This window comes from Pseudomonas bharatica (assembly GCF_048586865.1).
In the GTDB taxonomy this organism is placed as follows: Bacteria; Pseudomonadota; Gammaproteobacteria; order Pseudomonadales; family Pseudomonadaceae; genus Aquipseudomonas; species Aquipseudomonas bharatica.
Genome location: NZ_JBMAWR010000012.1, coordinates 1 through 57,671, shown reverse-complemented (window position 1 = coordinate 57,671; position 57,671 = coordinate 1). Strand labels below are relative to the sequence as shown.

The following is a 57,671-nucleotide window of genomic DNA, read 5'->3' as shown; positions in this document are numbered from 1 at the left end:
AAGTTCATCGAGGAAGACGAAAAGACCTGGATGGCCAGCTACGCCTACAACTTCGCTGCCGCCGGGGTCCCCGGCCTGACCTTCATGGCCCGCTACCTCAGCGGCGACAACGACCATTCCGGCAGCGCCAGCCGCCAGGAATGGGAGCGCGACATGGAGCTGGCCTACGTGGTGCAGTCGGGCACCTTCAAGGGCCTGGGCGTCAAGGCGCGCAACTATGTGTACCGCTCCGACTATTCCCGCGGTCGCGACAGCAACCGGATCTACCTCACCTACGACATCGCGATCTGGTAGCGGATCGTTCAAGGACGCACGGATATGTTCAGCTGGCTTGCCAACCTCCCTGTCGCCCGGAAGCTGATGATCGGCTTCGGTCTGTTATGCCTGATGAGCGTGCTGATCTTCGGCGCTGGCCGGCATGCGATCGACAGCCTTTCCTATCGCATGGACCGGATGAGCGCCGTGAATCGGCTGATGGACGATTTCTCGAAGTTGCGCCAGGAGCGCAGCGCGTTCGTCGAGAGCGAAGGCGGCGGGCAAGCGGCCAACGAGTTGAAGGAGAAAATCCGGCAGGTCGCCGGCAACCTGGAAGCATTGGGTGATTTCTTCACCCAGGAGCAGAACAGGCAGCGAATCGAGGAGATGGCCCGGCACCTTGCCGCTTACCAGGCAAACATCGGTGAGCTGGAAAAGGCCTACCGGCAGATAGAGGAAGCGCGGGCCACCCGGCGCCTCAGCGGCGACCAGGCCTTGAAAGGCCTGGACCAGCTGAATGCGTTCCTGGAGGGCGAAGGCTACTCCAGCGAACGCCGCCTCGAACTGTACAAGGCGATCAAGGACGTGCAAATGCAGTTCCTGTATGCACGTTTCGAGACCCGCGCCTATACCTACGGCGCCAATCCCAAGCAATACTCCGCGGCAACCGGCGCCATCGATGCGGCGCTCGCCAGCCTGGCACCGGTACGCGAAGTTCTGGGCAACAGGGACGCCACGCTTTTCAACGAACTTGAACGCGCCATGCGCACCTACCGGCAGTCGCTGGACAGTCATCAAGCGGCCCTGGCCCAGGCCAGCGCCATTACCCAGCAAGTACAGAATGACGGCGATGCGCTGGTGCGCATCAGCCAGGAACTCTACGAGCACCAGATGCAACTGCGCGAGGAAGACACCCGCGCGGCGGCCTGGACGCTGACCAGCGGCCTGGTCCTGGCGCTGGTCTTCGGCGTGCTGGGGGCATTGCTCATTACCCGGCAGATCGTGCCGCCCCTGCGCAGTGCGTTGCACAACGTGCAGCGCATCGCCAGTGGCGACCTGAGCCACCAGGCGCTGGTGCAGCGCACGGATGAAATCGGCCAGCTGCAAACGGCCCTGCAGCGCATGACCGATAGCCTGAGGGGGCTGATCGGGCACATCGGCGAGGGGGCATCGCGTATCGGCAGCGCCACCGGGGAACTGGCGGCGATTACCCGGCAGACCGCCGCCAGCGCCAACGAGCAGAAGCTGGAAACCGAACAGGTGGCCACGGCCATGCACGAAATGACCACCTCGATCCAGGACGTGGCGCGCAACGCCGTGGAAACGGCGCGCAGCGTAGACCAGGCGGCAGAGGAGGCCGCCAGCGGTGCACAGGTGGTCGCCGGTGCGGTGGTGCAGATCGAATCCCTGGCCAGGGAGGTGGAACTGACCGGTGAAGCGGTCGGCAGCCTGGCGCGGGAAAGCAGCCGCATTGGCGGCATGCTCGATGTGATCAAGGCGGTGGCCGAGCAAACCAACCTGCTGGCCCTGAACGCGGCGATCGAGGCGGCCCGGGCCGGCGAAGCAGGGCGCGGCTTCGCGGTGGTCGCCGATGAAGTCCGCGGCCTTGCCCAGCGCACCCAGCAATCGACCGAAGACATCGAAGTGCTGATCGCCGCCCTGCAGCAGGGCACCCACCAGGCGGTGCAGCGCATGGAGGCCAGCCGCGACCTGACCGGCGAAAGCGTCAGGCTGGCGCGCGACGCTGGCCAGGCGCTGGGCAGGATCACCACCCGCATGAGCGGCATCCAGGGCATGACCCAGCAGATCGCCACGGCGGCCGAACAGCAGGGCGCGGTCGCCGAGGAAATCAACCGCAGCGTGCTCAGCGTACGCAACATCGCCGACCAGGCCCATGCCGCAAGCGGGCAGGTCAGCGCGGCCAGTGTCGAAATGGCCGGGCTGGGCGAGGTCTTGAACGACCAGGTGCAACGCTTCCGGCTGTGAAGGCTTTCGCGCCTGCCTGTCGATTTGTCGCGCCGGATGGGGTATCAGTAGGGCAACCGCCGCCATGTGCGCATGGCGGCATGTCCCGGGTTGAAATGACCATGAGCCGCTGATGACCGATTCCAACGACGCCTTCTCCCTCGCCACGCAACTGACCCGCCTGGGCCGTGACCACGACATGCAGCACGGCTTCGTCAACATGCCGGTGTTCCGCGGCTCCACCGTGGTGTTCAAGACCCTGGCCGACCTCGAGGCGAACCGCGGCCGCTACACCTACGGGACCAAGGGCACGCCGACCATCGAGGCGCTGGAAAATGCCTGGAGCGCACTGTCCGGTGCGGCAGGCACGGTAATGTCGCCGTCCGGGCTTGGCGCCCTGGCCCTCGCGCTGTTCACCACGCTGAAAAGCGGCGACCACCTGCTGATGCCCGACTCCACCTACCAGCCGACCCGCATGCTCTGCGACAACCTGGTCAGGAAATTCGGCGTCGAGGTGACCTACTACGATCCGCTGGTCGGCGCCGGTATCGTTGCGTTGCTCAAACCCAACACTTCGACCATCTTCCTTGAGTCCCCCGGCTCGCAGACCTTCGAAGTCCAGGACGTACCGGCCATCACCGCCGTGGCCAGGGCGCGCGGGATCAAGACCATCATCGACAATACCTGGGCCACGCCGGTGTTCTTCCGTGCCCATGAGCACGGCTGCGACCTGGCGGTGGAGGCGGGGACCAAGTACCTGGGCGGGCACTCCGACCTGCTGATGGGGCTGGTCACGGCCAATGCCGAAACCTGGCCGGCACTGCGCAAGACCTACGACGCCATGGCCATGCTGCCCGGGGCCGAGGATTGCTTCCTGGCCTTGCGCGGCCTGCGCACCCTGCACCTGCGCCTTGAAGAAGCGCAGCGCCGCGGGCTGGAAATGGCCCACTGGATGGCCGTGCAGGCCGAGGTCGCCACGGTGCTCCACCCGGCCTTCCCGGAATGCCCGGGGCATGAGATCTGGAAGCGTGATTTCACTGGTTCCACCGGGTTGTTTTCGGTGATCCTCAAGCCCGGCTACAGCAAGCGCAACCTGGCCCATATGCTCGATCACCTGGAAATCTTCGGCATGGGTTATTCCTGGGGCGGGTTCGAGAGCCTGGTCATCCCGTTCGACTGCAGCGGCTACCGCACCGCCACCCATTGGGCCCCGGGCGGGCTGGCGCTGAGGTTGCAGATCGGCCTGGAAGGCATGGAAGACCTCAAGCGCGACCTGCGCGCGGGCCTGGATCGCCTGGCTGGCTGAGGCTCCACGGGGCCGCGTCGCTTCCATCAGAACGTTTACGCCGCCGTACCGTCAGAGTTAGCAACGACCCTGCTGCTGAGGAGGCGGTAATGACGGCTGCAAACCGCGACTATGTGGAATGGCTGGTGGCGCAATCCATGCTCAAGGCGGCCCGGGACCGGGCGCGCAGCTATGCCGGGCAGTCCCGCCTGTGGATGAACCCCTACGCCGAGGCGCGGCCGCGCCGGGCCATCGAGATCGCCTCGGTGTGGCTGACGGTCTACCCCGACTCGATCATCGCCCCCGAGGACGCCAGCGTGCTCGACGCCCTCGGCGCCGACAGCCTGTGGAAAGCCCTGTCCGAACTGGGCGTGCAGGGCATGCATACCGGCCCGATCAAGCGCTCGGGCGGTATCAGCGGCCGTGAGTTCACCCCCAGTGTCGACGGCAACTTCGACCGCATCAGTTTCGATATCGACCCGCTCTATGGCAGCGAGGAGCAACTGGTGCACCTGAGCCGCATGGCGGCGGCGCACAACGCCGTGACCATCGATGACCTGATCCCTTCCCACACCGGCAAGGGCGCCGATTTCCGCCTGGCGGAACTGGGCCATGAGGAATACCCGGGCATCTACCACATGGTCGAGATCCGCGAGGAAGACTGGGGCCTGCTGCCGGACGTGCCGCCGGGGCGCGATGCGGTCAACCTCAGCCCGGCCCAGTGCGATGAACTCAAGCAGCGGCACTACATCGTCGGCCAGTTGCAGCGGGTGATCTTCTTCGAGCCCGGGGTCAAGGAAACCGACTGGAGCGCCACCCCGGCGGTCACCGGCGCCGACGGCAAGACCCGGCGCTGGGTCTACCTGCATTACTTCAAGGAAGGCCAGCCGTCGCTGAACTGGCTTGACCCGACCTTCGCCGCCCAGCAACTGATCATCGGCGATGCCCTGCACGCCATCGACTGCCTCGGCGCCCGCGGCCTGCGCCTGGACGCCAACGGCTTCCTCGGCGTGGAAATGCGCCCCAACGACACCGCCTGGTCGGAAAGCCACCCGCTGTCGCTGACCGGTAACCAGATCCTCGGCGGCATGATCCGCAAGGCCGGTGCCTTCAGCTTCCAGGAGCTCAACCTGACCCTCGATGACATCGCCCAGATGTCCAAGGGCGGCGCCGACCTGTCCTACGACTTCGTTACCCGCCCGGCCTACCAGCACGCGCTGCTGACCGGCGACACCAGCTTCCTGCGCCTGATGCTCGGCGAAATGCACCGCTTCGGCATCGACCCCGCCTCGCTGATCCACGCCCTGCAGAACCACGACGAACTGACCATCGAACTGGTGCATTTCTGGACCCTGCACGCCAACGACATGTTCCTCTACAAGGGCCAGACCTTCCCCGGCAGCATCCTGCGCGAGCATATCCGCGAGGAAATGTACGAGCGGCTATCGGGCGAGCATGCCCCGTACAACCTGCGCTTCGTGACCAATGGCGTGTCGTGCACCACGGTGAGCATCATTACCGCAGCGCTGGGGATCCGTGACCTGGGGGTGATCACTGCCGAGCAACTGGCGCTGATCCAGAAGATCCACCTGCTGCTGGTGATCTACAACGCCATGCAGCCTGGGGTAGTGGCGTTGTCGGGCTGGGACCTGATCGGCGCCTTGCCGCTGGAAGCCGGGCAGGTCGCCGAGCGCATGGCCGATGGCGACACCCGCTGGATCCACCGCGGCGGCTACGACCTGGTGGACCTGGCGCCGCAGGCCGATGAATCGCTGCGCGGCATGCCCCGGGCGCGCTCGCTGTATGGCAGTTTGTCCAGCCAATTGCAGCAGCCCGACTCTTTTGCCAGCCGGGTAAAGAAAGTCCTGGCGGTGCGCCAGGCCTATGGCATTGCCAGCAGTCGCCAGGTGCTGGTCCCCGAGGTACAGCATCCGGGGTTGCTGGTCATGGTCCATGAATTGCCGGCCGGGAAGGGCACGCAACTGACGGCGCTGAACTTCGGTAGCGAGGTGATCTCCGAGGAGATCGTCCTGGAAGGCTTCGCCCCGGGGCCGGTGGTGGACATGCTGGGCGAAACGCTGGAAGGCGACCTGCACGAGGACGGGCGCCTGCTGATCAACCTGGATCCGTACGAGGCGTTGTCATTGCGGATCGTCAGTAGTAGCGGGCATTTGTGATGCTTGACACGGACCCTGTGGGAGCGGGTTCACCCGCGATTGCGGTAGCGAATTCACGATAGCAATCGCGGGTGAACCCGCTCCCACAGGGCACGCGGTGTCCTTACGCGCGTTGTTCGGCTTTATATCTGCGCCGCCAGGCATGCAACAACGGCTCGGTATAGCCGCTCGGCTGCTCCACGCCCTTGAACACCAGGTCGCAGGCCGCCCGGAATGCGTGGGAGGCGTCGAACCCGGGCGCCATCGGGCGGTACGCCGGGTCGCCGGCATTCTGCCCGTCAACCACCGCCGCCATGCGCTCCAGGGTGTTGCGCACTTGCGCGGTATCGACCACGCCGTGGTGCAGCCAGTTGGCGATGTGCTGTGCCGAGATGCGCAGGGTCGCGCGGTCTTCCATCAGGCCGACATCATGGATATCCGGCACCTTGGAGCAGCCCACGCCCTGTTCCACCCAGCGCACCACGTAGCCGAGGATGCCCTGGCAGTTGTTGTCCAGTTCCGCCTGGATATCCGCGGCGCTCCAGTCCCGCGACGGGCTGACCGGAACGCTCAGCAGACCCTGCAGCAACGCCGTGCGCTCGGCATCGGCATCGATGGCTTCGAGCCCGGCCTGGACCTGCTGCACATCCACCTGGTGGTAGTGCAGGGCATGCAGGGTGGCGGCGGTGGGCGAGGGCACCCAGGCGGTGTTGGCGCCGGCCTGCGGATGGGCGATCTTCTGTTCGAACATCGCCGCCATCAGGTCCGGCATGGCCCACATGCCCTTGCCGATCTGCGCCCGTCCGCGCAGGCCGCAGGCCAGGCCGACCAGCACGTTGCTGCGCTCGTAGGCCTGGATCCAGGCGCTGCCTTTCATATCGCCCTTGCGCAGCATGGCGCCGGCCTGCATGGCGCTGTGCATCTCGTCGCCGGTGCGGTCGAGGAAGCCGGTGTTGATGAACACCACCCGCTGCGCCGCCTCGGCGATGCAGGCCTTGAGGTTGACGCTGGTGCGCCGTTCCTCGTCCATGATGCCCATCTTCAGGGTGTGGCGCGGCAGGCCGAGCAGGTCCTCGACGCGACCGAACAGCTCGTTGGCAAAGGCCACTTCCTGTGGTCCGTGCATCTTCGGCTTGACGATATAGACGCTGCCGGTGCGCGAGTTGCCCTTGCGCTGGAGGTCGTGCAGGGCGGCGAGGCTGGTGACCACCGCATCGAGGATGCCCTCGGGGATTTCCACGCCGTCCTGGTCGAGAATCGCCGGATTGCTCATCAGGTGGCCGACATTGCGCACGAACAGCAGCGAGCGGCCGGGCAGGACCAGCTCCTTGCCGTCCCGCCCGTGGTAGCGGCGGTCCGGGTTGAGCGTGCGCGAGAAGGTCTTGCCGCCCTTGCTTACCGCTTCGCTCAGGTCGCCTTTCATCAGGCCCAGCCAGTTGCGATAGACCAGCACCTTGTCCTCGGCATCCACGGCAGCCACCGAGTCTTCGCAGTCCATGATGGTGGTGATCGCCGATTCCACCAGCAGGTCCTTGAGCCCGGCCGGGTCGGTCGCGCCGATGGGGCTGGTGCGGTCGATCTGCAATTCGATATGCAGGGCATGGTTTTGCAGCAGGACCGCATCCGGGGCCTCGGCGGCGCCTTGATGGCCGGCAAATTGCGCAGGGTTTTTCAGCGCCGTATCCCGGCCATCGGCAAGGGCAACCTGCAACGTCCCTGCAACCACGCGATAGGCCACCGCGTCGGCGTGGGACGCGTCTTCAAGGGTAAATACCTGGTCGAGAAAGGCCTTGGCCCAGGCCACTACCCTGGCGCCGCGGGTCGGGTTGTAGCCGCCGCTTTTCTGCGCGCCGTCCGCCTCGTCGATCATGTCGGCGCCATACAGCGCGTCATACAACGATCCCCAGCGCGCATTGGCCGCGTTCAGGGCATAACGGGCGTTCATCACCGGAACCACCAGTTGCGGCCCGGCCTGGGCGGTGATTTCGTGGTCGACCTGGGTGGTGGTGACCTTCACGCTGGCAGGTTGCGCCACCAGGTAGCCGATGTCTTCGAGAAACGCCTGGTAGCCCGGCAGGTCCGTGACCGGGCCCGGGTGTTCGCGGTGCCAGGTGTCCAGCAACGCCTGGAGGCGGTCCCGCTCGGCCAGCAGGGCGCGGTTCTTCGGTGCCAGGTCGTGGACCAACTGGTCGAAGCCGGCCCAGAAGCGTGCCGGCTCCACAGGGGTGCCCGGCAGGATTTCGTCATCGATGAATCGCTTGAGGTTTTCCGCCACCTGCAACCGGTGGCTGGCAATACGCTGGGTCACGGCCAGTACTCCTTGGTAAATGTTCGATTCAAAGCCCGGCGACGCCTGCCGCCGCCACCTGTGCATCCTGGTCCGCCTTCACCCCGGACACGCCTACGGCGCCGACCACCTGGCCCTGGACCAGCACCGGCACGCCGCCTTCGAGCGAGGTCAGCAGCGGTGCGCTGACGAAAGCGGTGCGGCCGTTGTTGACCATCTCCTCGTAGCCCTTGGTTTCCCGCCGGCCCAGTGCGGCCGAGCGGGCTTTTTCGGTGGCGATATAGGCGCTGATCGGCGCGCAGCCATCGAGGCGTTCCAGGGCCAGGAGATGGCCGCCGTCGTCGACGATGGCGATGGTGACGTTCCAGGCGTTGCGCCGGGCCTCGTCGCGGGCAGCGGCGAGGAGACGGGCGACGTCGGTGTTTTCCAGGACTGCTTTTTGCTGCATGAGAGTTCTCCTTTTAACGACGTTCGACAGCGATACGCGGACCCTGTGGGAGCGGGTTTACCCGCGATTACGATGGTGAATTCACCGATGTCATCGCGGGTAAATCGGACCGCCGAACCGCCGCTCCCACAGGGGCCGCATATCGCTTATGCCAGTGCTTCTTCCACCAGCTCGATCCAATGCCGCACCGGCGTGCGCCTGGCCCCGTCGAGGTGGGTCTGGCAACCGATGTTGGCGGTGACGATGACTTCCGGATTGCCGGCTTCCAGCGCGTTCAGGCGGTTATCGCGCAAGCGTCGCGACAGTTCCGGCTGGGTCAGCGAATAGGTGCCCGCCGAGCCGCAACACAGATGCCCGTCGCTCACGGCAGTGAGGCTGAAACCCAGGCGCTGGAGGATCGCTTCCACCGCACCACCCAGTTTCAACGCATGTTGCAGGGTGCAGGGGCAGTGAACGGCCAGGCGCCGTTCGGCATGAATCCCCAGGCGCTCCAGTGGCTCGGCACCCAGTACCTGGGTCAGGTCGCGGCTCAGCGCGCTGACCCGTGCCGCCTTGGCGGCATAAGCCGGATCCTGTTCCAGCAGGTGCCCATAGTCGCGGACGAAGGCGCCGCAACCGCTGGCGGTCTGGACGATGGCCTCGGCCCCGGCCTCGATCGCTGGCCACCAGGCGTCGATGTTCCGCCGTGCCCGCTGCAAGCCTTGTTCCTGGGCATTGAGGTGGTAGTCGATGGCACCGCAGCAGCCAGCCTCCCGTGCCGCGACCACGCTGATGCCGAGGCGATCCAGCACCCGTGCGGCGGCCGCATTGGTGTTGGGCGACAGCGATGGCTGCACGCACCCTTCCAGCATCAGCACCTTGCGCGGATGGTGGTTGGCCGGTCGCGCCTTGGCCGGCACGGGATGGCGGGGCAACTTGGCCTGCAGGTGCTCCGGCAGCAACGGACGGAACACCTGGCCGGTGCGGGCCAGCGCCTTGAACACCGCGGGGTTGGGCACCAGCGTGCGCAGCCCGTGGCGCAGCAGGCGTTCGCCAAGGCCGCGCGGCACCTGCTCCTCGACCACCGCGCGACCGATATCCAGCAGGTTGTGGTATTCGACGCCGGACGGGCAGGTGGTTTCGCAGTTGCGGCAGGACAGGCAGCGGTCCAGGTGGTCCCGGGTACTGCGGGTGACGTCCTGGCCTTCCAGCACCTGCTTGATCAGGTAGATGCGCCCGCGCGGGCCATCGAGTTCGTCGCCCAGCAACTGGTAGGTCGGGCAGGTGGCAGTGCAGAAACCGCAATGCACGCAGGAACGCAGGATACGTTCGGCCTCGGCGGCCCGGGGCAGTTGCCTGGCGTGTTCGCTCAGTTGGGTTTGCATGGCGTTTCAGACCTCCGCATAGAGTCGGCCAGGGTTGAAGATCCCCCGGGGGTCGAGCTGCTTCTTCAGGTTCTGGTGATAGCGCAACAGCAGCGCGGGCAAGGGCTGGAACGGCGTTTCGTCAGGGCCGTAGCGGGTCGCATGGCCGCCGGCGGCGCTCACCTGCTGGCGGATGTCCTCGGCGGGCGCGTCCGAAAGCAGCCAGCGCTGGGCCCCGGCCCAGTCCAGCAATTGCTCGCCGGGCAGGTCGAGCAAGGGCGTGGCGTTGGGCAGGGACAGGCGCCAGAGCGGTCGGGTGCTGGCGAAGAACGGCAGTTGTCGCTCGCGCAGTTGCGTCCAGTAAGCGCTGTCGATGTGCTCGCCCCCGAGGCGCTGGCAGGCGGATTTCACCGAGCCCTCGCCACCTTCCAGGCGCAGGTGCAGGTGGTTGCCGTCGTGGCAGGCGGCGCTGATCGGCACAGGTTGCTGGCCCCACTGGGCCAGTTCCTCCAGCGCTTCGCCAGCGTCCATCTCCAGCCTGAGGCTGACGCAGGCGCGTGGCTTGGGCAGCACCTTGATCGATACCTCGGTGAGCAGCCCGAGGCAGCCGAAGCTGCCCGCCATCAGGCGCGACAGGTCATAGCCGGCGACGTTCTTCATGACTTCGCCGCCGAAGCGCAGCAGCTTGCCATGGCCGGTGATCAGGCGGGTGCCGAGTACATGGTCGCGCGCTGCGCCCGACCAGGGTCGGCGCGGCCCCGACAGGCCGCTGGCGATGGCGCCGCCCAGGGTGGCGCCAGCGCCGAAATGCGGGGGCTCGAACGGCAGCATCTGCCCCTTGGCCTGCAACGCCGCCTCGATTTCCGCCAGCGGTGTGCCGGCGCGCGCGCTCAGCACCAGCTCGGTGGGGTCGTAGCTGACGATGCCGCGGTGGCTGCGGGTGTCGAGCAGTTCGCCACGGGTGCGACGTCCGAGCAGGGCCTTGGTGTCGCCACCCTGGATTCGCAGGGCGACGCCGTCGTTCAGGGCCTGCGCGACCTGTTCCAGCAGGGCCGCGCTGTTGTCGTGATCGAGGTTCATCAAAAGCGCTCCAGTTCGGGAAAGGGCAGCTTCCCCTGGTGGACATGCATCGAGCCGAATTCGGCGCAACGGTGCAGGGTCGGGATGTTCTTGCCGGGGTTGAGCAGACCCAGGGGATCGAAGGCCTGCTTGACCGCGTGGAACAGGGTGATTTCGTCGCTGCTGAACTGGGCGCACATGGCGTTGATCTTTTCCCGGCCGACGCCGTGCTCGCCGGTGATGCTGCCGCCGACCGCCACGCACAGTTCGAGGATCTTCGCCCCGAGGGCTTCGGCGCGCTCCAGTTCACCCGGCTGGTTGGCATCGAAGAGGATCAGCGGGTGCATGTTGCCGTCGCCGGCATGGAAGACGTTGGCTACCCGCAGGCCGAACGCCTGCGACAGCGTTTCGATGCCGCGCAGCACCGCCGGCAATTCGCGGCGCGGAATGGTGCCGTCCATGCAGTAGTAGTCCGGGGAAATCCGCCCGACCGCCGGGAAGGCGTTCTTGCGCCCGGCCCAGAAACGCACGCGCTCGGCTTCGTCGCGGGCCAGGCGCACATCGCTGGCGCCGGCCTGGCGCAGTACCGCGTCGACCCGGGCGCAGTCGTCGTGAACGTCGGCCTCGACGCCATCCAGCTCGCACAGAAGCATGGCTGCGGCGTCCACCGGGTAGCCGGCGTGGATGAAGTCCTCGGCGGCGCGGATCGACAGGTTGTCCATCATTTCCAGGCCACCGGGAATGATCCCGGCGGCGATGATATCGGCCACCGCACGCCCGGCCTGTTCCACCGAATCGAAGCTGGCCAGCAGCACCCGCGCCACCTGCGGCCTGGGCAGCAGCTTGACGGTGACTTCGGTGACGATGCCGAGCATGCCTTCGGAGCCGGTGAACAGCGCGAGCAGGTCGAAGCCTGGCGAATCCAGGGCGTCGCTGCCCAGGGTCAGGTGCTCGCCCTCGACGGTGAGGATGTCGACCCGCAGCAGGTTATGCACGGTCAAACCGTACTTGAGGCAATGCACGCCGCCGGCGTTCTCGGCCACGTTGCCACCGATGGAGCAGGCGATCTGCGAGGACGGATCGGGCGCGTAGTACAGGCCGTGGGGCGCGGCGGCCTGGGAAATCGCCAGGTTGCGCACCCCGGGCTGGACCCGGGCGAAGCGGCCCTGCGGGTTGACCTCGATGATCCGGTTGAAGCGTGCCATCACCAGCAGGATGCCCTTTTCCAGGGGCAGCGCGCCGCCGGACAGGCCGGTTCCGGCGCCACGGGCCACCACCGGCACCCGATTGGCGTGGCACAGGCGCAGCAGGGTCTGCACCTGTTCCAGGCGCTCCGGCAGTACCACCAGCAGCGGCACCACGCGGTAGGCGGAGAGGCCGTCGCACTCGTAGGGGCGCAGGTCTTCGGCGCGGTGGAGGATTTCCAGGTCGGGCAGGGCCTGGCGCAGTTGCGCCAGCAGGCGGGGCTTGTCCACGGCGGGCAGGGCACCATCCACGCGTTCGTCGTAAAGGATGTTCATTGGCTGGGGCGTCCGGTCTTGTTATTGGCTGAACGCCTGCCAGACTGCTCGCCCGGCGTGTTGCCCGTCGATGTGAAAGCCAGCTGGTCCTACCAGTTTTTGCCAGTATCTCTTCCTGAAGGTAGCTACATCAGTGGTTTCAGGCCTGGACTTCGGAAACAACTCATCGCAGGATTTGCACTGGTCCTACCAGTTATAGGCATTCTTCAATGACCGATGTCACTCCCGCAAAGAGGCAGGTCGCCGACCAGGTGGCCGAGCGTATCGAGAAGCTGATCGTCGACGGGGTGCTCAAGGTCGGCCAGGCGCTGCCTTCGGAGCGGCGCCTGGTGGACAAGCTGGGCTGTTCGCGCTCGGCCTTGCGCGAGGGGCTGCGCATCCTGCGCGGGCGCGGCATCGTCGAGACCGAACATGGGCGTGGCTCCTATGTCGCCGACCTGAGCCGGGCCGACGACACCACGCCGCTGATGCACCTGTTCGCCTCGCAGCCGCGCACGCTGTTCGACCTGCTGGAGGTGCGGGCGCTGCTGGAAGGGGAGTCGGCGCGGCTGGCGGCGTTGCGCGCTACTGATGTCGACCGCCTGCTGATCAAGCGGCGTTTCGATGAAATGGTCGGTTCCGAGGAGCAGGATGCCCGCGAGCAGGCCCGTCTCGATCACGCCTTCCACCGCGCCATCAGCGAGGCCTCGCACAACCCGGTGCTGGTGCACACGTTGCAGGGGCTCAACGACCTGATGCTCAGCACGGTGTTCGCCTCGGTGAACAACCTCTATTGCCGCCCGGCGCAGAAACGCCAGATCGATCGCCAGCACGCGCGCCTGTACCACGCGGTGATGGAGCAGTTGCCGGAGCAGGCGCAACGGGCGGCGCGGGAGCATCTGGGGAGCATCAGGGACAACCTGCGGGAGATCGAGCAGGAGGAGCAGCGGCTGGTGCGGGCGACGATGCGGCTGGAGGGGTGGCAGTAAGAGCCGGCAATGTATTTTCCATTGTTTTTTAATTCATAAAAAAACATTTACAAAGTCTTTGTACGCTGTGAATATGTCCCGGAGAATTGAAAAAAACAAAATCGCCTGGCCCCTGACCACCCTCGGGCCATAACAACAACGACATGATCAGAACCTTTAGGCCGGGCCTGCCAACGACCGGTCCTTCAGCGAAGGAGAACCTCTCCCGTGCATCGCTTCCGTAATCCTTCCCTTGCTCGCAGCCTGCGAGTGATCGGCCTTGCGGCCCTTGGCACCCTGGCCCAGCAGGCCATGGCCGATACCACCCTGCGCGTCGGCCTGGGGGCCGATATCCGCAGCACCGAACCCGGTGTGAACCGTGACGAAAACACCGATACGGTGATCCTGCATGTGGTCGAGGGCCTGGTGGCCCACCGCGAGGACGCCTCGGTCGGGCCGCTGCTGGCCAGCGCCGTGGACGTCTCCGACGACGGCCTGAGCTACCGCTTCACCCTGCGCGACGGCGTGCATTTCCATAACGGCGCGACCCTGAGTTCGGCCGAAGTGAAGTGGACCTGGGAGCGCTACCTCGATCCGCAGACCCAATGGCGCTGCCTGCCGGAATTCGATGGCCGGGGCGGGGCGAAGATCACCGCGATCACCACGCCGGACCCGCGCACCGTGGTCTTCACCCTCGATCAGCCCAACGCCCTGTTCCTTGCCTCGATGTCGCGCCCCGATTGCGGTGGCGCCGGCATCCTGCACCCGGATTCCCTGGCCGCCGACGGCAGCTGGAAAGCCCCGGTCGGCACCGGTCCGTTCAGCTTCGCCGAATGGAAGCCGGGCCAATACGTGCGCCTGGCGCGCTTCAAGGACTACAGCGCCCGCGCCGAAGCCGGGCCGGACGGTTTCACCGGCAACAAGCAGGCACTGGTCGACAACCTGCGCTTCATGATCATTCCCGATCCGTCCTCGGCCAAGGCCGCGCTGCTGTCGAACAACGTCGACCTGCTGCCGGACGTCACTGCCAGCGACGCCCAGGAGCTCAAGGCCCTGCCGGGGATCCGGGTCTCGGTGAGCCCGATCATGGCCATCTGCGGCCTGCTGTTCCAGACCAACGACCCGCTGCTCAAGGACGTGCGCATCCGCCAGGCCATCGCCCATTCCCTGGACTACGGGCAGATGGTCACGGCGCTGTCCAACGGCCTGTCGCAGCCGAACAACTCGGCGATCCCGCAGACCAGTGCCTTCTACGACGAGGTGGCGAAACAGGGTTACCGCTACGACCCGGATGAAGCCCGGCGCCTGCTCAAGGAAGCCGGCTACAACGGTCAGCCGATCAGGATGATCGTCAACAAGCGCTACCAGCAGATGTTCGACATGGGCGTGCTGAGCCAGGCCATGGCCCAGGCCAGTGGCCTGAATATCCAGATGGAAACCCTGGAATGGGGCACCCAGCTGGAGCGCTACCAGAGCGGCAACTACCAGATGATGTCGTTCTCCTATTCGTCGCGTCTCGACCCGGCGCTGGGCTTCGACTCGCTGATGGGCGACAAAAGCAAGGAACCGCGCAAGGTCTGGGACAACCCGCAGGCCCAGGCACTGCTGCGCGAGGCGATCCGCGAGCGTGACAGCGGCAAGCGCCAGGTGCTGTTCGACCAGATGCACAAAATGATGATCGAGGACACGCCCATGGTGATCATCTACAACGGCACGGTGATCGGCGCGCTGCGCGACAGCACCCGTGGCTACCATTCCTGGCCGGTGGCCAAACCACGGTTGTGGGGCGTCAGCCTCGCGACGCAGTAGGGCGGGCCCGACGATGTTGCGCTTTATCCTGCAAAAACTCGGCATGGCGCTGCCGACCCTGCTGCTGATCTCGCTGATGGTCTTCGCCCTGATCCGCCTGATTCCCGGCGACCCGGCGCTGCTCATGCTCGGTGATATGGCCGACCCGCAGAGCCTGGCCGACATGCGCCGCAACCTGGGTCTGGATCATTCGCTGGTGACCCAGTTCCTGATCTGGTTCAAGGCCGTGCTCAGCGGTGATCTGGGCTTCTCCATCAGCACCCGCGAAGCGGTGCTGCCGCTGATCCTCGAGCGTTTCACGGTCAGTGCCGGCATCGTCCTGGTGGCGGTGCTGCTGGCGACCCTGATCGCGGTGCCGGTGGGGCTGCTGGCGGCGTGGAAACAGAACAGCGCCCTCGACCTGGGCCTGGTCATGAGCGCCACGCTGCTGCTGTCGATCCCCAGTTTCTGGCTCGGCCTGCTGCTGCTCTATGCCTTCGGCATTAAGCTCGGCTGGCTGCCGGTGGTGGGCTACGTCAGCTTCGGCCAGGACCCATGGCAGGCGCTGAGCTACCTGGTGCTGCCGATCGTCACCCTGACCCTGGTGGAAGTCGGCGCCATCACCCGCATGGCCCGGGCCAGCACCATCGAGGTGCTGCGCCTGGAGTACATCGCCCATGCCCGGGCCAAGGGCCTGTCGGAAAGCGCGGTGTTGTGGCGGCATGCCCTGCGCAATGCCTTTGCCCCGACCTGGACCCTGGTCGGGCTGATCCTTGGCAACCTGCTCGGCGGCATCGCGGTGCTGGAGACGGTGTTCACCTTGCCGGGCATCGGCCGGCTGATGGTCGATGCGATCTTCGCCCGCGACTACCCGGTGCTGCAGGGCTGCCTGCTGCTGATCACTTTCGTCTACGTGCTGGTCAACCTGTTCGTCGATCTGCTCTACCCACTGTTCGACCCAAGGGTGAAGTTATGAGTCCGAAACCCTCCTGCGCGCCCCTGGCCGCGCCCGCCGCGGCGCCGCGCAAGGCCCCGCGGGCCTGGCCGCCGGCCAATGCGCTGATCGGTGCCACGCTATTGATGGCGCTGATCCTGCTGGCCCTGCTCGGGCTGCTGTGGACGCCGTTCGATCCGCTGCGCATCGACCTGCTGTCACGCCTCCAGGCACCTTCGGCGGTGCATTGGCTGGGCACCGACGAGTTTGGCCGCGACGTGTTCAGCCGCCTGCTGATCGGCGCCCGCACCAGCCTGTGGATCAGCCTGCTGGCGGTGAGCTGCGCGGTGTGCGCCGGGACCGTGATCGGCATGCTCGCCGGCTACCTGCGTGGCTGGACCGACCGCCTGCTGATGATGTTCAACGATGCCTTGCTGGCGTTTCCCGGGATCCTCATGGCCCTGGGCATCATGGCGATCATCGGTGCCAGCCAGTACGGCATCGTCCTGGCCCTTGGCATTGCCTACACGCCGTCGGTGGTGCGGGTGGTGCGCGGCAGCGTGCTGTCGCTGCGCGAGCTGGAGTTCATCGAGGCCTCGCGGGTGATCGGCAACTCCGAGCTGTACACCATGTTCCGCCATATCGCTCCCAACTGCCTGGCCCCGCTGTGCGTGCTGGCCACCAGCATGTTCGGCTGGGCGCTGCTCTCGGAAAGCGCCCTGAGCTTCCTCGGCCTGGGCGTGCCGCCACCGGCGGCGACCTGGGGCAACATGCTCGCCAGCAGCCGTCCGTACATCGCTTCGGCCAGCTGGCTGGGGATCTTCCCGGGGCTGTTCATCTGCCTGGCACTGCTTGCCATCAACCTGTTCGGCGATGCCCTGCGCGATCGTCTCGACCCGCGCATGAGGAAATGATCATGTCTTCGGCAAATTCCCTGTTGCGGGTCCGCGACCTGCAGATCCGCGTCGGCGAGCACGGCCCGCTGGCGGTGGACGGCCTGAGTTTCGACGTGGCCCCGGGCGAGATCGTCGCCCTGGTCGGCGAGTCCGGCAGCGGCAAGACCATGGCCGCCCGCGCCGCCATCGGCCTGTTGCCGATGCCCATGCAGGTCTGCGGCGGGCAACTGGATTTCCAGGGTCGCGACCTCAACCGTCTCGACGCCCCGGCCATGCGTGCCATTCGTGGCGCGCAGATCGGCATGGTGTTCCAGGAGCCAATGGTTTCGCTGAACCCGGCCCTGACCATCGGCCGGCAGATGGCCGAGGCCCTGCGCCTGCACACCGACCTCGACGAAGCGCGGATCCACGAGCGTTGCCTGGTGATGTTGCAGCGTATCGGCATCCGCGACGCCGAGCGCTGCCTCAAGGCCTACCCGCACCAGTTCTCCGGTGGCATGCGCCAGCGCATCATGCTCGCCTCGGTGATGCTGCTGCGGCCGAAACTGCTGATCGCCGACGAACCGACCACCGCCCTGGATTGCCTGGCGCAACTGGACGTGATCGAGCTGATGCTGGAACTGACCCGGGAGCAGGGCACGGCGATCCTGTTCATCAGCCACGACCTGTCGCTGGTGGCGCGCTATGCGCACAAGGTGGTGGTGATGCGCCAGGGCCAGGCGGTGGAGCAGGGCGCCATCGGCGATATCCTCCTGGCACCGAAGGCCGAGTACACCCGACAACTACTCGAAGCGCTGCCGCGCCGCGGCGAACTGCCCGCGCTGCCGGCCAGCGAGGGGCCGCTGGTGGAGGTCGACCAGGTCTGCATCGAACATCCCGGGCCGAGCAATTTCTGGGGCAAGCGCGCGTTCAAGCGCGTGGTGCACTCCGCCAGCCTGAGCATCGCGCCGGGAGAAACCCTTGCCCTGGTGGGCGGCAGCGGGTCGGGCAAGACCACCCTCGGTCGCTCCCTGGTCGGTCTGGTCAAACCTTGCGCCGGGGCGATCCGCTTCAAGGGCGTGGATATCCTCAAGGCCGCCAACCGTATCCATCGCCTGCAGTGCCAGATGATCTTCCAGGACCCGTTCTCCTCGCTGAACCCGCGGATGAAGATCGGCGACATCCTGATCGAACCGCTGCGCCACGAACCAGGCCTCAGCGCCAGTGCGCGGCGCGAGCGGGTGGCGCAGACCATGCTCGATATCGGCCTGCCGGAAGCCTTCGCCGAGCGCTTCCCGCACCAGCTTTCCGGCGGCCAGCGCCAGCGCGTGGCGATTGGCCGGGCGCTGGTGCGGCACCCGCAGCTGGTGATCGCCGACGAGCCGATCTCGGCTCTGGACATGACCATCCAGAAGCAGATCCTCGAGCTCTTCGAGCGCCTCCAGGCGCGCTACGGCTTCGCCTGCCTGTTCATCTCCCACGACCTCTCGGCGGTGGAACGCATCGCCCATCGGGTGGCGGTGATGCACCAGGGCGAGGTGGTCGAGGTGGGTACGCGGGAGCAGGTCTTCGATGCCCCGCGCCATCCGTATACCCGGCAGTTGCTGGCCGCAGCCAGCCCCCTGGAGAAGCTCGACGACGGCAGTTACCGAATACGCCGCGCCAGCTGACCTGAACCCCTGATCCAACCCCAGCGCGCCGCCTTCGCAGCGGCGTGGAGGGGCAAGTCATGTCCGAAAAACAACAACAACAGCCTTCCTACAACGACTGCCAGGAGCCAGAACCCATGAAACACCCGAACCTCAACCTGTTGCTCACCGGTGTCGGCCTGCTTTCCGTGCAGGCCCATGCCGACTTCATCAAGGACAGCAAGGCCTCGCTGGAACTGAAGAACTACTACTTCAACCGCGACTACCGCGAAGACGCCGGCCAGTCCAAGCGTGAAGAATGGGCCCAGGGCTTTACCCTCAACCTCCAATCGGGCTTTACCGAAGGCATCGTCGGCTTTGGCGTGGATGCGGTGGGCATGCTCGGCCTCAAGCTCGACTCCAGCCCGGAGCGTTCCGGTTCCGGCCTGCTGGCCCGGGACAACGAAGCCGAGCCGGGCAAGCCGAGCTACGTCAAGCGGGCCCAGGACGAGTATTCCAAGCTCGGCGTGACCGGCAAGGTGCGCTTCGCCCAGAGCGAGTTGCGCAGCGGTCACCTGCTGCCGGACCTGCCGACCCTGCAGCCGAACACCAGCCGGATCTTCCCGCAGACCTTCCGCGGCACCCAGCTCAAGTCCGGCGACATTCCCGGCCTGGCCCTGATCGGCGGGCAGATCGACCAGGTGCGCCAGCGCGAGTCCACCGACTACGAGGACATGGGCCTGACCAGCCAGAGCGGCGCCTACCGCAGCTCGGCGAAAAGCGACCGTTTCCGCTTCGTCGGTGGTGACTACAAGCTGACCCCGAGCCTGCTGCTGAGCTACCACTTCGCCCAACTGGAGGACATCTACCAGCAGCACTACCTGGGCCTCAAGCACAGCGTTGCCCTGGGCGGCGGCACCCTGAAAAGCGATCTGCGCTACTTCGACGCCGACAAGGCCGGCGCCGGCCTGGCCGGCAAGGTCGACAACCGCGCGCTGAGTACCCGCCTGGCCTGGAGCTACAAGGGCCACACCTTCGGCGGCGGCTATCAGGAGCAGTTCGGCGACACCCCGTTCACCTACGTGGATGGCACCAACACCTTCCTGTTCTCCGAGTACCAACTGAGCAACTTCTCGCAGACCCGGGAACGTACCTGGCATGCGCGCTATGACTACGACTTCGCCGCCCTCGGCATTCCCGGCCTGAGCTTTTCGACCCGCTGGGCCAAGGGCGACCAGGCGCAGGTCAAGGGCTTCGAGGGCGAGGCGCGGGAATGGGAGCGGGACATCGACCTCGGCTACGTGTTCCAGGGCGGGCCGCTGAAGGGCCTGTCGCTGCGCTGGCGCAATGCCCTGACCCAGGCCAACTACCTGCGTGACATGAACGAAAACCGGGTGATCCTCGGTTACACCGTGGCGATCTGGTGATGGCCGGGGTGGCGCATGTTCCTGGCCGGCGTTGCCGGCGACCGGAGCAACACCGGTGCTCAGCCCTTGCTCCGCGCCACCCCCATCTTGCTCGCCACTTCCAGGTGGCGATGCAGCAAGGTCGAGGCCCATTCGTTGTCGCCCTGTTCCAGCGCATCGAGGATCGCCAGGTGCTCGCGGCACGAGGCCTTGACCCGCTCGACGTTGTTCACCGAATGGAACTCGGTGAGCCGGCGCAGGCGGTTCTGCTGCTGCACCGCCTGGAGGATGTAGGCGTTGCCCGAGGCTGCCGCGAGCAGTTCATGGAACTGCGCGTTGCTCTCGAAGAAACGCTTGCTGTCGGCCACGCCTTCGAGCAGGTCCAGTTGCTGCCGCCGGCAGCGCTGCATCTGCTCCGGGTTGAGGCGGAAGGTCGGCTCCAGCAACCCCGCCGGCTCCAGCAGCATGCGGAAACGGTAGCTCTCGAAGCGCGTCTGGCGATCGCTCAGGGTCGGCGCGAACTGCCAGCCATGGCCGTGCTTGCGCTGCATCACGCCTTCATCGGAGAGGCGCAGCAGGCAACGGCGCAACACGCTCTTGCCGGCGCCGTAGCGGCGCAGCAGGTCACTTTCGGAAATCTGGTCGGGCAGCGCCTGGTTCAGGCGGTCGTCGATCAGCCGCGCGTACAGCGCGTCCTCTTCGTTGTGCAACTCGCTGACCTCGGCCTGCCCCGCCCGCGGCTCCAGCGGCACGCGAAAACCCTGCTGCGGCAGCGGTTCGATCAGTTGCTGTTCGGCCAGGTAGGCCAGCGCACCCCGTACCGGCGAGCGCGATACACCAAGGCGCTCGGCCAGCTCGACTTCCTTCAGGTGGCTGCCGGGAGCGAGGTCGCCGGTATCGATGGCCGAGAGGATCTGCCCGGCAACCTTGGTCTGCAGCGAGGTGAGTTGAGCCATGAGGCGAAGTCGTTCCTGTGACTGGGGGAGGGAAGCATACCGAAGGCCAGGGCCCGGTGTTCGACAGGCAACACCCGTACAAGCGTTACCGCAGCGTATTTACGCATCTTTGTTTTATTTTGCATATAAAAACATCGGTGGTCTGCCACCGATTCGTTCGAGGAATCCGTTGATGAGTTACATCCCCCTCCCGCGCGCCTTGCCCCAGGACAAGGGCGTCGATCCCCAGGCCATCGTCGATTTCCTCGCGACGGTGCAGGCCGCCGGACTGGAGCTGCACAGCTTCCTGCTGTACCGCGATGGCGCGCTGGTCAGCGAGGCGTACTGGCGCCCCTATGCGGCGCGGCGGCCCCATGTGCAGCACTCGGCGACCAAGAGCTGGACCGCCACCGGGATCGGCCTGCTGATCGACGACGGGCGCCTGGCCCTGACCGACAAGGTGGTGGATTTCTTCCCGCAACTCTGTCCGGCACACGTCAGTGCCAACCTCGCCGCGATGACCGTCGAAGACCTGCTGACCATGCGCACCGGGCACCGTCGCGGTATTTCCGGCGGCGACTGGCGCAACCTGTCGAGCAGCTGGATCAAGGCCTTTCTCGACGAGCCGGTGGACGACGTGCCAGGGCAGTCGTTCATCTACAGCAGCGCCTCCAGCTACATGCTCTCGGCGATCGTCAGCCAGGTCAGCGGCCAGACCCTGCACCAGTTGCTCGAAGACCGCGTGCTGCGCCACCTGGGCCTGGACCCGATCAGCTGGGACCTGGCGCCCGAAGGCTGCAACAGTGGTGGTAACGGCCTGAGCTGCACGGCCGAGGACTCCCTGAAGTTCGGCGTGCTGCACCTGCAGCAGGGCCAGTGGAACGGCGCGCAATTGCTCTCGCCGCAGTGGGTCGCGGCGGCCACGCGCAACCAGGTCGAAGACGTATGGATGGGCGAGTTCGACGGCAAACAATACCTGCCCCGGGACAGCGCCAACAGCGCCGGCAACCGCCGCGAAGGCTACGGCTACCAGTGGTGGATGACCCGCCACGGCGGTTACTACGCCTCCGGGGTGTTCGGCCAGCAGTGCATCGTGCTGCCGGAACAGAACAGTGTGATCGTCTTCACCAGTGGCCTGCGCCTGGGCGAAAAGCGCCTGCACGCGGCGCTCTGGGAGCACCTGGTTCCCGGCCTCGGCCGCTGCAACCCGGCCCCGGAGGCGGCCCAGGCGCAACTCGATGCGCTGATCGACGGCTTGCGCCTGCCTGCGCTTGAAGGCGCCAGCGATTCCCCGGCTCGTGCCGAACTGGCCGGACGCTACCGGATGGAGCCGAACGAGGACCACGTCAGCGAAATTGCCCTGGCCTTCGACGCCGAAGGCTGTGACTTCACCCTGGTCGATCACCGCGGCACCCACCACATCCGTGTCGGTCTGCACCAGCCCGTGGAGTCGCAGACCAGCATCACCGGCAACTACCTGCACCACCAGTACCAGCCCGAGCAGACCCCGGTGGTCGCCCACGGACGCTGGGATGAGGCGGGGGGCCTGCACATGCTCTGGCGCTTCGTCGAAACCGCCTTTACCGACCATGTCGACTGCCGCCTGGACAACGGCGCGCTGCTCTTCGAGCGCGGCGTGAATACCAATGCCGGCGCACTGCAGCGCCCGACCCTGCGCGGCCAGCGCCTCTGAATGCTTGAAGCAAGGAACCTTGTGATGACTCAGTCTCTGCACACCGGCCTGTGGGCCCCCTTCACCCCGATGCGCGATTTCGCCCGCCAGCCGATGCTGTTCGAGCGCGCTGAAGGCATGCATTACTTCACCCCCGAAGGCCGCCCGGTGCTCGATGCCATGGCCGGCCTCTGGTGCGTCAACGCCGGCCACGGCCAGCCGCGCATCGTCGAGGCGATCCGCGAAGCGGCGGGGCGCCTGGACTTCGTCTCGTCGTTCAAGATGAGCCACCCGGATGCCCTGCGCATGGCCGATGCCCTGGTTGCCATCGCCCCGGCCGGACTGGACAAGGTGTTCTTCACCAACTCCGGTTCGGAAGCCGTGGACACCGCCCTGAAAATTGCCCGGGCCTACCACCAGGCCCGGGGCGACTGCCGGCGTACCAAGCTGATCGGTCGCGCCAAGGGCTATCACGGCATGGGCTTCGGCGGCCTGTCGGTGTCCGGGATCGGTCGGCAGAAGCGCGATTTCGGCCCGCTGCTGGGCGATGTCGCGCACCTGCCGCTGCCCTATGACGCCAGCCTGCGCTTCAGTGCCGGGCAGCCGGAGCAGGGCGGGCATTACGCCGAGGCGCTGCTGCAAGTGCTGGAGGTGCACGACCCGGCGACGGTTGCGGCGGTAATCGTCGAGCCGGTGACCGGGTCCGGCGGGGTCTACGCGCCGCCCGTGGGCTATCTGCAACGCCTGCGCGAGATCTGCGACCAGCACGGCATCCTGCTGATCTTCGACGAGGTGATCACCGGTTTCGGCCGCCTTGGCGAGTCGTTCGCCGCCCAGGCGCTGGGCGTCACCCCGGACCTGATGACCAGCGCCAAGGGCCTGACCAACGGCGCCGTGCCCATGGGCGGCGTGCTGGTCAGTGCGGCGGTGTACGAAGCCTTCATGCAGGGCCCCGAATCGGCCATCGAGTTGATGCACGGCTACACCTACTCGGCGCATCCGCTGGCCTGCGCGGCGGGGCTGGCCACCCTGGCGGTGCATGAAGAGCTGGGGCTCAATGCCCATGTGCGGGCAGTGGCGCCGGTCTGGCAAGGTGCGGCCCTGGCCCTGCGCGACCAGCCGCTGGTAAAGGATGTGCGGGCCATCGGCCTGCTCTGTGCGGTGGAACTGTCCGGCCATGCCGCCGAGGTGGCACGCCACTGCTTCGAGGCGGGCGTGCTGGTGCGGGCGTCCGGCGACAATATCGTGCTGTCGCCGCCGCTGGTGGTTTCGACGGAGCAGATTGAGCTGATCTTCGCCACCCTGCGCCAGGCCCTGGAGCGCGTGGCATGAATCCGCTCGACTTCTATATCGACGGACGCTGGGAAACCCCGGTGGATCGGCCGACCCTGGACGTGATCGATCCCCATGACGAGCGCTCTTTCAGCCGTATCAGCCTGGGCAACCGCGACGATCTCGACCGCGCCGTGGCGGCGGCGCAGCGGGCCTTTGCCGGATTCTCGCAATGGAGCCGGGAGCAGCGCCTGGCGTTGCTGGCGGCGATCATCGAGGGCTATCGCGCACGCAGCGAGGAACTGGCGCAACTGGTGCATCAGGAAATGGGCGCGCCGCTGTCGCTGGCACGCAGTGCCCATGTCCCCGCCGGGCTCGGGCATCTGCAACGGGCCCATGATGTGTTGCGCGACTACGCCTTCGACCGCGCCCATGGCAGCACCCTGGTCTGTCGCGAAGCCATCGGCGTCTGCGGCCTGATCACCCCGTGGAACTGGCCGCTCAACCAGCTCACCTGCAAGGTCGCGCCGGCCCTGGCGGCCGGTTGCACGCTGGTGCTCAAGCCCAGTGAGCGGGCGCCGCTGTCGGCCATGCTGCTGGCGGATATCCTCCATGAGGCCGGAGTGCCGGCGGGGGTGTTCAACCTGGTCAATGGCGATGGCCTGACCATCGGCGACGGCATTGCCCGGCATCCGGGGATCGACATGGTGTCCTTCACCGGCTCGACCCAGGCCGGTATCGCCGTGGCCAAGGCGGCGGCAGACACGGTCAAGCGGGTTTCCCAGGAACTGGGCGGCAAGTCGGCCAACCTTATTCTTGCCGATGCAGAGTTTGCGGCAGCGGTGCGCCATGGTGTCAGTGCGTGTATGCGCAACAGTGGGCAATCCTGCAACGCGCCGACCCGGATGTTGGTGCCCCGGGCCTTGCAGGAGCAGGCGATCGCCATTGCCCGGGACGTGGCGCAGGCGGTCTGTTTCGACGACAGCGTGGCGGCCAGTGCCATGGGGCCGTTGGCCAACGCCGCGCAGTTCCTGCGGGTGCAGGGGTTGATTGGCGCGGCGCTGGAGCAGGGCGGGCGCCTGGTCTGTGGCGGGGTGGGGCGACCGGAAGGCATCGAGCGCGGCTTTTTCGTGCGGCCGACGGTGTTTGCCGACATTACGCCCGGGATGCCGATTGCCCGTGAGGAAGTGTTCGGTCCGGTGCTGGTGATCATGCCGTATGACAGCGAGGATGAAGCGCTGGCGATGGCCAACGACAGTCCCTACGGGCTGTCCGGCTATGTCACGGCCGGCAGCCTGGAGCGGGCCCGGGCCGTGGCCCGGCGCCTGCGCACCGGGATGGTCCACCTCAATGGCAGCAAGGCCGACAACGGCGCGCCGTTTGGCGGCTACAAGCAGTCGGGCAATGGCCGGGAGTGGGGTGTACATGGGCTGGAGGAGTATCTGGAGGTGAAGTCGGTATTCGGGTATTGCCCTGAATAAGTAGCTGATTGTTCCGGCCTCATCGCTGGCAAGCCCCCACAGTGATCGTGTACACCGCCGAATCCTGTGGGGCTTGTCGGACCGCCGTACCGCAGCGATGAGGCCGGGATGGTTTAGAAAATCCTGAACTGATTATTTGCCCCCAGCGATTCTTCCGGCACTGGCGCCTCGCCAGAATCCCTCACGACAACTACAAAAACCGTGAGTGCCACACTCGTGAACCCTATACCTACGCGTGAATCCCAGGTTCTGCAGGCCGCCGCCACCCTGGTCGAGGCCTTTGCCAGCAACCATACCGAACGCTACTTCGCCTGCTTTAGCGAAGACGCGACCTTCCTCTTTCACACCCTCCCGCAACCGCTGATGTCGCGCCGGGCCTATGAACAGCTGTGGGCCCAATGGCAGGCCGAAGGCTTTGCCGTGCTCGGCTGCCAGTCGAGCAATGGCCAGGTCAGCCTGCAGGGCGATGTGGCGATCTTCATGCATGAAGTGGCGACCCACCTGCGGGTCGGCGGCGAGGAACTCCAGTTGCAGGAACGGGAAACCATCGTCTTCCGCCTGCACGGCGAGCACTGGCTGGCCTGTCATGAGCACCTGTCGGCACTGAGCGATAGCTGAGCCCCTTTTTGACGGCCTTGCCGTCACTGCCAACGCACTCAACAACAATCACGACAGGCGCTGGAGCCCCACCATGAGCCATTCCTCCGGGATCGAAACCAACGGGGTCGAACAGATCCCCGACAACCAACGCGATGCCTCGCCACTGGACCTGTTCCGCCTGATCTTCGGCGGCGCCAATACCTTCGCCACCGCCGTACTGGGCAGTTTCCCGGTACTGTTCGGCCTGTCGTTCCAGGCCGGGGTCTGGGCGATCCTGCTGGGCGTCGGCGTCGGCGCGCTGATCCTTTCGCCCATGGGCCTGTTCGGCGCCCTCAACGGCACCAACAACGCGGTGTCGTCCGGGGCGCACTTCGGCGTGCACGGGCGTATCGTCGGCTCTTTCCTGTCGCTGCTGACCGCAGTGGCGTTCTTCTCGCTGTCGGTGTGGAGCTCCGGTGACGCCCTGGTGGGCGGCGCCAAGCGCCTGGCCGGCCTGCCGGAAACCGACCTGACCCTGGGCCTGGCCTACGGCCTGTTCGCGGTGCTGGTGCTGATCGTCTGCATCCACGGCTTCCGCTTCATGCTCTGGGTCAACAAGATCGCCGTGTGGGCCTCCAGCCTGCTGTTCCTGCTGGGCATCTTCGCCTTCGCCGGGCCCTTCGATGCGGGCTTTGCAGGGAGCGTCAACCTCGGTCAGCCGGGCTTCTGGGCAGCCTTCATCGGCTCGGCGCTACTGGCCATGAGCAACCCGGTGTCGTTCGGCGCCTTCCTCGGCGACTGGTCGCGCTATATCCCGCGGGAAACCCCCAAGGCGCGGATCATGCTGGCGGTGATCGCCTCGCAGATCGGCACCCTGATCCCGTTCTTCTTCGGCCTGTGCACCGCGACCCTGGTGGCCAGCCAGGCGCCGCAGTACATTGAGGCCAACAACTATGTCGGCGGCCTGCTGGCGGTCGCACCGACCTGGTTCTTCCTGCCGGTGTGCCTGATCGCAGTGATCGGCGGCATGTCCACCGGCACCACGGCGCTGTATGGCACCGGCCTGGACATGTCCAGCGTGTTCCCGCGCCTGCTCAGCCGCGCCGGGGCGACCCTGCTGATCGGCGTCGCTGCCATCGCCTTCATCTTCATTGGCCGCTTCACCTTCAACCTGGTGCAGAGCGTGTCCACCTTCGCCGTGCTGATCATCACCTGCACCAGCCCGTGGATGGTGATCATGATCCTCGGCCTGATCACCCGTCGCGGCTTCTACCACGCCGATGACCTGCAGGTGTTCACCCGTGGCGAGCGCGGCGGCCATTACTGGTTCCACCATGGCTGGAACTGGCGCGGCATGGGCGCCTGGATCCCCAGCGCGATCATCGGCCTGTGCTTCGTCAACCTGCCCGGGCAGTTCGTTGGCAGCCTGGGCGAGCTGGCAGGCGGCATCGATATCAGCCTGCCGATCACCCTGGGCCTGGCCGCCGTGCTGTACCTGGCCCTGATCAATATCTTCCCCGAGCCCGCCGCGGTATATGGCCCCAAGGGCCCGCGCTGGGTATTTCGCAAACCAGCGGCGCAAAGGTCGCTGACCACTGCCGAAACGGCCTGAACCGGAGCTGCACATGACTCATTACATCGATGGCCGCTGGGTGGATGGCGCCAGCGCCGACTGCATCAAGGTATTCGACCCGTCACTGGGCGAGCCTTTTGCCGAACTGCTGGCGGCCACGGCCGCCCAGGTGGACGAGGCGGTGGCCGCCGCGCGCAAGGCGCTGCCGGCCTGGAAAGGCCTCGACGTGGCCACCCGCGCCGGCTACCTGCGCGGTTTTGCCGAGCACCTTGGCCTGCGCCGCGAGGAACTGATCGCCCTGCAGATGCGCAACAACGGCAAACCGCGCCATGAAGCCGAAGTGGACCTGGACGACGCGGTCGCCACCTTCACCTACTACGCCGACCTGATCGAGCAGCAGGCCCGCAAGGATTTCAACGTGGCCCTCGCCGCGCCGGGCTTCAGCGCCCGCACCCGGCTGGAGCCGGTGGGCGTGGTCGGCCTGATCGTGCCGTGGAACTTCCCGCTGGTGACCAGCGCCTGGAAACTCGCTCCGGCCCTGGCCGCCGGTTGTACCGTGGTACTCAAGCCGTCCGAGGTCACGCCGCTGATCGAGCAGAGCTACGGGCAGATCGCCGAGCAACTGGGCCTGCCGGCGGGCGTGCTGAACATCGTGGTCGGCAAGGCCGAGACGGGCATCGCCCTGAGCAACCACAACGGTCTGGACAAGCTGTCCTTCACCGGCAGCAACACCGTCGGCAGCCAGGTCATGCGCAGTGCCTCGGCGCAGTGCCGGCCGGTGACCCTGGAACTGGGTGGCAAGTCGGCCATCGTGGTGTTCGACGACTGCGACCTGGACCAGGCGGTGGACTGGATCGTCGCCGGGATCTGCTGGAATGCCGGGCAGATGTGCTCGGCCACTTCGCGCTTGCTGATCCAGGAAGGTATCGCCGACGCGCTGCTGGCGCGCTTGAAGGTGGCGCTGGAAAAGCTGCGGGTCGGCAATCCGCTGACCGAGGACGTGGATATGGGCCCGCTGACCAGCCAGGGGCAGTGGCTGAAGGTCGCGGCCTACTTCGCCGTGGCGAAGGAAGAGGGCCTGGACTGCCTGACCGGCGGCGAGCCGCTGGACCGTGCCGGCTGGTTCGTCAGCCCGACCCTGTATGCCGACGTCCCGGCGCACAGCCGCCTGTGGAACGAGGAAATCTTCGGGCCGGTGCTGTGCAGCCAGCGTTTCCGTAGCGAGGAAGAAGCGATCGCCCTGGCCAATGACAGCCGTTTCGGGCTGGTAGCGACGGTGGTCAGCGCTGATCTTGAGCGTGCCGAGCGGGTCGCCGATGCCCTGGAAGTGGGGCATGTGTGGATCAACTCGATCCAGGCGGTGTTCGTCGAAACGTCATGGGGCGGCACCAAGGGCAGCGGCATCGGCCGTGAGCTGGGGCCTTGGGGGTTGTCGGCGTATCAGTCGGTCAAGCATGTGACCCGTTGCCTGGGGTAATTTGCAACGCAGACCCTGTGGGAGCGGGTTCACCCGCGATTACGGTGGTGAATTCACCGACGTAATCGCGGGTGAACTCGCTCCCACATTCAGAGCTGTATCGCTCTTGCAGCCCCATTCACATCTCAGTTCCGATCCAGCCACACCGTCTGCGCATTGCAGAATTCACGCACACCGAAGTGCGACAGCTCGCGCCCGAAACCACTCTTCTTCACGCCACCGAAGGTCACCCGCGGATCGCTGGCGCAGTAGCCGTTGATGAAGATACCGCCGGTTTCCAGCTCTTCCACCAGTTGCTCGGCCAGTTCCACATTGGCGGTGTAGATAGTCGAGGCCAGGCCGAATTCGCTGTCGTTCGCCAGTTGCAGGGCATGCCGCGCATCCCGGGCGGTGATGATCGAGGCCACGGGGCCGAACAGTTCCTGCTTGAACGAGGTCATCTGGTCGGTGACATCGGCCAGCACGGTCGGCTGGTAGTAGTTGCCTTCGCCCTCGACCTTGCCACCGCCCAGCAGCAGGGTCGCGCCTTCGGCCAATGTAGCCTGGACCTGGCCGTCGAGTTCGTCGCGCAGGTCGAAGCGTGCCATCGGGCCGATGTAGGTCTCGGCATTGCGCGGGTCGCCCATCACCAGCTCGCGGGTCAGTGCGACGAACTTCTCGGTAAAGGCCTGGACCACGCCTTCCTCGACGATCAGGCGCTTGGCGGCGGCGCAGACCTGGCCGGTGTTCTGGTAACGGCCGATCACCGCGGCCTTCACCGCTTCATCCAGGTTGGCATCGTTGAGCACGATGAACGGGTCGGAACCGCCCAACTCCAGCACGCATTTCTTCAGCGCGGCACCGGCCTGGGCACCGATGGCGGTACCGGCGCGCACGCTGCCGGTCAGGGTCACGGCGGCGATGTGCGGGTCGGCGATAGCCCTGGACACGCCATCCGGGGTGACGTTGATCACTTCGAACACGCCCTCGGGGAAGCCGGCACGCTTGAACGCATCCAGCAGCAGGTAGGCGCTGCCCATCACGTTCGGCGCGTGCTTGAGCACGTAGGTGTTGCCGGCCAGCAGGGCCGGAACGGCGCCGCGCAGCACCTGCCAGATCGGGAAGTTCCACGGCATCACCGCCAGCAACGGGCCGAGCGGACGGTATTCGATACGGGCCTTGCCCACCGGAACCGGGGCCGGCTCCGGCGCCAGCATGGCCGGGCCTGCTTCGGCGTACCAGTCGCAGAGCTGGGCGCATTTCTCGATCTCGCCGCGGGCCTGGGCGATCGGCTTGCCCATTTCGTCGGTGATCATCAGCGCCATGGCGTCGGCGTTGTCGCGCAGGGCAACGGCCAGGGCGCGCAACTGGCCCACGCGGCCGTCGATCGGCGTCCGGCGCCACACCGCGTAGCCGGCGGCGGCACGGGCCAGCGCGGCGTCGAGCACGGCATCGCTTTCATAGGGGTAATGGCCGATCCGTTCGCCGGTGGCGGGGTTGATCGACAGGGCATGGGTCTGGTGGCTGATCACGGTCATCTCGGCGTCCTGATGGAAGGCGTACGAACCGAAGCCTACTGCGTTGTATTTTTCCTTTAAACTGAATAATACTGAGCGAAACATTCACGCAGAGAGAATGATTGTATGGATCTGGTCCAGCTTGAGATGTTCAAGGCCGTGGCAGAGCAGGGCAGCATCAGTGCGGCGGCCCAACATATTCATCGGGTGCCGTCGAACCTGACCACGCGGATCCGCCAACTGGAAGAAGAACTGGGCGTCGACCTGTTCATTCGCGAGAAAAGCCGCCTGCGCCTGTCGCCGGCCGGCTGGACCTTCCTCGACTATGCCCGGCGCATTCTCGACCTGGTCGGCGAAGCGCGGCAGACCGTGGCCGGTGACGAACCCCAGGGCCCGTTCGCCCTCGGTTCCCTGGAAAGCACGGCGGCGGTGCGCATTCCGGCGTTGCTGGCGGCCTATAACCAGAGCTATGCCAAGGTCGAACTGGACCTCAGCACCGGGCCTTCCGGAGCGATGATCGACGGTGTGCTGGCCGGGCGCCTCAGCGCCGCCTTCGTCGATGGGCCGGTGCTGCACCCGGCGCTGGAAGGCGTGCCGGTGTTCATCGAGGAAATGGTGCTGATCGCGCCGCTCAACCATGGGGCCATCACCCGTGCCGCTGAGGTGAACGGCTCGACCATCTATGCGTTCCGCGCCAACTGTTCGTACCGCCATCACTTCGAAAGCTGGTTCGCCCAGGACGGCGCGGTACCCGGGAAAATCCTGGAAATGGAGTCCTACCACGGCATGCTTGCCTGCGTCAGTGCCGGGGCCGGGTTGGCGCTGATGCCGCGCAGCATGCTCGACAGCATGCCCGGCTGCAGCACCGTGAGCGTCTGGCCGTTGTCGGAGCGGTTCCGCTATCTGCGCACCTGGCTGGTGTGGAGGAAGGGGATGATGTCGCGGTGCTTGAGCACCTTTGTCGAGTTGCTCAGGGAGAGGGGGGATGTGCTGGATATCGAAGCCTAAAAGCGGCGCGGGCTCTGTGGGAGCGGGTTCACCCGCGATTGCGGTCGTGAATCCAACACCGCAATCGCGGGTGAATCCGCTCCCACAGAGGCCGCGTCCAAGCCGACATTTTCTGATACATCCTGTATAAACTGTGCGCCTATCCCGCGCGTCACCCTGGAGTCCTTCCGTTGTCCCGCAACAACCTCCCGCTCGTCCTGCTTCCCGGCCTGCTCAACGATCACCGTCTCTGGACCCACGCCCAGGCCACCTTCGAATCCGACCGCGAGATCCTGATTCCGGACCTCAGCCAGCACGAGTCCATCGTCGCCATGGCCGATCACGTGCTGGAGCAGGCGCCACCGCGGTTCGCCCTGGCCGCGCTGTCCATGGGTGGTTATGTCGCCTTCGAAATCCTGCGCCGTGCGCCGGAGCGGGTCGCGCGCCTGGCCCTGCTCGATACCACGGCCCGTCCCGACGAGCCGGAACGAGCACGGGTCCGTCGTGGCCTGCTGGAACTGGCCGGGCTGGGCAAGTTCAAGGGGGTGACCCCGCAACTGCTGCCGCGCCTGATGCATAGCCGCGCCCTCGACAGCCAGGTGCCGCAGGTGGTGATGGACATGGCCGATGCCATCGGCCGCGAGGGCTTCATCCGCCAGCAGCGGGCGATCATCGAACGTGCCGATTACCAACCGCTGCTGGCTGCGATCAAGGTGCCGACCCTGGTGCTGTTCGGCGCCCAGGACGAAATCACGCCGCTGGCCGAGGCCCGGGTGATCCAGGCCGGCATCCCCGGCGCCCATCTCGAAGTGATCGAGGCCTGTGGTCACCTGCCGCCGCTGGAGCACCCGGAGCGCACCAGCGAGTTGCTCGGTCAGTGGCTGGACGGCCGCTTCGACGCCTGACGGCGTGTTACTGCCCCGGCAGTTCCTCGTCGCGCCGATACGCCCACTGATACAGCGCTGGCAAGACCAGCAGGGTCAGCGCCGTCGACGACAGGATCCCGCCGATCACCACGGTCGCCAGCGGCCGCTGGACCTCTGCGCCGGTGCCGGTGGCCAGGGCCATTGGAATGAAGCCGAGGGACGCCACCAGCGCCGTCATCAGCACCGGCCGCAGGCGGGTCAGGGCGCCTTCGGTCACGGCGCTGCTCAATGAAGCTCCTTCCTCGCGCAGGTTGCGGATGAAGGAAATCATCACCAGGCCGTTGAGCACCGCCACCCCCGACAGGGCGATAAAACCCACGCCCGCCGAGATCGACAGCGGAATATCCCGCAGCCACAGGGCCAGCACGCCGCCGGTAAGGGCGAAGGGGATCCCGGTGAACACCAGCAAGCCATCCTTGAGGTTGTTGAACATCAGGAACAGCAGGGTCAGGACCAGCAGCAAGGCCACCGGCACCACCACCTGCAAGCGCTTGGCCGCCGATTGCAACTGCTCGAACTGGCCGCCCCAGGTGGTCCAGTACCCCGCCGGGATCTGCACGTCCCGCACCAGCGTGTCGCTGGCCTCCTCGACGAACGAGCCCAGGTCGCGTCCGCGCACGTTGGCACTGACCACCACCAGACGCTTGCCGTTTTCCCGGCTGATCTGGTTCGGGCCCGGTTGCAGGTCGAGGCTGGCGACCTGGGACAGTGGGATGAAGCCGATCCGCTCGGCACCCAGGGCGGCATTGGCCGGCACCGGGATCAGCAGGTCGGCAAGCCCGGCGACATCGGTGCGCAGGGTTTCGGACAGGCGCACCACCAGGTCGAAGCGGCGGTCGCCTTCGTACAGGGTGCCGGCCTGGCGCCCGCCGACGGCGATCGCCACGGCATCCTGCACTTCGCCGATGTTCAGGCCATGGCGCGCTGCTTTCTCGCGGTCGATATTGATGGTCAGCACCGGCAGGCCGGTGGTCTGTTCCACCTTCACCTCCGAGGCACCCGGCACACCCTGCAAGGCCGTGGCGATCTTCGCCGCCGTGCGGTTGAGGGTGTCCATGTCGTCGCCGAAGACCTTCACCGCGACATCGCTGCGCACTCCGGATATCAGCTCGTTGAAGCGCAACTGGATCGGCTGCGACAGCTCATAGTTGCTGCCTGGCACGCTGGCGGCAGCCTGCTGCACGGCGGCGATGATGGCCTCGCGCGATCTGCCCGGATCCGGCCATTGCGCCTTGGGCTTGAGCATGATGTAGGCGTCGGAAATGTTCGGCGGCATCGGGTCGGCGGCGATTTCCGCCGTGCCGGTGCGGGCGAACACCCGCTGCACCTCCGGCACCTGCTGCAGCAGGGCCTTTTCCAGGCGCTGCTGCATCTCCACCGACTGGCTCAGGCTGGTGCCCGGTACGCGCAGTGCCTGCAGGGCCAGGTCACCCTCGCTGAGGCTGGGGATGAACTCGCTGCCCATGCGGCTGGCCAGGGCGCCGGTCAGCACCACCACGCCCACCGCCGAGGCAAAGGCCAGGTTGCGATGCTTCAGCACCCATCCCAGCACCGGGGCGTAGCCCAGCCGCGCCTTGCGCATGACCAGGCCTTCCTCTTCCTTGACCTCGCCGGTGACGAACATGGCGATCGCCGCCGGGACGAAGGTCACCGACAGCAGCATGGCGCCGAGTAGGGCAATCACCACGGTAAAGGCCATGGGGTGGAACATTTTGCCTTCGACCCCGGTCAGGGCGAAGATCGGCAGGTACACGACCATGATGATCAACTGGCCGAAGACCAGCGGCCGGCGCGCCTCGCGGGCGGCGGCGAAGACTTCATGGAAGCGCTCGGCGCGGGTCAGGATGCGCCCGTGCCTGTGCTGGGCGTGGGCCAGGCGGCGGATGGCGTTCTCGACGATGACCACCGCGCCGTCGACGATGATGCCGAAGTCCAGGGCGCCGAGGCTCATCAGGTTGGCGCTGACCTTGTTGTGGAACATGCCGGTGAAGGTGAACAGCATCGACAGCGGGATGACCATCGCGGTAATCAGCGCCGCGCGGATGTTGCCGAGGAACAGGAAGAGGATGGCGATTACCAGGATCGCGCCTTCGACCAGGTTCTTCTTCACCGTGGCGATGGCCTTTTCCACCAGGTGGGTGCGGTCGTAGACGGTTATCGCGACCACGCCCTCGGGCAGCGTGCGGTTGATCTCGGCCAGCCTGGCGGCCACGGCCTGGGACACCGTGCGGCTGTTTTCGCCGATCAGCATGAACACCGTGCCCAGCACCACTTCGCGGCCGTTCTCGGTGGCGGCGCCGGAGCGCAGTTCCTTGCCGATGCTGACTTCGGCCACGCTGCTGACCCGGATCGGCGTGCCGTCCACGCTGGAGATCACGATGTTGGCGATATCCTCCAGGCTGCCCACCTGGCCCGGCGCGCGGATCAGCAACTGCTCGCCGTTGCGCTCGATATAGCCGGCACCGACGTTGCCGTTGTTGCGTTCCAGGGCCGTGACCAGGTCGCCGAGGGTCAGCCGGTAGGCGGCCAGGCGCCGGGGATCGGGGGCGACCAGGTATTGCCGGGCGAAGCCGCCGATGGTGTTGATCTCGGCCACGCCGGGCACGTTGCGCAACTGCGGCTTGATGATCCAGTCCTGGATCACCCGCAGGTCGGTGGGTGTGTAGGGCGTGCCGTCTTCCTTGCGCGCGCCGTCCTCGGCTTCCACGGTCCACAGGAAGATCTCGCCGAGGCCGGTGGAGACCGGGCCCATCAGCGCTTCCACGCCTTCGGGCAGTTGCTCCCTGGCGACCTGCAAGCGTTCGTTGACCTGCTGGCGGGCGAAGAAGATGTCGGTGCCATCAGCGAAGATCACCGTGACCTGGGACAGCCCCGAGCGCGACAGCGAGCGCGTTTGCTTGAGCCCGGGCAGGCCGGCCATGGCGGTTTCCACCGCGAAGGTGATGCGCTGCTCGGTTTCCAGGGGCGAGTAGCCCGGGGCCGCGGTGTTGATCTGCACCTGGACGTTGGTGATATCCGGCACCGCGTCGATGGGCAGCTTCTGGTAGCTGTAGATCCCCAGGCCGGCCATCAGCAGCACGGCGATCATCACCACGATGCGCTGCTCGATGGCAAAGCGAATCAGACGTTCAAACATGGAGGGTCATCCTGTACGGGCGCATCAGTGGCTGTGCTCGGCGGAGGCCTTGCCCAGCTCGGACTTGAGGGTGAAGCTGCCACGGGTGGCGACCAGGTCGCCGGCGGCCAGGCCGTCGAGGACCTCGACGTAGTCGCCGTCGCGGCGGCCCAGGGACACCGGGCGGGTATCGAAGCCGTCGGCGTTGCGCACGAATACCGAGGGCCGTTCTTCCACGCTCTGTATCGCCTCGTGGCGCACGGTGACGGCTGCCGGCGCCACTTGCGTGGCCACCGCGACATTGACGAAAAGCCCCGGCCGCCAGGCGCCATCGGGGTTGGTCAGGGTGACGCGAACGGTGGCGGCGCGGTTCTGCTCGCCCAGCAGGCTGCCGACATAGCCGATGGCGCCGTCCACCGTGCTGCCCAGGTCCGGCGACGAAACGCGCACGGGCCGGCCGCTGGCAACCTTGTCCAGGTCCCGTGGCGGCACGGCGAAGGTGGCCCAGACCCGCGACAGGTCGGACAGGGTGAAGGCATTGCTGGCCTCGCTGACCACCTCGCCGAGGGCCAGGTGCTTTTCCACCACCACCGAATCGAACGGCGCGCGCAGTTCATAGCGATTGCCGCCGACCGCGCCGACCGAGGTGCCCAGCGCGGCGACCTTCTGCCGGGCGTTGCCCAGGCCGATCTCGGCTTCCTGCAAGGCCTGCCGTGCCTGCAGGTAGTCCTGTTCGGCGGAGATGCGCTCCTGCCACAGCTGCCGTTCCCGTTCGAAGGTCACCCGTGCCAGTTCGACCCGGCGCTGCGCGGCCTGCTGCTCGCTGCGCAGGTCGGAAATCTGCTGGCTGGCGATCACCGCCAGCAACTGGCCCTTTTTCACGGTTTCGCCGAGATTGGCATGGACGCTTTCCACCACGCCCGGTACCCGGGGCACGACGTGGGCCGTGCGGTCCTCGTCGAAGCGGATTTCGCCGGGGAAGCTGACCACGCTGCCCAGGTCCCGCGGGGCTGCGGCCTCCAGCTCGATGCCGGCGGCCTGGATCTGCTGCGCGGTGAGCATCAGCCGGCCTTCTTCCTCGTGGCCGGCTTCGCCTGGTTCTTCATGGCCGTGGTCGTCCCGGGCGGCGGTTTTTTCCGCACCGTGGCCGTGCCCGTCGTCCTTGCCGTGGCCGGCGTCGTCATTCCAGGCCAGCCCGGCAAAGCCGAGGGCCGCCGCCACGGCCAGCGCGAGGGCGATCTTGCGAGAGTTGTTCATCGGATGCTCCGTAGGATTCAAAGGATGTCGAGGTCGCCGTAGACCCGCTCGACCCGGGCCCTGGCGTCGCTGGCAGCGGCGAGGGCGGCGAGGTACTGCCCGCGGGCGCCGATCAGGGTGCGCTGGGCGTCGAGCACTTCGATAAAGCCGAACTTGCCCATCTCGAAGCCGCGGGTGGCGGTGTCCACGGCCTGGCGCGCGGCGGGCAGGATGGTGCGGTCGTAGGTCCCCACCTCATCCATCGCCGTGGCCCACTGGTTCAGGGCGCTGCGCGTCTCGCTGCGCAGGCGCAGTTCCACGGCATTGCGCAGGTCGCGGGCCTGGTCGGCGCGGCGCGCGGCGGCCAGGACGTTGCCCTGGTTGCGGTCGAACAGCGGCAAGGGCAAGGACAGGCCGACCACATTGACCCGCTCGCGCTCGGCGCGGTCGTACTGGCTGCCGAGGCTGACGGTCAGGTCGGGAATGCGCAGGGCCTTTTCCGAGCCCAGTTCGGCTTCGTTCTGTTCGATCTGCGCAGCGGCCTGGCGCAGTTCGGCGGTCTGTTCCAGGCGAGCGAGCAGCCGCTCTGCATCCGGCGGCAGGCCCGGCGACAGTGAAGGTGACAGCAGTTGGTCGAAGGTGGCGACAGGACTGCCGATCACCTGTGCCAGCTGCCGCCAGGCCACGTCCTGCTCGCGTTCGGCGCGGCTCAGTTGCAGGCGTGCCTCGGCCAATTGCACCTCGGCACGGGTGGCTTCCACCGGCGAGGACTTGCCCGCGCCGACCTTGCCCGCGACCACGCGCAGGCCACGCTCGGTCAGCTCCAGGGATTGCCGTGCCAGCTCCACCCCCGCCTCGGCGCGCAGGGCGGCATGGAAGGCCTGGGTCACCTCGGCGCGCAGGTCGTTGACCTGCTGTTCCAGGCGAAGTCGAGCGAGGTTCTGGCCGAGGCTGGCGACCTCGATCCGTGCGCCGCGCTTGCCACCCAGTTCCAGCGGCTGGCTAAGGGTCACGGTGGTGGTGCTGGTGTTGCGCCGGGTGTCTTCGACCTCGTAGGACAGTTCCGGATTGGGCATCAGCCCGGCCTGGCGCCGGGCGCCGTCGGCGATGCCGATTTCCTGGCGTGCGGCGGCCATGGCCGGGTTCCGCTCCAGGGCTGCAGCCAGGGCCTGGGGCAGGCTCAGGCTGTCTGCCATGGCCGGCGACGCGGCCAGGGCGGCGCACAGTGAGAGGACGGTTCTGGGCAGTAACGGGAGGCGGGGCACTGACGGTTCCTCGTGCTCGGAAAGCCCGACGGAAACGCCGAAGGTGCCGCCAGGCCCGGTTGAGTGGATGGCGGCACTCTAGGGAGCGGCAGCTATCAGGGGGGTGGCGGCAGGATGACAATTCTGTAATCAGGACAGTCGCCGGCCAACAGCGCGATGACGGGAATGTAATGCCCCGCTCATGCTGGCGTTATCTGTCGTCAGCGATGCTCTGGCCGGGCGAAATCACAATTCCAGCAACGCCCGTCGAACTCACAATAAAAACTGCCGGACCTCGAAGGAGCATTGCATGAATCGCAGGTTACCGTTGTATCTGGCAGCGCTTTGTGCGCTGCCGGCAAGCCAGTTGGTCAGCGCCGCCGAACAGGAGGAGGGCTTTGTCGAAGGCAGCAGCCTGTCGGTGTTGAACCGCAATTTCTATTTCAACCGCGATCATCGCGATGGCCCGGCGCCAACCTATGGGAAGCCGGGGGATAACGGTTATTCCGAAGCCTGGGCCCACGCCGTGATCGGCAGGTTCTCTTCCGGCTTCACCCAGGGTACGGTCGGCTTCGGCGTCGATGCCTTCGCCATGCTCGGCCTGAAGCTCGATAGCGGCGCTGGTCGCAACGGCGGGCGCAGTTCCTTCGATGTGGTGCCGGTGGCGCGTGATGGCCAGGCCCGGGATGAGTACACCAAGGTCGGCGGCGCGGCGAAGGTGCGCTTGTTCGACACTGTGGTGCGGGTCGGTGATGTGTTCCCGGTGACCCCCGTGGTCGCCGCCGGCGACTCGCGCCTGCTGCCGGAAAGTTTCCGTGGAGTGACGGCGGAAAACACCGGTTTCGATGGCCTGACCTTGCAGGCCGGGCGCCTGCATGCCATGAGCCAGCCGGTATCGAGCAACATGCGTGACGGTTTCGTGACCTTCTATGGTGGTGCAGTGGATTCGCCGTGGGTCGCCTATGGCGGTGGTGACTATGCGGTCACCGACAATTTCAGTGTCAGCCTGTACGGCAGTCGTCTCAAGGATGCCTGGAACCAGTACTACGTCGGCACCAGCTTCACTTATCCGCTGGCCGACGACCTGGACCTGATCACCGGCTTCAACGCCTATCGCGCCGTCGACGAGGGCAAGCAACTGCTGGGCGAGTTCGACAACACCCTCTGGAGCGGCAAGCTGGGGTTGCGTTTCGGTGCGCATACCGTGGCCCTGACGCACCAGCGCAACAACGGTGATGATGACTTCGACTACCTGCGCCAGTCGGACTCGATCTTCCTCGACAATTCCATCCAGTACAGCGACTTCAACTCGCCGAAAGAACGCTCGTGGATGCTGCGCTACGACCTGGACATGGCCAGCTACGGCGTGCCGGGGCTGTCGTTCATGACCCGCTATGGCAAGGGCAGCGATGCGGACTACTCCAATGCCAACAGCGTCTACATGCGTCGCGATGGCAATGGCGATCCGCTCACCGACCAGAAGCGCTGGGAGCGGGATATCGAAGTGAAATACGTGGTGCAGGAAGGCGCAGCCAAGGACCTGTCGCTGCGCGTGCGCCAGGCCACCACCCGCGCCACCGCGTTCGAATCCGACCTGGACGAAATTCGCCTGATAGTGGAATACCCGCTGTCGGTACTCTGATTCACCTTGAGAAGCTCCCCTGCTCCTTTGGTTAAAAGGTGGATACGTTTGGCGCCCGTTCGGGCGCCTTTTTTTTGCGCTTATTGCTCCCGGTCCAAGCGCCGGAACACCAGGCCGGCGGCCAGGCACATCAGGCTCACCAGCACCAGGGTGATCTGGATATCGCCGGCCTGTGGCTGCCCGTGCCCCTGCAGCCGCTGGATCGCACCCAGCAGCATCGCCGCCAGGCACACGGCCAGGCTCAGGCTGATCTGCACGCTGGTCGCCGACAGCGTCGCCGCGCTGGCCGAGCGCTCCGGCGGGATATCGGCGTAGGTCAGCGCGCCCATCGCAGTCATTTGCAACGAGCGCGACAGCCCGCCGACGAACAGCATCGACATCACTACCAGCGGTGCGGTGTTCTCGGTAAACAGCGCGCACAGGGCAATGGAAAGCGCCCCCAGTACGGTGTTCCACATCAGCAGGTCGCGAAAGCCGATGCGCCGCGCCAGGGGCACGGAGATGAATTTGATCAGCAGGGCTCCGGCACCGCCGGCGAAGGTCAACAGCCCGGCCTGCAGCGCGCTCATGCCATATCCCAACTGGAACAGCAGCACCAGCAGGAACGGCAGCGAGGCGCTGCCCAGGCGAAACAGGGTGCCGCCCCATAGCACCAGGGCAAAACTGGGAATGCGCAGCAACGACAGGTCCAGCAGCGGCGACGCTGCGCGCCGTGCATGGCGCACATAGGCGCAGGCGAAACCCGCGCCGGCGAGCAGCAACAGGCACGACCATTCCCAGCGCAACGAACCGTGCCCGAGGCTTTCGAATGCCAGCACCAGGCAGGCCAGCGCCGGGCTGCCGAGCAGGAAGCCGCGCAGGTCCAGCGAGCGGGTGCGTTGCCCCGGGTAGTCCGGCACATGACGCAGCACCAGCACTATCCCGAGCAGGCCGATAGGCAGGTTGAGCAGGAAGATCCAGTGCCACGACAACCCGGTCACCAGCAATCCGCCCAGCGGCGGGCCGAACACCGGGCCGAGCAGGGCGGGCATGGTCAGGTAGGCCATGGCCTTGAGCAGGTCGCCCTTGCTCGACCAGCGCAGCAGGATCACCTGGCCCACCGGCACCATCAGCGCTGCGGCCATGCCCTGGCAGAAGCGCGCCAGGGCCAGTTGCCAAAGGCTGGCGGACAGGGCACAGGCCAGCGAGCTAGCCACGAACAGGCCGATGGCGGCGATGAACACCCGGCGCGGCCCAAGCCGTTCGGCCAGCCAGCCGCTGAGGGGGATGAACATTGCCACCGCCAGCAGGTAAAGGGTGACCACCAGGTTCATGCGCACGCTGGGCTCGCCGAAGTCCGCCGCCAGTTGCGGCAGGGCGGTGAGCACGGCGGTGGAGTCGAGCAACTCCATGAACAGCGCGCAGCCGATGATCATCGGCACCTTGCGCTGGAAGGTCGGTGGTGCGTCCGGGCGGGTCAGGGCGTTCAGGTCGTCCGCCTTAGCGCAGGGCGGGTTTCTGGGCGGGACATGGTCGGGGTTCTTCATCACTGGGGATGGCGAACAGGGTAGGGTGCGGAGGGCTGTGTTGTGAAATACCGCTTGGTGCTTTGTTAATAACGATGTTTTGTTTTCATGCAAAATTTACATGTTTTGTCCGTACGGTCATTGAATGATCTTCAACCCTTCCTGGCGTGGCCCGCTGAAGATCTTCATGTACCTGATGGTCACCTGCGCATGCTCGCGCATGATCGCCTCGGCCCGTGCGCCCTGTCCGGCCAGCAGGGCATCGACCAGGGTGTGATGCTGCATGTTGGCGAAATTGAACCGGCGAAACTCCTGGGCCAGGTTGCTGCGGTCCACGGCGATCGAACTCACCGAGGCGAATGGCAGGTGCTCGTTGCGCGACAGCGCTTCGGCCACGGCGGCGTTGCCGCTGGCTTCGATGATGGCCTGGTGGAAGCGCTTGTTGATGTCGTGGTAGGCCGCCAGGTCTTCTTCGCTGACGAAGCCCTTGTCGAACAAACTGTCCGCCTGCTCCAGGCACTCGAGCAATACCGCCCGCGTCGCCATGCTTATACCGCGCTCGGCCGCCTGCCGCGCCGCCAGTCCTTCCAGCACGCCGCGCACCTCCACGGCATTGCCGAGGGTTTGCGCCGTCACTTGCTTCACCGCGAAACCCCGTGCCCCGTGGCGAACCAGCAGCCCTTCCTGTTCGAGCGCGCGCAACGCCATGCGTACCGGCATCCGCGAGACTTCCAGCAATTCGGCGGTGGGTACCTCGGCGATGCGCTCGCCGGGGGCGAACTGCCCGTCGAGGATCATCCTGCGCAGCAGGTTCAATACACGTTGTCCGGATCCACTCACTGCGGCCTCCACGGCCAAAACCCTTCATGCGCGGCACTGTAGCGGCTTTGCCGGCCGCTGCGAAGGGCAGGCGGGAAGAAAAAAGCCGGGCGATTATCGAACCGTTAATGGATCCATTAAGCGTGGATATATTGTGTTTTTATTGGGTTGAATCCAATTTATGGATCCATCACAACAACAAAACGAGCCTGACCCATGCACCCGAAAAACGCCTGGTACGTCGCCTGCACCCCGGACGAGATCGCTGAAAAGCCCTTGGGCCGCAAGATCTGCAATGAAAACATGGTGTTCTACCGTGGCGACCACTCCCGCGTCGCCGCCCTCGAGGATTTCTGCCCACACCGTGGCGCGCCGCTGTCGCTGGGCTTCGTCCGCGACGGCAAGCTGGTATGCGGCTACCACGGCCTGGAAATGGGTAGCGATGGCCGCACCGCCGCCATGCCGTGCCAGCGGGTGCAGGCCTTCCCGGCGATCCGCAGCTTCCCGGTCGAAGAGCGTCATGGCTTCATCTGGGTCTGGCCCGGTGATCCCGCCCGTGCCGACACGGCACTGATCCCTCACCTGCATTGGGCCGAAAGTCCTGACTGGGCATACGGCGGCGGGCTCTACCACATCGCCTGCGACTACCGGCTGATGATCGACAACCTGATGGACCTGACCCACGAAACCTACGTGCATGCGTCGAGCATCGGCCAGAAGGAAATCGACGAGGCGCCGGTCAACACCCGGGTCAATGGCGACGAAGTGATCACCAGCCGCTTCATGGAGAACATCCTGCCGCCGCCGTTCTGGCAGGCCGCCCTGCGCGGCAACGGCCTGGCCGACGACGTGCCGGTGGATCGCTGGCAGATCTGCCGCTTTACCCCGCCCAGCCACGTGATGATCGAAGTCGGCGTGGCCCATGCCGGTACCGGCGGCTACGACGCACCGGCGCATTGCAAGGCCGGGAGCATCGTGGTCGATTTCATCACGCCCGAGAGCGACACCTCGATCTGGTACTTCTGGGGCATGGCGCGCAACTTCAAGGCCGATGACCCGGCGCTGACCGAGACCATCCGCAGCGGCCAGGGCAAGATCTTCGCCGAGGACCTGGAAATGCTCGAGCGCCAGCAGCGCAACCTGCTGGAACACCCGCAGCGCAGCCTGCTCAAGCTCAATATCGATGCCGGCGGCGTGCAGTCGCGACGCATCATCGAACGGATCATCGCCGCCGAGCAGGCACCGGTGATTGCCCGGAGTGCATCGTGATGGAACTGCTGATCAAGGCGATGCGCCTGGAGGGCGAGGACATCGTCGGCCTGGAGCTGGTCCGCGAAGACGGCGCACCGTTGCCCGCGTTCACCGCCGGCGCGCACATCGACGTGCATCTCGACCAGGGGCTGGTCCGCCAGTATTCACTGTGCAACGACCCGCACGAGCAGCACCGCTACTGCATCGGTGTGCTGCATGATGCGGCGTCCCGCGGCGGCTCGCGGGCGGTGCACCAGCGGTTGCGGGTGGGCCAGCGAGTGACGGTCAGCGAGCCGCGCAACCTGTTCGCGCTGGACAGCGGGGCAGGGCGCTCGCTGTTGTTCGCCGGTGGTATCGGCATCACGCCGATCCTGGCCATGGCCCACAGCCTGGCCCGCGAAGGGCGGCCTTTCGCCGTTCACTACTCGGCGCGTTCGGCGCAACGTGCGGCGTTTCTCGACCAGCTCGGCGAACTGCCGGCCAGGTGCTATTTCGACGACGGCCAACGTCTGGACCTGGCTACGGTCCTGGCGAACGAGCCGGCGGATACGCACCTGTATGTCTGCGGTCCGGCAGGTTACATCGACCATGTGCTCGAGGGCGCCCGGGCGCTGGGCTGGGACGAGTCGCGACTGCATCGCGAATACTTCGGCGCAGCGCCGCTGACCCATGCTGAAGACGCGGCCTTCGAGGTGCGCATCCACGCGACGGGGCAGGTCTTCGAGGTGCCGGCGGATCGTTCCATCACCCAGGTGCTGGACGACGCCGGAATCATCATCCCGGTATCCTGCGAACAGGGAATCTGCGGCACCTGCATTACCCGGGTGGTGGATGGCGAGGTGGATCACCGCGACCAGTTCCTCACCGCCGAAGAGCGACGCGGGCAAATGACGCCTTGCTGCTCAAGGGCCCGCGGCGGCTGCCTGGTGCTAGACCTGTAGGAATCACGACGCGTACCTTGTGGGAGCGGGTTCATCGGAGCGCCGAACCCGCTCCCACAAGGTACGCGCCGTGCTTTGGAACTGTTCTTTGCGCGACAACGCAGCCTGAACGGCTGGACGGACTCCCACGGGATCGGGTTGGCCCGTCGGTCACTACAAAGCTTTTTCCTGCCCAGCCCCAACATTTTTAATAATTTGCCTAACCCCCGCTCTGCTCCATCATCCTCCTCACTCGAAGAATAAAAACGACGCGCATTCCACGCGCTCGAAACCCGGCCGGCGCCAGGGCCCGAACAGAAGAGCCCGCGCCCGCCTTACTGCCCTTTCAAGACTGTCTTTGCCAACCATGTCGGGGTCGACGACCCGCGCCTGCTGTTCGCGGCTACCCGGCATTTACCTTGAGTAGTAGGGAGGAAGTGTCGATGTCTTTGAAAATGCGTGCGTGCGCGTTGGCTGTGGTTTCCACTCTGGCGGCGGGCAATGCCCTGGCCGCGACGGACAAGCTCACCGTGATCTCCTTCGGCGGCGCCACCAAGGCTGCCCAGGACCAGGCCTATTTCAAGCCGTTCGAGCAGAGCGGGGCGGGCAAGGTGGTGGCCGGCGACTATAACGGCGAACTGTCCAAGGTGAAGGCCATGGTCAGCGTCGGCCAGGTGTCCTGGGACGTGGTCGAGGTGGAAAGCCCTGAACTGCTGCGCGGCTGCGAAGAGGGGCTGTTCGAGAAGATCGACCCGGCGCTGCTTGGCAACGGCGAGCACTACCTGGCCGATACCGTCAGCGAATGCGGCGTCGCCAGCTATGTCTGGTCGATGGTCATGGCCTACAACCCGGCGAAGCTGTCCTCGCCACCCGCCTCCTGGGCCGACTTCTGGGACACCGCCAAGTATCCCGGCAAGCGCGGCCTGCGCAAAGGCGCCAAGTACACCCTGGAAGCCGCCTTGCTCGCCGATGGCGTCAGCCGTGCCGACCTGTACAAGGTGCTCGCCACCCCTGCCGGCGTGACCCGGGCCTTCGCCAAGCTCGACCAGATCAAGTCTTCGATCCAGTGGTGGGAAGCCGGCGCCCAGCCGCCGCAATGGCTGGCGGCCAATGACGTGGTGATGTCCGCCGCCTACAACGGACGCATCGCCGTGGCCCAGAAGGAAGGCACCCACCTCGGCATCGTGTGGAACGGCGGCCTCTATGACCCCGACCACTGGGCCATCGTCAAGGGCTCGCCGAACAAGGCCCTGGCCGAGAAGTTCATCGTCTTCGCCAGCCAGGCGGCCAACCAGCAGCGCTTCTCGTCGAGCATCCCCTACGGCCCGGTCAACAAGCAGGCGCTGGATGCCTTGCCGCTGGACGTCCAGGCCCAGTTGCCGACCGCGCCGGCCAACCTGGAGCAGGGCCTGCTGGTGGATTCCGGATTCTGGGTGGATCACGGCGAGGAACTGGAAGAGCGCTTCAACGCCTGGGCTGCGCGCTAAACGAAGCGCGCTCACAGCAGATCGAAGAACAGCTCCAGGCCCAGGCGCTCGCCGCTGCGGACCCGGCTGATGGCGTGGCGCGTTGTCACCCGGGAGTGGCGTACCGGGCGGCGGCCGGCGGGAATGATCGCGATGTCGCCCCGGCGCAACGGCACCACGATGGGCCGGGATTGCAGGCGCGGGCGGTGCTCGGTGAGCAGTAGGTCGCCACCGCTGAAGTCCTTGCCGGGAGTGCACAGAAGCGCGCACAACAGGAGCGGAAAAGCCGTCGGCGATTGGCGCAACGGCTGGTGCTCCTGCTCGCGCAGGCGGGTGTAGCGTGAAGGATCCAGCGCACGGCCCGCTTCGCGGCAGCGCGCCTGCAGTGCGGCCAGTTGTGGCGGGTAGGCTTCCTGTTCACTCCAATGGTTGGCTATGCGTGCCAGCGGCGGATAGAAGGTCGTCTTCAAGGTGTTGAGCAGGCCGCAGGAGCCGAACCGATCGGCGTCCAGGTAGCCGGGGAGCAGCAGGTAACCGTCCCGCTCGAGGCCGGCGAGCATGTCAGCGAGCGTCATGGAAGATCACCCCCAGGGTGTGCCGGTTGCCACTCGATACCTGGCTGACACCGTGCCGGACCTGCACCCTGCGCCAACCACCGCGCCGCCCCGGCACTGGCCGTATCGCCACCGGGAAAACCACGCCGTCGCCCTGCTGCAAGGGTACGACCTCGGCGCGGTGCTCCTGGCTGGAATACTCGGTGAGGCAGAATTCGCCGCCCTCGAAATCAACGCCGGGACGTGACAGCAGGATGGCCACCTGCAGGGGGAAGGACAGGTCTCCATAGAGGTCCTGGTGCAGGCAGTTGTAATCGCCGGGCCGGTACTGCAACAGCAGGGGCGTGGGGCGCATCTGGCCTGCCCGGTGACACTGCCGGAGAAAGCCGGAGAGGGTGGGCGGGTAAGACTCCTGGCAATTGAGCCGGCTGTTCCACAGGTTGGCGATCCCGGCAAGCAGGGGATAGATGCGCTGGCGCAGCCGCTCGACCTGCGCAGGCAGTGGATAGCGAAAGTACTGGTATTCACCGCTGCCAAAACCGTGGCGAGACATGACGATGCGCGAGCGGAACCGGTCGCTTTGCGGATACAGGGCGACCAGTTGCCGGCATTCGTCGCCGCTGAGCAGTGCCGGAAGCAGGGCGTGGCCCGTGTTATCCAGGGACTCTACTAGGCTGGGGTTTTCAAAAGAAAAACGGGTCTGCATGCCGTTGCACCTGAGTGGGATGGACTCAGTTTGTCGAGGCAGCAGGACCAGGACACTCCGTTCCTTGCGCTGGTTTTGCGCAACCCGACCGAACTTCCCCGGACATCCCGCGGACAAAGCCATAGCAACGCCGGTTTTGAAATGTCTTGTAACAAGCGAGGCAGGCCAGGCCGGCCACTTTGCCCGTGATGCCAACGCCTGCCCATCGATACCCGCAAGAAGCGCGGCGCCCAGCCCGCCAGGTCGATATGCAGCACGCCATCCGGGTTCCCTGCGCAAGGTAATAGGTGAACCTGCATGTTGTCAGCCAAGCAAACCTCGCGAAGGAAGTTCCTGCTATCTTCGCTGATCGCTTTGCCCGCCATGGGCATCGCCCTCGACGGCCTGAGCGCGGCCGTGGCGGCGGAGATCATCGCGCCGAGCCTCGACAGCTACACCCCGGTGTTCTTCAGCGCCGCCGAGTGGACCTTCATCAAGGCCGCCTGCGACCGCCTGATCCCCGCCGATGGCCGCGGCCCCGGCGCACTCGAATGCAACGTGCCGATCTTCATCGACCAGCAACTGGCCGGCGACCTGGGCAGCGAGGTCTATCTCGAAGGCCCCTTCGACCTGAACGCGCCCGCCACCCTCGGCTACCAGTTGCCCTTCACCCCGCAGGAGGTCTACCGCAAGGGCATCGCCGCCCTGGAGCGCGCGTGCCAGGCCAGCCACGGCACGCATTTCGCCTTGCTCGACCTGCCCACCCGCGGGCAGGTCCTGGGCCAGTTGCAGAACGGCCAGATCGATTTCGCTGCCCACGGCGAGCCGGTGCTGCCGGGCAAGCTGCTGTTCACCGACCTGCTCAACCACACCCGCCAGGGCTGGCTCGCCGATCCTATCTATGGCGGCAACAAGGGCATGAAGGCGTGGATCGCCATCGGCTTTCCCGGTGCCCGTGCCAGCTATCTGGAATGGGTGACCCAACACAACGTGGCGTATCCGCTCGGGCCGGTGAGCCTGAGTGGCGAGCGCGCCTGAAGCCGTTATCCGGCGCCACAGCATTCAAGGGGCAAGCATGAGCAGCATGAGCAATGATGAAGTCGATGTGGTCGTGGTCGGCCTGGGCTGGACCGGTTCGCTGATGAGCATCGAGCTGGCCCAGGCGGGGCTCAGGGTGCGCGCCCTGGAGCGCGGCGCCGACCGGCCCAACGCCGATTTTTCCTACCCCAGGCCAGCGGACCAGTACGCCTACGGCCTGCGCAACAAGGTCATGGTCACGCCCCGGGACGGTGCCCTGACCGTGCGCCATGACCTGGCCGGCAACGCGCTGCCGACCCGGCAGTGGGGCGCCTTCGTCCCGGGTACCGGCGTCGGCGGCTCCGGCCTGCATTGGACCGGCGTGCTGATCCGCCCCACGCCGACCGATATCAAGCTCAAGACCTATGCCGACCAGGCCTACGCACCGGGCAGCCTCGACGAGCGCATGCAGATCCAGGATTACCCTTTCACCTGGGACGAGATCGAGCCGTACCTGGACCGCTTCGACAAGATCTGCGGCCTGTCCGGCAACACCGGCAACCTGCGCGGGCAGATCATCGCCGGCGGCGACCCGTTCGAGGGCCCGCGTTCCAGCCCGTTCCCGCTGCCGGCGCTGGAAGACACGCTGAACAACAGGATGTTCGCCGAGGCCGCGCGCAAGCTGGGTTACCACCCGTTCCCCAACCCCTCGGCCAACGTTTCGCGCCCGTGGAAAAACCCCTACGGCAACCAGATTGCGCCGTGCAACTACTGCGGCTTCTGCAGCAAGTACCCGTGCCTGAACTATTCCAAGGCCTCGCCGCAGACCGCCGTGATGGACGCCCTCACGCGCATGGACAACTTCGACTACCGCACCGGCTGCAACGTGCTGCGGGTCGATCTGCACCCCGACGGCAAGACCGCCCGCGGCGTTACCTACGCCGATGCCCAGGGCAACGAGGTGTTCCAGCCGGCGAAGATCGTCATCCTGGCCGGCTTCCAGTTCGTCAATGTGCGCCTGATGCTGCTGTCGGGTATCGGCAAGCCCTATGACCCGCACACCGGCGAGGGCGTGATCGGGCGCAACTACGCCTTCCTCAGCGTCGGCGGAGCGACGCTGTTCTTCAAGGACAAGCACTTCAATCCCTTCGCCACCGCCGGCGCCACCGGACAGATGTTCAACGATATCTCCCCGGGCAATTTCGATGGCCCGGGACTGGGCGTGATCGGTGGGGCAAAGATCCACAGTTCCCAGGCCACCGGCACGCCCATCGGCACCTCGCTGCCGTCGGGGACGCCGGAATGGGGCCAGGGCTGGAAGGAGGCGATGCAGGACTGGTATGGCCATTCGATGACCATCAACATCTCCACCGGCTGCATGTCCTATCGCGACCACTATGTGGACCTCGACCCGACCTACAAGGACCCGTGGGGCCAGCCGCTGTTGCGCATCACCTTCGACTGGAAACCCAACGAACTGAAGCTGCAGCAGTACCTGCGCGGCATCGTCCTCGACATCACCCGGGAGCTGGGGCCGGACAGCTACAGCGAAAACTTCCTGGGCATGGACTCGCACTGGGATATCACCAAGTACGTGTCCACGCATAACGTCGGCGGCGCGATCATGGGCGACTCGCCGAAAACCAGCGCGCTCAACCGCTACTTGCAGAGCTGGGATGTGCACAACGTCTTCGTCCCCGGCGGCAATGCCTTCCCGCAGAACTTCCAGGCCAACCCCACCGCGCTGATCGGCGCCCTGACCCTGATGTCGGCCCAGGCCATCAAGGAGCAGTACCTGAAGAACCCTGGCCCGTTGGTACAGGCCTGAGGAGCGCGACCATGACAACCCGATCCCGTCCACTGCTGTTGTCGCTGTGCCTGGTCCTGCTGGTCGGGGCCCTGCTGGCCTGGCTGGTCGCCGGGCTGCTCAACCGGTCCGGGGATGCCGCCGAGCAGATGTCCCAGGCGGTCACCCCCGAGCTGCTGGACAAGGGCGCCTACCTGGCCCGCGCCGGCGACTGCGTCGCCTGCCATACCGCCCGCGAGGGCGGCAAGCCGTTCGCCGGCGGGCTGGGCATTGCCTCGCCGATCGGCACCATCTACTCCACCAACATCACCCCCGACCCGGACACCGGCATCGGCCGCTGGACCTATGGCCAGTTCGAACGCGCCGTGCGCCGCGGCATCGGCCACGACGGGGCTGCGCTGTACCCGGCCATGCCGTTTCCGTCCTACGCCCGCCTGACCGACGCCGACACCCGGGCGCTGTACGCCTGGTTCATGCAGGGCGTACCGGCGGTGCGCCAGGAGAACCGTGCCAGCGACATTCCCTGGCCGCTGTCGATTCGCTGGCCGCTGGCCTACTGGCGCGCGTTGTTCTCGCCAGCCCCCGAGTCGGTGGCAAGCAGCGAGGCGGCCGTCAACGGCGACGACATCGCTCGCGGTGCCTACCTGGTCCAGGGCCTGGGGCACTGTGGCTCGTGTCACACCCCGCGGGCCCTGACCCTCCAGGAAAACGGCCTGGACGAGCGCGCGGTCGCTTATCTCACCGGTACCGAACTCAATGGCTGGAACGTCCCGGCCCTGCGCGGCATGCCGCACTGGAGCGAGGACGAGATCGCCGAGTACCTGGGCAGCGGGCGCAATGCCAAGGCCTCGGTAGCAGGGGAGATGACCGACGTGGTCGCCAACAGCACCTCGCACCTGAGCGATGCCGATCTGCAGGCCATGGCGGCCTATCTGAAGTCGCTGGACCCGGGGCAGGCGAGGGCTCACCGAGCCGACGTCGAGCGTGCCGGGGCCACGGCGCGCAAGCTTGCCGCTGCGCGCGACCTCAGCCTTGGCGAGCGCCTGTACCTGGATAACTGCAATGCCTGCCACTTTGTCTCCGGCAAGGGCGCGGAGCGGGTCTTCCCGCAACTGGACGGGGCCACGGTGGTCACCGCCGACAAGCCGGACGCGCTGTTGCACGTGATCCTCGCCGGCGCGGCCACGCCCTCTACCGAGCGCGCGCCATCGGTGCTGCCGATGCCAGGTTTCGCCAAGCGCCTGAACGATGCCGAGGTCGCGCAGTTGGCCACGTTCCTGCGCCAGGGCTGGTCGAACCGTGCTCCGGCGGTGAGTGTCGAGCAGGTGGAGCGGGTGAGGGCGGGAATCGTCGGGCAGCCGTAGGCCAGCCCTATTCCGCCCTGGAATACCCCCATGAAAAGCTTGAATTGTATTTCCCTCGAAAAACCTCATAGCGTGATCTCCTCAACCAAGGAGATTGCGCCATGAGTCAGCTGCGCCTGTTCGTCGATGCCCGCTACACCAGCCCTTATGCCATGTCGGTGCATGTCACCCTGCGGGAAAAGGGCCTGGATTTCGAAACCGTGCCGGTCGACCTCGACCAGGGGCAAAACCAGGCGGATGGCTACAGCCGGCTGTCTCTCACCCAACGGGTACCCACCCTGGTCCATAACGGTTTCGCCCTGTCCGAGTCCTCGGCCATCAGCGAATACCTGGAAGACCTGTATCCCGAATGCCCGGTCTATCCCCGCGATCCGCTCCAGCGCGCCCGCGCCCGGCAGGTCCAGGCCTGGTTACGCAGCGACCTGATGCCGATCCGCGAAGAGCGTTCCACCCTGGTGGTGTTCTACGGCGTGAAGCAAGGGCCGTTGTCGACGGCGGGGCAGGCGGCGGCAGGCAAGCTGATCGCGGCGGCGCAGGCGTTGTTGCCGGAGGGGGCGGAGTATCTGTGCGGGGAGTGGTCCATCGCCGATGCGGACCTGGCCGTGATGCTCAACCGGCTGATCTTCAATGGCGATGAAGTGCCGCAGCGGCTGAAGGATTATGCGGCGCGGCAGTGGCAGCGCGCGTCGGTGCGGGAGTGGGCGGAAAAGGTGCGGCCGGCGTTGTAATCTCAAGCCCTGATCATTTCCCGCACCCGCTCTGCCAGCGCTTCCAGGGCGAATGGCTTGGTCAGCACCTGCATCCCCGGTTCGAGTTGCCCTTCGCCGATGGCGGCGGTCTCGGCATAGCCGGTGATGAACAGTACCTTCAGGTCCGGCCTGGTCATTCGCCCGGCATCGGCCATCTGCCGGCCATTCATGCCGCCGGGCAGGCCGACATCGGTGATCAGCAGGTCGATGTGCACGTCCGAGCGCAGCACCTTGAGCCCCGACAGGCTGTCGCCCGCCTCGATAAGGCTGTAGTCGAGATCGCCCAGCGCATCCACCAGCAGCATGCGCACGCTGGGTTCGTCGTCGACGATGAGAATGGTTTCCCCGGATACGCTCGGCATCATCGCATTGAGATCGCTTCCGGCGTTTTCCTCGTCGAGGGCGCCCTGGTAACGCGGCAGGAGGATCTGCACGCTGGTGCCGCCACTCGATTCCGAGCTGATGCGCACCTGGCCACCTGACTGCTTGGCGAAACCGTAGATCATCGACAACCCCAGCCCGGTGCCCTGGCCGATCGGCTTGGTGGTGAAGAACGGGTCGAACGCCTTGGCGAGGATGTCCGGAGTCATGCCGATGCCAGTGTCGGCCACCGTCAGCAGGACGTATTCACCCTCGGCGATTTCCTGGGCCCGGGCACCCTCGGCATCCAGGCTGGTGTTGGCGGTTTCGATGCGGATGCGCCCGCCATCGGGCATGGCGTCGCGGGCATTGATGCACAGGTTGAGCAGGGCGTTTTCCAGTTGGCTGGCGTCCACCAGGGTCGGCCACAGGCCGGGGGCTGCCAACGTCTCGACGGCGATGCCCGGGCCCACGGTGCGCTGGATCAGTTCGCCCATGCCCTGCATCAGCCGGTTGACGTCGGTGGGCCGCGGGTCGAGGGTCTGCCGGCGGGAGAAGGCGAGCAGCCGGTGGGTCAGGGAAGCGGCGCGCTTGACCGCGCCCTGGGCAGTGTCCAGGTACTTGTCCAGCTCCTGGATACGGCCCTGGGCGATACGGGTCGCCATCATTTCCAGGGCGCCGGAAACCCCCGCCAGCAGGTTGTTGAAGTCGTGGGCGATACCGCCGGTGAGCTGGCCGACCGCTTCCATTTTCTGCGACTGGCGCAGTTTCTCTTCGGCTTGCATCAGCTCCAGGGTGCGCGCGGCGACCCGCTGTTCGAGGGTTTCGTTGAGGCTGCGCAATGCGGCGATGGCGCGGTCGCGCTCGGCCTCCACCGAGCGCCGCTCCTCGACGTCGATCACCACACCCGGCAGGCTGCTAGGGCTGCCGTCCTCGGCACGATCGACGCGGCCATTGGCTTCGATCCAGTAATAGCGGCCATCGCTGCGTTTGACCCGGTATTGATGGGCATAGGGCTTGCCGCTGGCAATCACCGCGCCGATGGCTTCGGTCAGGCCGTTGCGGTCATCCGGGTGCACCGATTGCAACACCTGCTCCAGGGTCAGGCCCTCGGTGCCCCAGGCCGGATCCAGGCCGCAGGCACGGGCGAAGGCCTCATCGATGCTGAACCGGCCGTTGTTCAGGTCCCAGTGCCAGGTACCGATGATCGCGCCGGCGGCCAGGGCCAGTTGCACCCGTTCGATGTTCTGCCGGGCCAGGGCCTCGCTGCGGCGCAGGCGCTCCTCGGCGTTGCGGCGTTCGGTGACGTCGCTGAAGATGATCGCGATCAGGCGCTCCTCGGGTTCGCCGACCTTGACCGCGCGCACGTCGAACCAGCGCTTGAAGGCCTCGGCATAGCTTTCGAAGGTGGCCGGCTCGCCGGTCCTGGCCACATGGCCGTAGGTCTGGAACCAGAAATCCTCCAGGTCCGGAGCGAACTCGGTGACCCACTTGCCGCGCAGATCGACCCCGGCCTGGCGTTCGAAGGCCGGGTTGGCCTCGACGAACTGGTAGTCGATGGGGCGGTCATCGGCGTCGAACTTGACCTTGACCAGGGCGAAGGCCGACTCGACCGTTTCGAGGATGGTGCGAAAGCGTTCCTCGCTCTTGCGCAAGGCGACCCGGGCCTTGTGCATGGCGGTGGTTTCGAAGGGTTGGTAATGGGCTGACGGCGGGTCGGGATCGAGCCCCGCATTCTCCAGGGCCATGCGCAAACGCAGGATTTCCGCCTCCAGCGCTTCACGGGTCAGGTGCTTCATCGCGTTCCACCGGTGTTTCTTTTCATTCGTTCTTGCCCGCAGGGCCAGGGAGCCAGCCGGCGTTGGACTGGCGCGCGCGCCGGGACGTTCCGCTTCGGCAGGGGAAAACCACAGGTTGCCTGCTGCCTTGATGTTCTAGCACAGCCGTGCTGGCAATTGAATATTGCCCAGCGCACCAAAGATTGACCGCCGCCGGCTGCGGGAGCCAATAACCTTGCTAGATTTGCTCAGGCGTTCTGCTCGTCGCCCAAGGAAATCTATGCAGCCTCCATCGTCCAAGCCCGCCGCGCCCCCTGGCAAACGTGATTGGCAGCGCTGGCTGCCGGGCCTGCAGGTGCTGCGCAGCTACCCGCTTGCCTGGTTGCCCAGGGACCTGCTGGCCGGCCTGGTGCTCACCGCCATGCTGGTCCCGGTGGGCATCGCCTATGCCCAGGCCTCGGGGGTGCCGGGCATCCATGGGCTGTACGCGACCATCGTGCCGCTGCTGGCCTATGCCCTGTTCGGGCCGAGCCGGATCCTTGTGCTCGGCCCCGATTCGGCCCTGGTCGCGATCATTATTGCCGTGGTGTTGCCGTTGTCCGGCGGTGATCCGCTCAGGGCGATCACCCTGGCCAGTGCCACGGCCCTGGTCTCGGGCCTGGTCTGCCTTGCGGCCGGGATACTGCGCCTGGGTTTCATCACCGAGCTGCTGTCCAAACCGATCCGCTACGGCTACATGAACGGCATCGCCCTGACCGTGCTGATCAGCCAGACGCCCAAGCTGTTCGGCATCAGCGTCGACAGCGAAGGGCCGGCGCGGGATATCTGGCACCTTGTCCAGGCCCTGCTCGACGGCAAGGCCAACTGGCATGCGTTTGCCGTAGGCGCCGGCAGCCTGGCGATCATCCTGCTGCTCAAGCGCTTCGAGCGGGTGCCCGGAATGCTGGTCGCCGTAGTGGCTGCGACGCTGGTCGCGTGGTCGTTGCAGTTCGAAGCCAGGTACGGCGTCAAGGTCACCGGCTCGTTGCCCCAAGGCTTGCCGGGGTTCGCCTTTCCGTTGATCGACGCTGCCGATGTGCAGGCGATCCTGATCGGCGGCTTCGCGGCGGCGCTGGTGTCTTTCGCCGATACCAGCGTGCTGTCGCGCACCTATGCCGCCAAGACCCGCACGCCAGTGGATGCCAATCAGGAAATGATCGGCCTGGGCATGGCCAACCTTGCCACCGGGCTGTTCCAGGGCATTCCTGTCAGCAGCAGTTCGTCGCGGACCCCGGTGGCCGAGGCGGCCGGGGCGCGTACGCAGATGGCCGGGGTGTTCGGTGCGCTGGGGGTGGCGCTGTTGCTGCTGCTGGGGCCCGACCTGCTCAAGCATCTGCCCGGCAGCGCCCTGGCTGCCGTGGTGATTGCGTCCGCCATCGGCCTGTTCGAGTTCAAGGACCTGCGGCGCATTTACCGTATCCAGCAATGGGAGTTCTGGCTGTCGATCACCTGTTTCGTCGGTGTCGCCGTGCTCGGCGCGGTGCCAGGCATCGGCCTGGCGGTAGCGATCGCGGTGATCGAGTTTCTCTGGGATGGCTGGCGTCCGCACTACGCCGTACTCGGGCGGGTCGCCGGAATTCGCGGCTATCACGACGTCAGCCGCTACCCGCAGGCGCGGCTGGTGCCGGGGCTGGTGCTGCTGCGCTGGGATGCGCCGCTGTTCTTCGCCAACGCGGAGCTGTTCCAGAACTCTGTACTGCACGCGGTGCAGCAGGCACCCGGGCCGGTGCGACGGGTCGTGATCGCGGCAGAGCCGGTGACCAGCGTGGACGTGACCTCGGCCGACATGCTGGTCGAGCTGGAACAGAGCCTGCGCGGGCAGGGGATCGAGCTGCGCTTCGCCGAGGTGAAGGATCCGGTGCGGGACAAGCTGGAGCGCCTCGAAGTGCTGGCGCATATCGGCCGGGACGTATTCCAGCCGACGGTGGAAGCGGCAGTGGATGTGTATCTGGAGGAACATCAGGTGGCCTGGAAGCCCTGATCACGGTTCCTGCGGGATCACTGAAATCTTGCCGTTGCGCTCCACGATCGCGAACTTGATCTGCTCCACCCGTTCGATGCCCTGGCTGTCGCGCGCCGATTCCAGGATGTCGTCCTCGGTCAGGCGTGCCCGGCGCATGCGCTGGTGGAGGAAGCGGCCGTGCTCGACCACCAGCGTGGCATGGCCGTCCAGCAGCCGGGCCAGGCGGCGCGAGTTGAGCTTGGCCAGCGACAGCCCGACGTCCAGAGCGATCAGCGTGGCGATGACCAGCATGGCGTTGATGAAGGAGAAGTCGTCGCCCAGCAATGCCTGCTGGGTGGCTTCGCCGATGATCAGCAGCAGGACGAAGTCGAAGGTGGTCAGGTCGGCCAGGGAGCGGCGCCCCGCGATGCGGAATACCAGCATCAACGCCAGGTACATGCCTGCGGCGCGGAGAATGGAATCCATGGCTGGCTCCTAGGGAAAGAAAAAGGTCGAGAAGGTTGTGGTGCTGCCCTGGCCAAGGCCGACGCGTCCTTCCAGGCGGCCCACATGTTCGCTGCGCAGGGTCAGGTACAGCGTCGCGATGCCATCCTCGCCGGTGCCCAGGCGCATGAGGATTTCCTCGCCGCGGGACTGTGCCGACAGCGGCTCGGGTTGCAGGGTCTCGATGCTGGCTTCGCGCAGCAGCGAGCCTCCAAGCAGCAGCTGCACCGGCTGGCCCGGGGTGCCACGGACCTGGATGCGCATGCTGTCGGTGGTGCCGCTGCGGCTCAGGCGCTGGTACTCCACGCGAACGCGCCCGTCGGCGCTGGTGGCGTCGGCATCGCTGAGCGGACCGTTGCCGAACAGGCCGGCCAGGGCCAGCAGCACGATCAGCACCAGCACGTACCAACCGACCCGCTCGAAGCGCCAGACCCGCTGCTGCAGGCTCATGTCTTCCTCGACCGGGTAATGGCGCGAGACCAGCTCGTCGTCGTTCATGGTCAGGCACGCTCGCCGCGCAACCAGCGCTGGTGGTAGTGCTCAAGCTGGGTCAGGCCGAACAGCGCGCCCTGGCGCATGACCTCGGCACGCTCGCCGAAGAAACGCTGGCTACGGGTGAAGGTGGCAAGCGGTTCGCCGGCGAAGGCCCAGGCAAAGCACAGGGTGCCTGGCTGGATGCTGCCTTCGCCCTCGGGGCCGGCGATGCCGGTGGTGGCGATGGCGACATTCGCCTGGCTGTCGCGCAGGGCGCCGCGGGCCATTTCCCAGGCCACTGCTTCGCTGGTCAGGCCATAGCGATCGATGGTCTCCTGGCTGACGCCGAGCAGGCGTTTCTTGGCACTCGGCGAATACACCACATAACCGCTTTCCAGCACTTCGCCGGTACCGGGTATCGCGGCCAGCATGGCCACCATGTCTCCCGCCGTGCAGGACTCGGCGGTGGTCAGGATCAGTTGGTGATGCTTGAGGTATTCGAGCACGCTCTCTACTGGATCTTTGGTCATCGTCATGCACCCTGTTGCTGTTTTGCGGTTGACGCAACGGCCCGGGGGTTGGTTCCAGCGAAGAGCGTGGGTATCTAGGCATCTTTCTGAATAGTGGTGGCTACGAGGTGCCCGTCTGAGAACCGCGTTATGGCCACCAGGCGCACGCCGGGAGATCTTCAGCGCCCTTGAGATCGAGCGCCGCCCGCGCGGCGCATCGCCGGCAACGCCGGCTCCCACATTTTGTTGAAACGTGCCTATGCCTGACAGGCCATAGTGATCGCCTTGTTTGTACGACGCGATACCGCGTCGAGCCCAACAGTCTCCCCGCAGTAGATCGCCGAACATCCAAAGGCTGGCAGCGCAGATTTCACAGGCCATGGCACGTTGCAACAAA

General features: G+C 66.2%; 45 protein-coding genes and 1 pseudogene (1 of these 46 running past the window's edge). 28 read left to right on the top strand and 18 right to left on the bottom strand.

Annotated features, from left to right (window positions below; all coding sequences use genetic code 11):
• From ACKLLE_RS15225 to treS, 5 genes and pseudogenes are all read left to right on the top strand, one after another.
• A protein-coding gene (locus tag ACKLLE_RS15225; protein ID WP_420058407.1) for an OprD family porin crosses the window boundary here: on the top strand, positions 1-294 show its 3' end. It extends 960 nt beyond the left edge of the window; the window shows 294 of its 1,254 coding nt (coding positions 961-1,254); its start codon lies off the left edge, out of view; the stop codon is at positions 292-294.
• 24 nt (positions 295-318) lie between these two features.
• Positions 319-1,383: pseudogene (locus ACKLLE_RS15220) on the top strand (methyl-accepting chemotaxis protein); the annotation flags it as partial.
• Entirely contained in the window at positions 1,378-2,241 is an 864-nt protein-coding gene (locus ACKLLE_RS15215; RefSeq protein ID WP_420058469.1) for a methyl-accepting chemotaxis protein, read from the top strand. The pseudogene ACKLLE_RS15220 and the gene ACKLLE_RS15215, both read left to right, overlap by 6 nt.
• Positions 2,242-2,353: 112 nt before the next feature.
• Complete coding sequence (gene metC, locus ACKLLE_RS15210; protein WP_420058406.1) at positions 2,354-3,526, top strand: cystathionine beta-lyase; 1,173 nt, start codon at positions 2,354-2,356, stop codon at positions 3,524-3,526.
• An 89-nt stretch (positions 3,527-3,615) separates the two neighbouring features.
• The gene (treS, locus tag ACKLLE_RS15205) at positions 3,616-5,682 is read left to right on the top strand and encodes a maltose alpha-D-glucosyltransferase (protein WP_420058405.1); all 2,067 of its coding nucleotides are present in this window, start codon (positions 3,616-3,618) and stop codon (positions 5,680-5,682) included.
• Positions 5,683-5,785: 103 nt separating this feature from the next.
• Here treS and ACKLLE_RS15200 read toward each other — a convergent pair whose 3' ends face one another.
• The 5 genes from ACKLLE_RS15200 to glcD all read right to left on the bottom strand — a co-directional run bounded on the left by ACKLLE_RS15200 (position 5,786) and on the right by glcD (position 12,318).
• Positions 5,786-7,969, bottom strand: coding sequence for a malate synthase G (locus ACKLLE_RS15200; protein WP_420058404.1), 2,184 nt, complete (start codon positions 7,967-7,969; stop codon positions 5,786-5,788).
• A 28-nt stretch (positions 7,970-7,997) separates the two neighbouring features.
• Positions 7,998-8,396, bottom strand: coding sequence for a heme-binding protein (locus ACKLLE_RS15195; protein ID WP_009407955.1), 399 nt, complete (start codon positions 8,394-8,396; stop codon positions 7,998-8,000).
• Between the two features lie 146 nt (positions 8,397-8,542).
• Positions 8,543-9,760 (bottom strand): glycolate oxidase subunit GlcF, encoded by a 1,218-nt coding sequence (glcF, locus tag ACKLLE_RS15190; RefSeq protein ID WP_420058403.1) that lies wholly within the window; start codon positions 9,758-9,760, stop codon positions 8,543-8,545.
• A gap of 6 nt (positions 9,761-9,766) precedes the next feature.
• Complete coding sequence (gene glcE, locus ACKLLE_RS15185; RefSeq protein ID WP_420058402.1) at positions 9,767-10,819, bottom strand: glycolate oxidase subunit GlcE; 1,053 nt, start codon at positions 10,817-10,819, stop codon at positions 9,767-9,769.
• Positions 10,819-12,318 (bottom strand): glycolate oxidase subunit GlcD, encoded by a 1,500-nt coding sequence (gene glcD / locus ACKLLE_RS15180; protein WP_064303944.1) that lies wholly within the window; start codon positions 12,316-12,318, stop codon positions 10,819-10,821. The genes glcE and glcD overlap by 1 nt, the downstream gene beginning before the upstream one ends.
• 209 nt (positions 12,319-12,527) lie before the next feature.
• Here glcD and glcC point away from each other — a divergent pair, with 209 nt between their 5' ends.
• The 6 genes from glcC (at position 12,528) to ACKLLE_RS15150 (ending at position 19,917) form a co-directional block, all read left to right on the top strand.
• Complete coding sequence (gene glcC, locus ACKLLE_RS15175; protein ID WP_064303943.1) at positions 12,528-13,286, top strand: transcriptional regulator GlcC; 759 nt, start codon at positions 12,528-12,530, stop codon at positions 13,284-13,286.
• Positions 13,287-13,577: 291 nt separating this feature from the next.
• Positions 13,578-15,074, top strand: coding sequence for an ABC transporter substrate-binding protein (locus ACKLLE_RS15170; RefSeq protein ID WP_064303958.1), 1,497 nt, complete (start codon positions 13,578-13,580; stop codon positions 15,072-15,074).
• A gap of 13 nt (positions 15,075-15,087) precedes the next feature.
• Positions 15,088-16,029, top strand: a complete 942-nt coding sequence (locus ACKLLE_RS15165; protein WP_075805497.1) for an ABC transporter permease — start codon at positions 15,088-15,090, stop codon at positions 16,027-16,029.
• The gene (locus ACKLLE_RS15160; RefSeq protein ID WP_075805498.1) at positions 16,026-16,901 is read left to right on the top strand and encodes an ABC transporter permease; all 876 of its coding nucleotides are present in this window, start codon (positions 16,026-16,028) and stop codon (positions 16,899-16,901) included. The genes ACKLLE_RS15165 and ACKLLE_RS15160 overlap by 4 nt, the downstream gene beginning before the upstream one ends.
• A gap of 2 nt (positions 16,902-16,903) precedes the next feature.
• Positions 16,904-18,532, top strand: coding sequence for an ABC transporter ATP-binding protein (locus tag ACKLLE_RS15155; RefSeq protein WP_064303940.1), 1,629 nt, complete (start codon positions 16,904-16,906; stop codon positions 18,530-18,532).
• Between the two features lie 116 nt (positions 18,533-18,648).
• Complete coding sequence (locus ACKLLE_RS15150) at positions 18,649-19,917, top strand: OprD family porin (RefSeq protein ID WP_064303939.1); 1,269 nt, start codon at positions 18,649-18,651, stop codon at positions 19,915-19,917.
• A 59-nt stretch (positions 19,918-19,976) separates the two neighbouring features.
• Here the strand turns inward: ACKLLE_RS15150 and ACKLLE_RS15145 are convergent, their stop codons facing one another.
• Positions 19,977-20,852 (bottom strand): GntR family transcriptional regulator, encoded by an 876-nt coding sequence (locus ACKLLE_RS15145; RefSeq protein ID WP_064303938.1) that lies wholly within the window; start codon positions 20,850-20,852, stop codon positions 19,977-19,979.
• A gap of 172 nt (positions 20,853-21,024) precedes the next feature.
• Between ACKLLE_RS15145 and ACKLLE_RS15140 the strand changes: the two genes are divergently transcribed.
• From ACKLLE_RS15140 to ACKLLE_RS15115, 6 genes are all read left to right on the top strand, one after another.
• On the top strand, positions 21,025-22,524 hold the full coding sequence (locus tag ACKLLE_RS15140) for a serine hydrolase domain-containing protein (protein WP_064303937.1): 1,500 nt from the start codon (positions 21,025-21,027) through the stop codon (positions 22,522-22,524).
• Positions 22,525-22,548: 24 nt separating this feature from the next.
• Positions 22,549-23,835 (top strand): omega-aminotransferase AptA, encoded by a 1,287-nt coding sequence (gene aptA, locus ACKLLE_RS15135; protein WP_064303936.1) that lies wholly within the window; start codon positions 22,549-22,551, stop codon positions 23,833-23,835.
• Complete coding sequence (locus ACKLLE_RS15130; protein ID WP_064303935.1) at positions 23,832-25,256, top strand: aldehyde dehydrogenase family protein; 1,425 nt, start codon at positions 23,832-23,834, stop codon at positions 25,254-25,256. Before aptA ends, ACKLLE_RS15130 begins: the two co-directional genes overlap by 4 nt.
• Before the next feature lie 216 nt (positions 25,257-25,472).
• A complete protein-coding gene (locus ACKLLE_RS15125) occupies positions 25,473-25,874 on the top strand; it encodes a YybH family protein (protein WP_064303934.1) in 402 nt (133 codons plus the stop codon).
• A gap of 73 nt (positions 25,875-25,947) precedes the next feature.
• Positions 25,948-27,447, top strand: a complete 1,500-nt coding sequence (locus tag ACKLLE_RS15120; protein WP_420058401.1) for a purine-cytosine permease family protein — start codon at positions 25,948-25,950, stop codon at positions 27,445-27,447.
• 7 nt (positions 27,448-27,454) lie between these two features.
• Complete coding sequence (locus ACKLLE_RS15115; protein ID WP_420058468.1) at positions 27,455-28,885, top strand: aldehyde dehydrogenase family protein; 1,431 nt, start codon at positions 27,455-27,457, stop codon at positions 28,883-28,885.
• Positions 28,886-29,010: 125 nt separating this feature from the next.
• Here ACKLLE_RS15115 and ACKLLE_RS15110 read toward each other — a convergent pair whose 3' ends face one another.
• Positions 29,011-30,402 (bottom strand): aldehyde dehydrogenase family protein, encoded by a 1,392-nt coding sequence (locus ACKLLE_RS15110; RefSeq protein ID WP_420058400.1) that lies wholly within the window; start codon positions 30,400-30,402, stop codon positions 29,011-29,013.
• A gap of 105 nt (positions 30,403-30,507) precedes the next feature.
• Between ACKLLE_RS15110 and ptrR the strand changes: the two genes are divergently transcribed.
• Together ptrR and ACKLLE_RS15100 are read left to right on the top strand one after the other, a co-directional pair.
• Entirely contained in the window at positions 30,508-31,389 is an 882-nt protein-coding gene (gene ptrR, locus ACKLLE_RS15105; protein WP_009407976.1) for a putrescine utilization regulator PtrR, read from the top strand.
• 170 nt (positions 31,390-31,559) lie between these two features.
• A complete protein-coding gene (locus ACKLLE_RS15100) occupies positions 31,560-32,273 on the top strand; it encodes an alpha/beta fold hydrolase (protein WP_420058399.1) in 714 nt (237 codons plus the stop codon).
• A gap of 7 nt (positions 32,274-32,280) precedes the next feature.
• Here ACKLLE_RS15100 and ACKLLE_RS15095 read toward each other — a convergent pair whose 3' ends face one another.
• From ACKLLE_RS15095 to ACKLLE_RS15085, 3 genes are read right to left on the bottom strand one after another with little or no spacing between them, the layout of a single operon-like run.
• Entirely contained in the window at positions 32,281-35,430 is a 3,150-nt protein-coding gene (locus ACKLLE_RS15095; RefSeq protein WP_420058398.1) for a CusA/CzcA family heavy metal efflux RND transporter, read from the bottom strand.
• Between the two features lie 24 nt (positions 35,431-35,454).
• Complete coding sequence (locus ACKLLE_RS15090) at positions 35,455-36,666, bottom strand: efflux RND transporter periplasmic adaptor subunit (protein WP_420058397.1); 1,212 nt, start codon at positions 36,664-36,666, stop codon at positions 35,455-35,457.
• A gap of 17 nt (positions 36,667-36,683) precedes the next feature.
• The gene (locus ACKLLE_RS15085; protein ID WP_420058467.1) at positions 36,684-37,841 is read right to left on the bottom strand and encodes a TolC family protein; all 1,158 of its coding nucleotides are present in this window, start codon (positions 37,839-37,841) and stop codon (positions 36,684-36,686) included.
• A gap of 358 nt (positions 37,842-38,199) precedes the next feature.
• On the opposite strand from ACKLLE_RS15085, the gene ACKLLE_RS15080 reads away from it, so the two are divergent.
• Positions 38,200-39,531: an OprD family porin gene (locus ACKLLE_RS15080; protein ID WP_420058396.1), complete on the top strand. Its 1,332-nt coding sequence runs from the start codon at positions 38,200-38,202 to the stop codon at positions 39,529-39,531.
• Between the two features lie 80 nt (positions 39,532-39,611).
• Here ACKLLE_RS15080 and ACKLLE_RS15075 read toward each other — a convergent pair whose 3' ends face one another.
• Together ACKLLE_RS15075 and ACKLLE_RS15070 are read right to left on the bottom strand one after the other, a co-directional pair.
• Positions 39,612-40,946: an MFS transporter gene (locus tag ACKLLE_RS15075; protein WP_420058466.1), complete on the bottom strand. Its 1,335-nt coding sequence runs from the start codon at positions 40,944-40,946 to the stop codon at positions 39,612-39,614.
• Between the two features lie 228 nt (positions 40,947-41,174).
• Complete coding sequence (locus ACKLLE_RS15070) at positions 41,175-41,876, bottom strand: GntR family transcriptional regulator (RefSeq protein WP_037062423.1); 702 nt, start codon at positions 41,874-41,876, stop codon at positions 41,175-41,177.
• Between the two features lie 195 nt (positions 41,877-42,071).
• Between ACKLLE_RS15070 and ACKLLE_RS15065 the strand changes: the two genes are divergently transcribed.
• From ACKLLE_RS15065 to ACKLLE_RS15055, 3 genes are all read left to right on the top strand, one after another.
• Entirely contained in the window at positions 42,072-43,124 is a 1,053-nt protein-coding gene (locus ACKLLE_RS15065) for an aromatic ring-hydroxylating oxygenase subunit alpha (protein WP_064303990.1), read from the top strand.
• Entirely contained in the window at positions 43,121-44,047 is a 927-nt protein-coding gene (locus ACKLLE_RS15060) for a PDR/VanB family oxidoreductase (protein WP_420058395.1), read from the top strand. The genes ACKLLE_RS15065 and ACKLLE_RS15060 overlap by 4 nt, the downstream gene beginning before the upstream one ends.
• Positions 44,048-44,469: 422 nt before the next feature.
• The gene (locus ACKLLE_RS15055; protein ID WP_064303992.1) at positions 44,470-45,513 is read left to right on the top strand and encodes an ABC transporter substrate-binding protein; all 1,044 of its coding nucleotides are present in this window, start codon (positions 44,470-44,472) and stop codon (positions 45,511-45,513) included.
• Between the two features lie 11 nt (positions 45,514-45,524).
• Here the strand turns inward: ACKLLE_RS15055 and ACKLLE_RS15050 are convergent, their stop codons facing one another.
• Positions 45,525-46,067: a 2OG-Fe(II) oxygenase gene (locus tag ACKLLE_RS15050; protein ID WP_420058394.1), complete on the bottom strand. Its 543-nt coding sequence runs from the start codon at positions 46,065-46,067 to the stop codon at positions 45,525-45,527.
• A complete protein-coding gene (locus ACKLLE_RS15045; protein ID WP_420058393.1) occupies positions 46,054-46,752 on the bottom strand; it encodes a 2OG-Fe(II) oxygenase in 699 nt (232 codons plus the stop codon). The genes ACKLLE_RS15050 and ACKLLE_RS15045 overlap by 14 nt, the downstream gene beginning before the upstream one ends.
• 297 nt (positions 46,753-47,049) lie before the next feature.
• Here ACKLLE_RS15045 and ACKLLE_RS15040 point away from each other — a divergent pair, with 297 nt between their 5' ends.
• The 4 genes from ACKLLE_RS15040 to yfcF all read left to right on the top strand — a co-directional run bounded on the left by ACKLLE_RS15040 (position 47,050) and on the right by yfcF (position 51,647).
• On the top strand, positions 47,050-47,769 hold the full coding sequence (locus ACKLLE_RS15040; protein WP_064303995.1) for a gluconate 2-dehydrogenase subunit 3 family protein: 720 nt from the start codon (positions 47,050-47,052) through the stop codon (positions 47,767-47,769).
• A 37-nt stretch (positions 47,770-47,806) separates the two neighbouring features.
• Entirely contained in the window at positions 47,807-49,576 is a 1,770-nt protein-coding gene (locus ACKLLE_RS15035; RefSeq protein WP_009396361.1) for a GMC family oxidoreductase, read from the top strand.
• Between the two features lie 11 nt (positions 49,577-49,587).
• Complete coding sequence (locus ACKLLE_RS15030) at positions 49,588-50,919, top strand: c-type cytochrome (RefSeq protein ID WP_420058392.1); 1,332 nt, start codon at positions 49,588-49,590, stop codon at positions 50,917-50,919.
• Between the two features lie 101 nt (positions 50,920-51,020).
• Positions 51,021-51,647 carry a glutathione transferase gene (gene yfcF / locus ACKLLE_RS15025; RefSeq protein ID WP_420058391.1) on the top strand — a complete coding sequence of 209 codons (627 nt, stop codon included), beginning with the start codon at positions 51,021-51,023 and terminating at the stop codon, positions 51,645-51,647.
• Between the two features lie 2 nt (positions 51,648-51,649).
• On the opposite strand, the gene ACKLLE_RS15020 is transcribed toward yfcF, so the two are convergent.
• Entirely contained in the window at positions 51,650-53,827 is a 2,178-nt protein-coding gene (locus ACKLLE_RS15020) for an ATP-binding protein (protein ID WP_420058390.1), read from the bottom strand.
• A gap of 259 nt (positions 53,828-54,086) precedes the next feature.
• On the opposite strand from ACKLLE_RS15020, the gene ACKLLE_RS15015 reads away from it, so the two are divergent.
• Entirely contained in the window at positions 54,087-55,826 is a 1,740-nt protein-coding gene (locus tag ACKLLE_RS15015; protein WP_420058389.1) for a SulP family inorganic anion transporter, read from the top strand.
• Here ACKLLE_RS15015 and ACKLLE_RS15010 read toward each other — a convergent pair whose 3' ends face one another.
• Genes ACKLLE_RS15010 through ACKLLE_RS15000 form a run of 3 tightly spaced genes read right to left on the bottom strand, consistent with a single transcriptional unit; the run spans position 55,827 to position 57,295 of the window.
• A complete protein-coding gene (locus ACKLLE_RS15010; protein ID WP_064304000.1) occupies positions 55,827-56,273 on the bottom strand; it encodes a DUF421 domain-containing protein in 447 nt (148 codons plus the stop codon).
• A gap of 9 nt (positions 56,274-56,282) precedes the next feature.
• Positions 56,283-56,789 (bottom strand): hypothetical protein, encoded by a 507-nt coding sequence (locus tag ACKLLE_RS15005; protein ID WP_420058388.1) that lies wholly within the window; start codon positions 56,787-56,789, stop codon positions 56,283-56,285.
• Between the two features lie 2 nt (positions 56,790-56,791).
• A complete protein-coding gene (locus tag ACKLLE_RS15000) occupies positions 56,792-57,295 on the bottom strand; it encodes a CinA family protein (RefSeq protein WP_420058387.1) in 504 nt (167 codons plus the stop codon).
• Positions 57,296-57,671: the final 376 nt, after the last annotated feature.

Coding starts and splice junctions, on each gene's coding strand:
- ACKLLE_RS15215 (WP_420058469.1), top strand. CDS start 1,378: ATGACCGATAGCCTGAGGGGGCTGATCGGGCACATCGGCGAGGGGGCA.
- metC (WP_420058406.1), top strand. CDS start 2,354: ATGACCGATTCCAACGACGCCTTCTCCCTCGCCACGCAACTGACCCGC.
- treS (WP_420058405.1), top strand. CDS start 3,616: ATGACGGCTGCAAACCGCGACTATGTGGAATGGCTGGTGGCGCAATCC.
- ACKLLE_RS15195 (WP_009407955.1), bottom strand. CDS start 8,396: ATGCAGCAAAAAGCAGTCCTGGAAAACACCGACGTCGCCCGTCTCCTC.
- glcF (WP_420058403.1), bottom strand. CDS start 9,760: ATGCAAACCCAACTGAGCGAACACGCCAGGCAACTGCCCCGGGCCGCC.
- glcE (WP_420058402.1), bottom strand. CDS start 10,819: ATGAACCTCGATCACGACAACAGCGCGGCCCTGCTGGAACAGGTCGCG.
- glcD (WP_064303944.1), bottom strand. CDS start 12,318: ATGAACATCCTTTACGACGAACGCGTGGATGGTGCCCTGCCCGCCGTG.
- glcC (WP_064303943.1), top strand. CDS start 12,528: ATGACCGATGTCACTCCCGCAAAGAGGCAGGTCGCCGACCAGGTGGCC.
- ACKLLE_RS15170 (WP_064303958.1), top strand. CDS start 13,578: ATGGCCGATACCACCCTGCGCGTCGGCCTGGGGGCCGATATCCGCAGC.
- ACKLLE_RS15165 (WP_075805497.1), top strand. CDS start 15,088: ATGTTGCGCTTTATCCTGCAAAAACTCGGCATGGCGCTGCCGACCCTG.
- ACKLLE_RS15160 (WP_075805498.1), top strand. CDS start 16,026: ATGAGTCCGAAACCCTCCTGCGCGCCCCTGGCCGCGCCCGCCGCGGCG.
- ACKLLE_RS15155 (WP_064303940.1), top strand. CDS start 16,904: ATGTCTTCGGCAAATTCCCTGTTGCGGGTCCGCGACCTGCAGATCCGC.
- ACKLLE_RS15150 (WP_064303939.1), top strand. CDS start 18,649: ATGAAACACCCGAACCTCAACCTGTTGCTCACCGGTGTCGGCCTGCTT.
- ACKLLE_RS15145 (WP_064303938.1), bottom strand. CDS start 20,852: ATGGCTCAACTCACCTCGCTGCAGACCAAGGTTGCCGGGCAGATCCTC.
- ACKLLE_RS15140 (WP_064303937.1), top strand. CDS start 21,025: ATGAGTTACATCCCCCTCCCGCGCGCCTTGCCCCAGGACAAGGGCGTC.
- aptA (WP_064303936.1), top strand. CDS start 22,549: ATGACTCAGTCTCTGCACACCGGCCTGTGGGCCCCCTTCACCCCGATG.
- ACKLLE_RS15130 (WP_064303935.1), top strand. CDS start 23,832: ATGAATCCGCTCGACTTCTATATCGACGGACGCTGGGAAACCCCGGTG.
- ACKLLE_RS15120 (WP_420058401.1), top strand. CDS start 25,948: ATGAGCCATTCCTCCGGGATCGAAACCAACGGGGTCGAACAGATCCCC.
- ACKLLE_RS15110 (WP_420058400.1), bottom strand. CDS start 30,402: ATGACCGTGATCAGCCACCAGACCCATGCCCTGTCGATCAACCCCGCC.
- ptrR (WP_009407976.1), top strand. CDS start 30,508: ATGGATCTGGTCCAGCTTGAGATGTTCAAGGCCGTGGCAGAGCAGGGC.
- ACKLLE_RS15095 (WP_420058398.1), bottom strand. CDS start 35,430: ATGTTTGAACGTCTGATTCGCTTTGCCATCGAGCAGCGCATCGTGGTG.
- ACKLLE_RS15090 (WP_420058397.1), bottom strand. CDS start 36,666: ATGAACAACTCTCGCAAGATCGCCCTCGCGCTGGCCGTGGCGGCGGCC.
- ACKLLE_RS15085 (WP_420058467.1), bottom strand. CDS start 37,841: ATGGCAGACAGCCTGAGCCTGCCCCAGGCCCTGGCTGCAGCCCTGGAG.
- ACKLLE_RS15080 (WP_420058396.1), top strand. CDS start 38,200: ATGAATCGCAGGTTACCGTTGTATCTGGCAGCGCTTTGTGCGCTGCCG.
- ACKLLE_RS15075 (WP_420058466.1), bottom strand. CDS start 40,946: ATGATCATCGGCTGCGCGCTGTTCATGGAGTTGCTCGACTCCACCGCC.
- ACKLLE_RS15065 (WP_064303990.1), top strand. CDS start 42,072: ATGCACCCGAAAAACGCCTGGTACGTCGCCTGCACCCCGGACGAGATC.
- ACKLLE_RS15055 (WP_064303992.1), top strand. CDS start 44,470: ATGTCTTTGAAAATGCGTGCGTGCGCGTTGGCTGTGGTTTCCACTCTG.
- ACKLLE_RS15050 (WP_420058394.1), bottom strand. CDS start 46,067: ATGACGCTCGCTGACATGCTCGCCGGCCTCGAGCGGGACGGTTACCTG.
- ACKLLE_RS15045 (WP_420058393.1), bottom strand. CDS start 46,752: ATGCAGACCCGTTTTTCTTTTGAAAACCCCAGCCTAGTAGAGTCCCTG.
- ACKLLE_RS15040 (WP_064303995.1), top strand. CDS start 47,050: ATGTTGTCAGCCAAGCAAACCTCGCGAAGGAAGTTCCTGCTATCTTCG.
- ACKLLE_RS15035 (WP_009396361.1), top strand. CDS start 47,807: ATGAGCAGCATGAGCAATGATGAAGTCGATGTGGTCGTGGTCGGCCTG.
- ACKLLE_RS15030 (WP_420058392.1), top strand. CDS start 49,588: ATGACAACCCGATCCCGTCCACTGCTGTTGTCGCTGTGCCTGGTCCTG.
- yfcF (WP_420058391.1), top strand. CDS start 51,021: ATGAGTCAGCTGCGCCTGTTCGTCGATGCCCGCTACACCAGCCCTTAT.
- ACKLLE_RS15020 (WP_420058390.1), bottom strand. CDS start 53,827: ATGAAGCACCTGACCCGTGAAGCGCTGGAGGCGGAAATCCTGCGTTTG.
- ACKLLE_RS15015 (WP_420058389.1), top strand. CDS start 54,087: ATGCAGCCTCCATCGTCCAAGCCCGCCGCGCCCCCTGGCAAACGTGAT.
- ACKLLE_RS15010 (WP_064304000.1), bottom strand. CDS start 56,273: ATGGATTCCATTCTCCGCGCCGCAGGCATGTACCTGGCGTTGATGCTG.
- ACKLLE_RS15005 (WP_420058388.1), bottom strand. CDS start 56,789: ATGAACGACGACGAGCTGGTCTCGCGCCATTACCCGGTCGAGGAAGAC.
- ACKLLE_RS15000 (WP_420058387.1), bottom strand. CDS start 57,295: ATGACCAAAGATCCAGTAGAGAGCGTGCTCGAATACCTCAAGCATCAC.